Annotated in this window: 40 protein-coding genes; 28 read left to right on the forward strand and 12 right to left on the reverse strand. The window is 73.1% G+C overall.

The annotated features are described in order from the left end of the window. The 3 genes from ACPYOM_RS03975 to ACPYOM_RS03985 all read left to right on the forward strand — a co-directional run. Positions 1–1,829 (forward strand): ABC transporter substrate-binding protein (locus ACPYOM_RS03975; protein ID WP_481344968.1); only part of this gene is annotated, 1,829 nt, incomplete at its 5' end. Between the two features lie 35 nt (positions 1,830–1,864). Then, positions 1,865–2,761: an N-acetyl-1-D-myo-inositol-2-amino-2-deoxy-alpha-D-glucopyranoside deacetylase gene (mshB, locus tag ACPYOM_RS03980; protein ID WP_481344969.1), complete on the forward strand. Its 897-nt coding sequence runs from the start codon at positions 1,865–1,867 to the stop codon at positions 2,759–2,761. Positions 2,762–2,897: 136 nt separating this feature from the next. Beyond that, positions 2,898–4,628, forward strand: coding sequence for a VanW family protein (locus ACPYOM_RS03985; protein ID WP_481344970.1), 1,731 nt, complete (start codon positions 2,898–2,900; stop codon positions 4,626–4,628). Between the two features lie 20 nt (positions 4,629–4,648). Here the strand turns inward: ACPYOM_RS03985 and ACPYOM_RS03990 are convergent, their stop codons facing one another. After that, on the reverse strand, positions 4,649–5,779 hold the full coding sequence (locus ACPYOM_RS03990) for a GNAT family N-acetyltransferase (RefSeq protein ID WP_481344971.1): 1,131 nt from the start codon (positions 5,777–5,779) through the stop codon (positions 4,649–4,651). Positions 5,780–5,839: 60 nt separating this feature from the next. Here ACPYOM_RS03990 and fdxA point away from each other — a divergent pair, with 60 nt between their 5' ends. From fdxA to ACPYOM_RS04010, 4 genes are all read left to right on the forward strand, one after another. Continuing rightward, positions 5,840–6,166 carry a ferredoxin gene (gene fdxA, locus ACPYOM_RS03995; protein WP_481341539.1) on the forward strand — a complete coding sequence of 109 codons (327 nt, stop codon included), beginning with the start codon at positions 5,840–5,842 and terminating at the stop codon, positions 6,164–6,166. 20 nt (positions 6,167–6,186) lie between these two features. Then, positions 6,187–7,323: a succinyldiaminopimelate transaminase gene (gene dapC, locus ACPYOM_RS04000; RefSeq protein ID WP_481344972.1), complete on the forward strand. Its 1,137-nt coding sequence runs from the start codon at positions 6,187–6,189 to the stop codon at positions 7,321–7,323. Positions 7,324–7,454: 131 nt separating this feature from the next. Continuing rightward, on the forward strand, positions 7,455–8,738 hold the full coding sequence (locus ACPYOM_RS04005) for a citrate synthase (protein ID WP_481341537.1): 1,284 nt from the start codon (positions 7,455–7,457) through the stop codon (positions 8,736–8,738). Positions 8,739–8,994: 256 nt separating this feature from the next. Then, positions 8,995–9,351, forward strand: a complete 357-nt coding sequence (locus ACPYOM_RS04010; RefSeq protein WP_481341536.1) for a hypothetical protein — start codon at positions 8,995–8,997, stop codon at positions 9,349–9,351. Positions 9,352–9,448: 97 nt separating this feature from the next. Here ACPYOM_RS04010 and ACPYOM_RS04015 read toward each other — a convergent pair whose 3' ends face one another. Both ACPYOM_RS04015 and dapD read right to left on the reverse strand, forming a co-directional pair. Continuing rightward, positions 9,449–10,321, reverse strand: a complete 873-nt coding sequence (locus tag ACPYOM_RS04015; RefSeq protein WP_481341535.1) for a hypothetical protein — start codon at positions 10,319–10,321, stop codon at positions 9,449–9,451. Between the two features lie 51 nt (positions 10,322–10,372). Continuing rightward, a complete protein-coding gene (gene dapD / locus ACPYOM_RS04020; RefSeq protein ID WP_481344973.1) occupies positions 10,373–11,305 on the reverse strand; it encodes a 2,3,4,5-tetrahydropyridine-2,6-dicarboxylate N-succinyltransferase in 933 nt (310 codons plus the stop codon). 101 nt (positions 11,306–11,406) lie between these two features. On the opposite strand from dapD, the gene dapE reads away from it, so the two are divergent. The 4 genes from dapE to ACPYOM_RS04040 are packed head-to-tail and all read left to right on the forward strand — an operon-like array spanning position 11,407 to position 15,260. After that, positions 11,407–12,597, forward strand: coding sequence for a succinyl-diaminopimelate desuccinylase (gene dapE, locus ACPYOM_RS04025; RefSeq protein ID WP_481344974.1), 1,191 nt, complete (start codon positions 11,407–11,409; stop codon positions 12,595–12,597). 37 nt (positions 12,598–12,634) lie between these two features. Beyond that, positions 12,635–13,516, forward strand: a complete 882-nt coding sequence (locus tag ACPYOM_RS04030; RefSeq protein WP_481344975.1) for an LOG family protein — start codon at positions 12,635–12,637, stop codon at positions 13,514–13,516. Beyond that, on the forward strand, positions 13,513–14,046 hold the full coding sequence (locus ACPYOM_RS04035; RefSeq protein ID WP_481344976.1) for a cell division protein DivIVA: 534 nt from the start codon (positions 13,513–13,515) through the stop codon (positions 14,044–14,046). Before ACPYOM_RS04030 ends, ACPYOM_RS04035 begins: the two co-directional genes overlap by 4 nt. Continuing rightward, positions 14,043–15,260 (forward strand): hypothetical protein, encoded by a 1,218-nt coding sequence (locus ACPYOM_RS04040; protein WP_481341530.1) that lies wholly within the window; start codon positions 14,043–14,045, stop codon positions 15,258–15,260. The genes ACPYOM_RS04035 and ACPYOM_RS04040 overlap by 4 nt, the downstream gene beginning before the upstream one ends. A gap of 44 nt (positions 15,261–15,304) precedes the next feature. On the opposite strand, the gene ACPYOM_RS04045 is transcribed toward ACPYOM_RS04040, so the two are convergent. Further along, positions 15,305–16,153 (reverse strand): enoyl-CoA hydratase/isomerase family protein, encoded by an 849-nt coding sequence (locus tag ACPYOM_RS04045; protein WP_481344977.1) that lies wholly within the window; start codon positions 16,151–16,153, stop codon positions 15,305–15,307. A 141-nt stretch (positions 16,154–16,294) separates the two neighbouring features. Between ACPYOM_RS04045 and ACPYOM_RS04050 the strand changes: the two genes are divergently transcribed. Beyond that, positions 16,295–16,468 (forward strand): DUF3117 domain-containing protein, encoded by a 174-nt coding sequence (locus tag ACPYOM_RS04050; protein ID WP_076262632.1) that lies wholly within the window; start codon positions 16,295–16,297, stop codon positions 16,466–16,468. A gap of 106 nt (positions 16,469–16,574) precedes the next feature. Here the strand turns inward: ACPYOM_RS04050 and ACPYOM_RS04055 are convergent, their stop codons facing one another. Both ACPYOM_RS04055 and ACPYOM_RS04060 read right to left on the reverse strand, forming a co-directional pair. Beyond that, positions 16,575–17,744 carry a MinD/ParA family ATP-binding protein gene (locus ACPYOM_RS04055; RefSeq protein WP_481344978.1) on the reverse strand — a complete coding sequence of 390 codons (1,170 nt, stop codon included), beginning with the start codon at positions 17,742–17,744 and terminating at the stop codon, positions 16,575–16,577. 281 nt (positions 17,745–18,025) lie between these two features. After that, positions 18,026–18,649 (reverse strand): O-methyltransferase, encoded by a 624-nt coding sequence (locus tag ACPYOM_RS04060; RefSeq protein ID WP_481341527.1) that lies wholly within the window; start codon positions 18,647–18,649, stop codon positions 18,026–18,028. A 72-nt stretch (positions 18,650–18,721) separates the two neighbouring features. Between ACPYOM_RS04060 and ACPYOM_RS04065 the strand changes: the two genes are divergently transcribed. From ACPYOM_RS04065 to ACPYOM_RS04095, 7 genes are all read left to right on the forward strand, one after another. Next, on the forward strand, positions 18,722–19,255 hold the full coding sequence (locus ACPYOM_RS04065) for a hypothetical protein (RefSeq protein WP_481341526.1): 534 nt from the start codon (positions 18,722–18,724) through the stop codon (positions 19,253–19,255). 157 nt (positions 19,256–19,412) lie between these two features. Continuing rightward, positions 19,413–20,093, forward strand: coding sequence for an RNA polymerase sigma factor SigE (gene sigE / locus ACPYOM_RS04070; protein WP_481344979.1), 681 nt, complete (start codon positions 19,413–19,415; stop codon positions 20,091–20,093). Between the two features lie 53 nt (positions 20,094–20,146). Beyond that, complete coding sequence (locus tag ACPYOM_RS04075; RefSeq protein ID WP_481344980.1) at positions 20,147–20,890, forward strand: hypothetical protein; 744 nt, start codon at positions 20,147–20,149, stop codon at positions 20,888–20,890. Continuing rightward, on the forward strand, positions 20,887–22,524 hold the full coding sequence (locus ACPYOM_RS04080) for a S1C family serine protease (RefSeq protein WP_481344981.1): 1,638 nt from the start codon (positions 20,887–20,889) through the stop codon (positions 22,522–22,524). The genes ACPYOM_RS04075 and ACPYOM_RS04080 overlap by 4 nt, the downstream gene beginning before the upstream one ends. Before the next feature lie 61 nt (positions 22,525–22,585). Further along, positions 22,586–22,933 (forward strand): twin-arginine translocase TatA/TatE family subunit, encoded by a 348-nt coding sequence (locus ACPYOM_RS04085; protein ID WP_481342208.1) that lies wholly within the window; start codon positions 22,586–22,588, stop codon positions 22,931–22,933. An 82-nt stretch (positions 22,934–23,015) separates the two neighbouring features. Next, entirely contained in the window at positions 23,016–24,800 is a 1,785-nt protein-coding gene (locus tag ACPYOM_RS04090; RefSeq protein WP_481344982.1) for an ABC transporter ATP-binding protein, read from the forward strand. Next, positions 24,797–26,626, forward strand: a complete 1,830-nt coding sequence (locus tag ACPYOM_RS04095; protein ID WP_481344983.1) for an ABC transporter ATP-binding protein — start codon at positions 24,797–24,799, stop codon at positions 26,624–26,626. The genes ACPYOM_RS04090 and ACPYOM_RS04095 overlap by 4 nt, the downstream gene beginning before the upstream one ends. An 18-nt stretch (positions 26,627–26,644) precedes the next feature. On the opposite strand, the gene ACPYOM_RS04100 is transcribed toward ACPYOM_RS04095, so the two are convergent. The 4 genes from ACPYOM_RS04100 to ACPYOM_RS04115 form a co-directional block, all read right to left on the reverse strand. Further along, positions 26,645–27,787 carry an Mrp/NBP35 family ATP-binding protein gene (locus ACPYOM_RS04100; RefSeq protein WP_481344984.1) on the reverse strand — a complete coding sequence of 381 codons (1,143 nt, stop codon included), beginning with the start codon at positions 27,785–27,787 and terminating at the stop codon, positions 26,645–26,647. Positions 27,788–27,961: 174 nt separating this feature from the next. Beyond that, positions 27,962–28,525: a DUF1003 domain-containing protein gene (locus ACPYOM_RS04105; protein WP_481344985.1), complete on the reverse strand. Its 564-nt coding sequence runs from the start codon at positions 28,523–28,525 to the stop codon at positions 27,962–27,964. Next, positions 28,522–29,826 (reverse strand): magnesium transporter MgtE N-terminal domain-containing protein, encoded by a 1,305-nt coding sequence (locus tag ACPYOM_RS04110; protein WP_481342215.1) that lies wholly within the window; start codon positions 29,824–29,826, stop codon positions 28,522–28,524. The genes ACPYOM_RS04105 and ACPYOM_RS04110 overlap by 4 nt, the downstream gene beginning before the upstream one ends. Before the next feature lie 18 nt (positions 29,827–29,844). Then, positions 29,845–30,591, reverse strand: a complete 747-nt coding sequence (locus ACPYOM_RS04115) for a hypothetical protein (protein ID WP_481344986.1) — start codon at positions 30,589–30,591, stop codon at positions 29,845–29,847. A gap of 89 nt (positions 30,592–30,680) precedes the next feature. Between ACPYOM_RS04115 and ACPYOM_RS04120 the strand changes: the two genes are divergently transcribed. Next, positions 30,681–31,775 carry an HpcH/HpaI aldolase/citrate lyase family protein gene (locus ACPYOM_RS04120; protein ID WP_481344987.1) on the forward strand — a complete coding sequence of 365 codons (1,095 nt, stop codon included), beginning with the start codon at positions 30,681–30,683 and terminating at the stop codon, positions 31,773–31,775. Between the two features lie 3 nt (positions 31,776–31,778). Beyond that, complete coding sequence (locus ACPYOM_RS04125; protein ID WP_481344988.1) at positions 31,779–32,663, forward strand: HpcH/HpaI aldolase/citrate lyase family protein; 885 nt, start codon at positions 31,779–31,781, stop codon at positions 32,661–32,663. A 42-nt stretch (positions 32,664–32,705) separates the two neighbouring features. Here the strand turns inward: ACPYOM_RS04125 and sigJ are convergent, their stop codons facing one another. Then, on the reverse strand, positions 32,706–33,623 hold the full coding sequence (sigJ, locus tag ACPYOM_RS04130) for an RNA polymerase sigma factor SigJ (protein ID WP_481344989.1): 918 nt from the start codon (positions 33,621–33,623) through the stop codon (positions 32,706–32,708). A gap of 175 nt (positions 33,624–33,798) precedes the next feature. Here sigJ and ACPYOM_RS04135 point away from each other — a divergent pair, with 175 nt between their 5' ends. From ACPYOM_RS04135 to ACPYOM_RS04145, 3 genes are all read left to right on the forward strand, one after another. Continuing rightward, positions 33,799–34,728, forward strand: coding sequence for an extensin family protein (locus tag ACPYOM_RS04135; protein WP_481344990.1), 930 nt, complete (start codon positions 33,799–33,801; stop codon positions 34,726–34,728). A gap of 40 nt (positions 34,729–34,768) precedes the next feature. Further along, positions 34,769–36,178, forward strand: a complete 1,410-nt coding sequence (proS, locus tag ACPYOM_RS04140; RefSeq protein WP_481344991.1) for a proline--tRNA ligase — start codon at positions 34,769–34,771, stop codon at positions 36,176–36,178. A gap of 125 nt (positions 36,179–36,303) precedes the next feature. Beyond that, complete coding sequence (locus tag ACPYOM_RS04145) at positions 36,304–36,981, forward strand: nitroreductase family protein (RefSeq protein ID WP_481344992.1); 678 nt, start codon at positions 36,304–36,306, stop codon at positions 36,979–36,981. Positions 36,982–37,073: 92 nt separating this feature from the next. Here ACPYOM_RS04145 and ACPYOM_RS04150 read toward each other — a convergent pair whose 3' ends face one another. Beyond that, positions 37,074–37,982, reverse strand: a complete 909-nt coding sequence (locus ACPYOM_RS04150; RefSeq protein WP_481344993.1) for a serine protein kinase RIO — start codon at positions 37,980–37,982, stop codon at positions 37,074–37,076. Positions 37,983–38,256: 274 nt separating this feature from the next. Here ACPYOM_RS04150 and ACPYOM_RS04155 point away from each other — a divergent pair, with 274 nt between their 5' ends. From ACPYOM_RS04155 to ACPYOM_RS04170, 4 genes are all read left to right on the forward strand, one after another. Further along, positions 38,257–41,721 carry a DUF7379 domain-containing protein gene (locus ACPYOM_RS04155; RefSeq protein WP_481344994.1) on the forward strand — a complete coding sequence of 1,155 codons (3,465 nt, stop codon included), beginning with the start codon at positions 38,257–38,259 and terminating at the stop codon, positions 41,719–41,721. A 104-nt stretch (positions 41,722–41,825) separates the two neighbouring features. Continuing rightward, on the forward strand, positions 41,826–42,701 hold the full coding sequence (locus tag ACPYOM_RS04160) for a caspase family protein (RefSeq protein WP_481344995.1): 876 nt from the start codon (positions 41,826–41,828) through the stop codon (positions 42,699–42,701). 168 nt (positions 42,702–42,869) lie between these two features. Next, entirely contained in the window at positions 42,870–44,069 is a 1,200-nt protein-coding gene (locus tag ACPYOM_RS04165; protein WP_481342226.1) for an acyl-CoA dehydrogenase family protein, read from the forward strand. A 54-nt stretch (positions 44,070–44,123) separates the two neighbouring features. Next, the gene (locus ACPYOM_RS04170) at positions 44,124–44,690 is read left to right on the forward strand and encodes a YflT domain-containing protein (protein WP_481344996.1); all 567 of its coding nucleotides are present in this window, start codon (positions 44,124–44,126) and stop codon (positions 44,688–44,690) included. The last annotated feature ends 142 nt before the right edge of the window (positions 44,691–44,832 follow it).

A 44,832-nucleotide genomic window follows, 5' to 3' on the forward strand; every position in this document is an offset into this window, starting at 1 on the left:
CCCCTTCCCACCAGAAGCCCGCCCCCCCAGATTACTACGCGTCTCGTGGGCTCGGAGATGTGTATAAGAGACAGTCCCTCGGGGCCGGCCTCGCCGCGGTCCTGCTCGCGTCCGCGGCGGCCGGGTGCACCGGCACGGGTGATGCCGGCGCGGCCACAGACGTCGTCCGGCCGGCGACGTCGACGGGCAGCGTCGGGAGTGACGCGGCCCCGCAGCCGGGCGGAACGCTCGAGGTGCTCGTGGCCGGCCAGGTCGCGACGTGGGACCCGCAGCTGATGTACGTCGGGCCCGAGGCGTTCTTCGCCCAGCGCGTCTTCGCCCGCGGCCTGACCGCGTACGGCACGGGCGCGCACCAGCGCGACGTCGTCGCCGACCTCGCCACCGACACCGGCACCGCCAAGGACGGCGGGCGGACGTGGACGTTCACCCTGCGCGAGGGGCTCACGTGGCAGGACGGCTCGCCGATCACGTGCGACGACGTCCGCCACGGCATCGCGCGCACCTTCGATCGGCGCACCCACGTCGCCGGCACCAACTACGCCAGCTTCCTGCTCGACATCCCGACGAAGGTCACCGCCGAGGGGCTCGAGAAGCCGGTCTACCAGGGCCCGGACGACACGGCCCACCAGCCGGACTTCGACCGGGCCGTGGCCTGCTCGGGACGCACCATCACCTTCCACCTGCGCGACGCCGAGCCGGACTTCCCGTACGTCGTGGCGCTGCCCGAGTTCGCCCCTCGCAAGGCCTCGAGCGACCGCAAGGACGACAAGACCTCCTACGACGTCATGTCGAGCGGCCCCTACCGGCTGGAGAAGCCGTGGAAGGCCGACGAGGGCGGCACGTTCGTGCGCAACGCGAACTGGGACCCCCGCACCGACCCCGTCCGCCGGGCCTACCCCGACCGCATCGAGGTGACGACGGGGCTCGGTGAGGCCGCAGTCATCCAGCGCCTGCTCAACCAGCGTGACGACGACGCGTACGCGGTCTCGTGGGTGCAGGCCAGCCCGACGCTGCGCAACCAGGCCGGCACCGACCTGCAGGCCCGCCTCACCTTCCCCTACACCGGCAACGTCGACTACCTGGCGCTCAACATGCGCAGCCCCGTCATGTCGAACCCCGCTGTGCGCAAGGCGTTCGCGCTCGCGACCAACCGAGCCACGTACGTCACCGCCAACGGGGGCGAGGGGGCCGGCACCCCGACGTGGTCGATCCTGTCACCGGCCGTCGACCCCTCCACGGTCGAGGTGCCGAGCGGCGCCAAGGTCGACGGCGACCCGGAGCAGGCGCGCCGCGTGCTCCAGCAGGCCGGCGTCAGGACGCCGGTGCGGGTGCGCGTCGTCTACGCGCGTTCGGTCCTCGGCGACAAGGCCTACGCGGCCCTCGCGGCCGGCTGGGAGCGGGCCGGCTTCGAGGTCGAGCTGACCGGCGTCGCCCCCGAGGAGTACTACGAGACGATCGAGCGCAAGACGGCGGGCGCGTCCTTCGACGTCTTCCGCGGGGTCTGGACGCCCGACTGGCCGTCGGCCTCGGGCGTCCTGCCGGCCCTCTTCGACTCGCGGATCAACATCGACTCCACCGGTCCCGGACAGGACGTCGGCTACGTCGACGACAAGACCGTCAACCGGCTCATCGACCAGGCCGAGGCCACGCCCGACCCCGAGCAGCGTGCGAAGGTGTGGCTGCAGGCCGACACCGCGCTGCGTGACGCCGGCGGCTACGTCGCGCTCTCGGCGACCAAGGCGCTGTACCTGCACGGCGCCGGCGTCGTGCACTACGAGGACCACGCCGTCGGCGGCATCGTCGACCTCGCGACCGTCTCCCTCCACTGACCGTCCCCGCACCCGCCCGACCGGCAGGAGGCCCCGTGGCCCGTCTCGTGTTCGTCCACGCCCATCCCGACGACGAGTCGCTGACGTGCGGCGTGACGATGGCCCACCACGTCGCGCGGGGCGACGAGGTGCACGTGCTGACGTGCACGCTGGGAGAGGAGGGCGAGGTCATCCCGCCCGGCCTCGCCCACCTCGAGGGGCACCCGGACGACGCCCTCGGCCCGCACCGCCACGCCGAGCTGGCCGAGGCCTTGCGACACCTCGGCGCCACGATGCACGTGCTCGGCGCCGACCCCGCCGCCGGGCGGCTGTCCCGGTACCGCGACTCCGGCATGGCGGGCTCGCCGGCGGCAGCCCGCCCCGACGCGTTCGCCGGCGTCGACCTCGAGGAGGCCGCGGCGCTCGTGGCCGGGGTGCTCCGCGTGGTGCGCCCCGACGTCGTCGTCACCTACGACGCGCACGGCGGCTACGGCCACCCCGACCACGTCCGGACGCACGACGCGACCCGGCGCGCGCTGCGCCTGCTCGAGGCCTCGGAGCGGCCCGGCCGCGCCTTCGAGATCCTCACGCCGGTGTCGTGGGCCCGCGCCGACCGCGCCTGGCTGCACGCCGCCGACCCCGCCTGCCTGGCCCGCCCCGACGGGCTGCCGCCGCTCGTCCTGCCCGCCGCCGACGACCCGTTCCCGCCGTCGGTCGTGCCCGACGAGCGCGTGACGCACGTCGTCGAGGACGCCGCAGCCAGGGCGGTGAAGAACCAGGCGCTGCGCGCGCACGCCACGCAGGTCATCGTGGCCAGCGAGGACGTGCACGCGCTGTCCAACCTCATCGCCGCCCGGACATCGACGCGGGAGGGCTTCCGCCGCGTCGACCCCGTGACGTGGGAGACGCTCGGGGGCGCCGTCCCCGCGTCGGAGGTGGGCCTGCTCGCCTGATCCTCGCAACGACTCGGTCACGTCCGGGCCACACCGGTCCGCCTCGCCGGTGCCGGGCCCCGGGCGGGCTACCGTTCGAGCCACCACCAGCCGCACCCGAGGCCGTGCCCGCGCACGACGCCGCGTACGGAGGCCCATGGACACCTGGCAGCCCCAGCCCCGCCGCGAGAGCCGCGCCACCGCGGTCCGGCTGCTCGCCGCCACCGTCGTGCTCGGGGGCGCCTACGCGGGCCTCAGCATCTGGTCCGCCGACCACGTGCCGGCCACGGTGTCCGTCGGTGGCATCCACGTCGGCGGCATGACGCCCGAGCGGGCCACCGCCGCCATCGAGCGCGGCGCGCGGGAGGTCCTGACCCGGCCCATCGCGCTCACCGTGCCCGGCCGGGCCGAGCCGGTGAGCGTCGTGCCCGTCGACGCCGGCCTCCGGGTCGACGCGGCCCGGTCCCTCGACGGCCTCACCGGGTTCACGCTGGACCCCCGCACCATCTGGGCCAAGCTGACCGGGTCCCTGCGCCTGCCCCTGCTGACGAGCGTCGACGACGACCGGCTCACGGCCTACCTCGACGCGCTGGCCCCCAGGGTCGAGCAGCCGCCGCGCGAGGGACGGGTCACCTTCCCCGCCGGACGCGTCACGGTGGAGATGCCGCGGTCCGGCCGGACGCTCGACGTGGTGGGCACCAAGCTCGCCCTGCGGCGCGCCTTCCCCGAGTCCACGACCGCCGTCGCCGCGGTGCGCGACACCGCGCCGACGGTGGCCGGTGCGGCGGTCGAGCAGTTCGCCGACACCACGGCCGCAGCCATCGTCTCCGGGCCGGTCACCCTCGTGGCCGGCACGTCGCGCGTCGTCGTGCAGCCGACCGAGCTGGTCCCCTTCGTCAAGGTCGAGGCCGACGGGTCCGGCGGCCTGCGGGCGAGCTTCGACGAGCCCGGCCTGGCCCGGCTCGTCGCCGCGAAGGTCACGGTCCCGACGAGGTCGGCGACGAGCGCCCGCTGGGTCTTCGGGCCGGGCAACGGCGCTCCGAGGCTCGTGCCGTCGGTCGACGGTGCGGCCGTCGACGAGGACGCCGTCGCCAAGGCCGTCGTCGCGGCTGTCACCGGTACCGGCACGGGCCGCACGGTCACGGTGGCCGCGGTCCCGGCCAAGCCCCCGTTCTCCACGCAGGACGCCGTCAGGGCGGGCATCACGACGAAGGTCGTCGAGTTCTCCTCGCCGTTCCCGACCGACGACCCGAGCCGCACCAACAACCTCGTCGTCGCCACGCAGCGCCTCGACGGCACGTACGTCCCGCCCGGAGGCACCTTCAGCCTCAACGCGATCCTCGGCGAGCGCACGGAGGACAAGGGCTATGCCGACGGCACCGTCATCATCGACGGCCGGCTGACCCGCGGCACCGGCGGCGGCGTCTCACAGGTCTCGACCGTCGTGTACAACCTGGCCTACTTCGCCGGGGTCCGGTTCCTCGAGTTCCGTCCGCACGCGTTCTTCATCCCGCGCTACCCCGAGGGCCGCGAGGCCACCGTCTACTGGCCGAGCATCGACAACAGGTGGACGAACGACACCCCCTACGGGATGCTCCTGCAGACCTGGGTCGACAAGGGCCAGGTGCACGGGCGGGTCTGGAGCACCAAGGTGTGGGACGTCAGGAGCGTCAAGGGTCCGCGCGCGAACGTCAGGCCGCCCCGCACGATCCGCAGCGACAGCGCGACGTGCTACCCGCAGCAGCCGAACCCCGGGTTCGACGTCACGGTGACCCGGCAGTGGTACCGCCCCGGTTCCCCGACGCTCGTGCGCAGCGAGGACGTCACGACGCACTACGTGCCCGAGGACGAGGTCATCTGCACCAACCCCGGCGCCACGCCCCCGTGACCCGGTGAGCTGCCACGGCCTCAGGCTGATGCGGGGCGGGCCAGGTAGGTGTACTCGTGGTGCACGGTGAACCCGAGCCGGCTCCAAAAGGCGACGCCGTCGGTGTTGTCGCCGGACACCTGCAGGTACATCGCCGGCATGTTGTTCTCGCGGGCCACCATCGCGATTGCCGACACTATCGTCGAGGCGATGCCGCGGCGCCGGTGCTCCGGATGGACCCAGAGGCCGAAGATGCCCGCCCAGCCGGCGTGGATCGCCATGCGGGCGATCCCGATGATCCGCCCGGTCGGCTCGTCGCGCACCGAGAGGAACAGCTGCCCCTCGCTGCCGGTGAGGACGGCTTCCGTGGTGCCCGGCACGACGGAGCGCTGCGCGGCGTAGGCCATGAGCCACTCGGGGGACAGCTGCGCGTCCGCGGTGACCGGCACCGACTCGGTGGTGAGCGGCGGCACCTGCGCGGACAGGCCGGTGAGGACGAGGACGCGGGACCACTCGGGCCGCCCGCCGCCGGGCAGGTAGCCGCGCCCGATGAGCGCCTTGCCGAGCGGCTGCTCGGCGACGTCGAAGCCGGTCGGGCCGTGCAGCTGGAACAGCGCAGGAGCGTCGTGCTCGGCGTACCAGCTCTCGGCGAAGTCGATGGCCTTGTCGATCGGGAGGCTCGGGTCGCCTACGGCCAGAACGGAGTTGGCCCGCCCGGTGAAGCCGGAGGCCGAGCGCATCAGCCAGTCGCCGAGCCCCTTGCGGGACGTCGCCGTCCAGCCACGCGCCATGAGCCTCTCGAGGTCGTCGGCCGACACGCGCTGGTGCGCGCGACCCGGCTGGCTCGCCGGTGGCGGCACGTCCTTGGCGGCGATGACGTCGGCGCGGACGAGCATGACCCGCTCGGTCTGCCGACCACCCTGCCCGGCCCGGGCGTCGACGACGAGGAAGTCCTCGTTGCGCGCCACGAGCTCGCCGACGAAGTCGGTGGCACCGGCGTCGCTGCCTTCCGCGAGGCGGTAGCGGACGACGACGCGCCCGCCGACGGTCAGCCCCGCGGTGAGGCGGTGGCCGGTCGTGTCGGTGGAGCCCGGCGTGCCTGCGGAGCCCGTGAGGGGGGTGCTCCCGGGGCCCGTCTCAGCAGCGGGGTCGCGCGTGGGCTCGCCAGTCATGTCCGGCATACTAGGCGGTGCAGCACTTCACCCCGAACGCTCCCAGGAGGTCCCCTCCCCATGACCTATGTCATCGCCCAGCCGTGCGTCGACCTCAAGGACCGCGCGTGCATCGAGGAGTGTCCGGTCGACTGCATCTACGAGGGCAAGCGTTCGCTCTACATCCACCCGGACGAGTGCGTCGACTGCGGCGCGTGCGAGCCGGTGTGCCCGGTCGAGGCCATCTACTACGAGGACGACGTCCCCGAGCAGTGGGCCGACTACTACAACGCGAACGTCGAGTTCTTCAACGACCTCGGTAGCCCGGGCGGTGCCGCCAAGCTCGGCGTCATCGACAAGGACCACCCGCTCGTCGCGGCCCTGCCGCCCCAGCCGCACGACGAGTGACGCCTCTCGGTGACGAGGCCGTGGCCACGACCACCGGCCCGGGCCCGGCGCCGCTCGACCTGCCCGACTTCCCCTGGGACTCGCTCGCGCCCCACAAGGCGCGGGCGAGCTCGCATCCGGGGGGCGTCGTCGACCTCTCTGTCGGCACGCCCGTGGACCCGACCCCCGAGGTCGTGCGAAGCGCCCTCGCCGGCGCCTCGGACGCGCCCGGCTACCCGCTGACGGTCGGCACGACGGACCTGCGGGCCGCGATCGCCGAGTGGTTCGCGCGGCGTCGCGGCGTCCCCGGGCTCGGTTCCGACGCCGTGCTGCCCACCATCGGCAGCAAGGAGCTCGTCGCGTGGCTGCCCACCCTCCTGGGGGTCCGGACCGGTGACGTCGTCGGCATCCCCGAGGTCGCCTACCCGACCTACGACATCGGGGCCCGGCTCGCCGGGGCGACGCCGCGCGTCGTCGGCTCGTTGACCGGTCTCGGACCGATGACGCCGAGCACGACGCCGAAGCTGCTGTGGCTCAACAGCCCGGGCAACCCGCACGGCCAGGTGCTGGGCGTGGGCCACCTGCGCAAGGTCGTCGAGTGGGGGCGTCGGCACGGCGTGGTCGTCGCGAGCGACGAGTGCTACGCCGAGCTCGACTGGCGTGAGGGGCAGTACGGCACCGCCACGCCCAGCATCCTGCACCCCGACGTCTGCGACGGCGACCATACGGGCCTGCTCGCCGTGTACTCCCTGTCCAAGCAGTCCAACCTCGCCGGCTACCGCGCGGCGTTCCTGGCCGGTGACCCCGCGCTCGTCGGGCGCATCCTCGAGGTGCGCAAGCACGCCGGCATGATCATGCCGGCACCGGTGCAGGCGGCGATGGCGGCGGCCCTGCGCGACGACGACCACGTCGAGGCCCAGCGCGCCGTGTACGCGCGGCGCCGGGCGCGCCTCGTCGAGGCCGTCACGCGCGCGGGGCTGCGCATCGAGCTGTCCGAGGCCGGCCTGTACCTGTGGGCCACGCGCGACGAGGACTGCTGGACGACCGTGGCCGAGCTCGCCGAGCGCGGCATCCTCGTGGCGCCCGGGGCGTTCTACGGCCCTGGCGGCGCCCGGCACGTACGCATCGCCCTCACCGCCACCGACGAGCGCATCGCCGCCGCGTGCGAGCGGCTCTGAGCCCTCACCCGTCGCCCGACCTGCGCGTCCACGGCCCGACACCTGTTTTCCCAGGCCCGGTGACGCTGGGGTAACGTCGCTGCGGAATCCGACGACTTACCGCCCGTGCCCGGGGCGACAGGAGGAACGAAGTGACCAAGGCAGTGGACGCGACGCTCAAGGTCGCCGACAAGGAGCTCACCTTCCCCGGTGTCGACGCCGTCGAGGGCAATGACGGGCTCGGCGTGAGCTCGCTCCTCAAGGAGACCGGTCTGGTCACCTACGACGTCGGCTTCGTCAACACGGCCTCGTGCAAGAGCGCCATCACCTACATCGACGGCGACCAGGGCATCCTGCGCTACCGGGGCTACCCGATCGGCCAGCTGGCCGAGCACTCGACCTTCGTCGAGGTGGCCTACCTGCTCATCTACGGCGAGCTGCCGACGCCCGAGGAGCTGTCCCGGTTCGAGGACCTCATCCGTCGCCACACGATGCTGCACGAGGACCTCCGCGCGTTCTTCAACGGCTTCCCGCGCGACGCGCACCCGATGCCGGTGCTGTCCTCCGCGGTCTCCGCGCTCGGCACGTTCTACCAGGACAGCCTCGACCCCTTCGACCAGGAGCAGGTCGAGATCTCGACGGTCCGGCTGCTCGCCAAGCTGCCGACGATCGCCGCCATGGCGCACAAGAAGAGCGTCGGCCAGCCCTACATGTACCCGGACAACTCGCTCTCGCTCGTCGAGAACTTCCTCCGGATGACCTTCGGCTACCCCGTCGAGCCCTACACCGTCGACCCGACCGTGGCCAAGGCCCTCGACCTCCTGTTCATCCTCCACGCCGACCACGAGCAGAACTGCTCCACCTCGACGGTGCGCCTCGTCGGCTCGGCCCACGCCAACCTCTTCAACTCCGTCTCCGCGGGCATCCACGCCCTGAGCGGTCCGCTGCACGGCGGCGCCAACTCGGCCGTGCTCGACATGCTCGACCAGCTCCACGAGTCCGGGGACGACCCGAAGAAGTTCATGGAGAAGGTGAAGAACAAGGAGGGCGGCGTCCGGCTCATGGGCTTCGGCCACCGGGTCTACAAGAACTACGACCCGCGTGCGGCCATCATCAAGAAGTCCGCGGACGAGATCCTCGCCAAGCTCGGCCAGGACGACCCGCTGCTCGACATCGCCAAGGGCCTCGAGGAGATCGCCCTCGCCGACGACTACTTCGTCGAGCGCAAGCTCTACCCGAACGTGGACTTCTACACCGGCCTCATCTACAAGGCGATGGGCTTCCCGACGAAGATGTTCACGGTCCTGTTCGCCATCGGCCGCCTGCCGGGCTGGATCGCCCAGTGGCGCGAGATGATGACCGATCCGGAGACGAAGATCGGCCGCCCGCGCCAGATCTACACCGGGTCCCCCGAGCGCGACTACCCGCAGGGCTGATCCAGCCCCACCTCCCCTACGGGCCCTGCCGACGCTTTCGGCACCGAACGATTCGTTCGGTGCCGAAAACGTCTGTGCACCGGCGCGTTCGGCACCCTACGGCGCGTTCGGGACCGAACGACTCGTTCGGTGCCTGTCGTAGACCGGGTCTGCGCAACCCGAACGACTCGTTCGGTCCCTGTCGGAGACCGGGTCGCAGCAACCGAACGACTCGTTCGGTGCGCGGGGGCGCGGCGCGGTGGGGCATGGTGGGGTCATGGCGAGCTACACGGTCAACGACGCGGCGGTGGCGGCGGTGCGCGAACGCATCGAGCGGCGGCAGTACGTGCTCGACAGCGACTGGGGCGAGGTGCAACCGGGCGCCGAGGCGCAGAACGCCTACCTCGAGCGCCACTCGTGGGAGGAGTACGCCTCCTGGCACCTCGGTCTGACCGAGGGTGCCAACGACGAGACCAAGGCGCGGTACGCGTTCGTCTGCGGTGACCTGCGGCGGGTGCACCGCACCGGCCTCATCGCCTGCGTGTACCGGGCCGCCGAGTGGCGCCACAAAAAGGTCGAACGGGCTGCCTACGACCTGCTGCAGCACCTCGACCGGGTCGCCGGGATCGACTGAGGACGCGCGCCGGCCGTGGTCTGCGCCGCGCCGGCCGCCCGGTCGGCGCGACGTCCGGCTCCGACGCCCGACCAGGCGTCGGTCGCGTCAGAGCAGGTCAGGCGAGGGTGATGGTGACCGTCGTGGTGGCCGAGCCGGCGGACCAGCCGGCGTCGCCCTCGGAGCGGTCCCAGGTGCGGTCGCCGATCGTGACGCGGGTCGCGCCGTACTGCTCGGCCCGCGCGACTCCCCAGTGCGCGACCGCCCAGGCCAGGGCCGGGTTCGACGCCGTGGCCGTGACGGTCTTCTCGCCGCGGCGCACCGACGCGACGCCCATCTGCTGCTGCAGGTCGTCGGCCACGCGGGAGGGGCTCACGCTCGTCTTCGCGGCGTCGAGGCGGCAGGTGAGCCCGCCGGGCGAATGGCCGGTCAGCGTCGAGGCGAGCACGCGTCCCTGCCCTTCGTGGTCGCGGTAGGCCTCCGGGAACCCGCTGCGCTGGACCCGTTGGGCGATGGTGGTGATGTCGGCGCTCTCGTAGCCCCTGAACTTGACGAGCGCGTCGTAGAAGGCGTTGGTCGCGTGGACCATGTCGAGGATCTGCTTCTCGGTGCCCCATCCCTGGCTCGGCCGCTGCTGGAACAGCCCGAGCGAGTCGCGGTCGCCGTAGCGCAGGTTGCGGATCTTCGACTCCTGGAAGGCCGTCGTCAGGGCGATGGTCGCCGCTCTCGGGGGCAGCCGGCGCTTGACCGCGAGCGCGCTGATGAGCGCGGCGTTGGCGGTCTGCTCGGGGTCGAAGGTCTCGGTCATGCCTCCGGCCGTGATGGTGCACGTCGGGTTGACGACGCTGGTGTAGAGGAAGCGCGCCCCGAACCAGGCACCGACCGCCACGAGCGCGACGACGAGCAGCACCGCGACACCCCGCCGCCGGCGCCGCGCGGGACGTCGGGGCGCGCGGGACTCCGCGAGAGTCGGGCGCTGGCGGGTCGGCATGGGGTCCTCGTCGTCGTCGCCACGGCGCGCCGGGCGTGGGGTCGGCTGGGGTCAGTCGTTCGCGTGCAGGGCCTCGTTGAGCGCGATGCCGGAGCCTGCCCGGTCCCGAGCCTCGACGGCGCCGGTCACGCTGTTGCGGATGAAGAGGATGTTGCTCGAACCGGAGAGCTCGCGGGCCTTGACCACCGCGCCGTCGGGGAGGGTCACCTTGGTCCCCGCCGTCACGTAGAGACCGGCCTCGACGACGCAGTCATCGCCGAGGGCGATCCCGATGCCGCCGTTGGCCCCGACGAGACAACGCTCGCCGATGCTCACGCGTTCCGTGCCACCACCGGAGAGCGTCCCCATGATCGAGGCGCCGGCGCCGACGTCGGAGCCGTCGCCGACGACGACGCCCTGCACGATGCGGCCCTCGACCATCGAGGTGCCGAGCGTGCCCGCGTTGAAGTTGCAGAACCCCTCGTGCATGACCGTGGTGCCCGGGGACAGGTGCGCGCCGAGGCGGACGCGGTCGGCGTCGGCAATCCGGACGCCCTGCGGCACGACGAAGTCGGTCATCCGGGGGAACTTGTCGACCCCGTAGACCGCGACGTGCTGGCCGGCCGCGCGCAGTCGCAGGCGGGTCTGCTCGAACCCGTCGACGGCGCAGGCCCCGACGCTCGTCCAGACGACGTTCGGCAGGACCCCGAAGATGCCGTCGAGGTTGACGGTGTTCGGCTGCACGAGGCAGTGCGAGAGCAGGTGCAGCCGCAGGTAGGCGTCGGGCGCGTCCGCCGGCGCGGCGTCGAGGTCGACCTCGACGAGACGCACCTCGGTGCGGACGCGGCGGGCGGCGTCCTCGCCGGCGAGTGCGGCCAGTCCCGCGGCAGCGGAGGCCTCGGCCGGCCGGGCCCCGAGGGCCGGTTCGGGGAACCACGTGTCGAGCACCTGCCCGCCGTCCGTGACCGTCGTCAGTCCATAACCCCATGCGCTGCGCTCCGACATGCGCGAAAGGATAGGGCCGCGGGGTCCGGTGCCCGAAACCAGACGGCCTCCCCGTCCGGCTGGCGGGCACCGGCGGGCACCGGCGGGCTAGCCTTCCCGGTATGCCCGAGCCGACCCCGTCCACCGAGCCCGTGACCGCCGACGCCGCCCCCGACGCCACCGACGAGGTCACCGACGCCACCGCCGAGGTCACCGACGCCGCCCCGCACGCCCCCGGCGCCGGCCCGGCGTCGCCGCTCGACCTCACCGCCGACGTCACGACCCTCGTCGCAGCGATCTGTGACGTCGCATCGGTCAGCCGGGACGAGCAGGCCCTCGCGGACGCCATCGAGGCGGCGCTGCGGCCACTGGCCCACCTCGAGGTCGTGCGCGACGGCAACACCGTCGTCGCCCGCACCCACCTCGGCCGCTCGGAGCGTGTCGTCCTCGCGGGCCACATCGACACCGTCCCGCTGACCGCCGAGCCGAACCTGCCGACCCGGCGCGTCGGCGACGACCTCTGGGGTCGCGGCACGGTCGACATGAAGGGCGGTGTCGGGGTCATGCTGCGCATCGCGGCGCAGCTGGCCGAGCCCGAGCGCGACCTGACCTTCCTCTTCTACGAGTGCGAGGAGATCGACGCGAGGTACAACGGCCTGGCCCGGGTGGGCCAGACCCACCCCGAGCTGCTCGCCGGGGACTTCGCGGTGCTCCTCGAGCCGACCGACGGCGCGATCGAGGGCGGCTGCAAGGGCACCCTGCGTGCAGACGTCACGACGACCGGCGTCGCCGCCCACTCGGCGCGGCCATGGAAGGGCCACAACGCGATCCACGACGCCGCGACCGTGCTGAGCCGCCTCACCGCCTACGAGGCCGAGACGATCACCGTCGACGGGCTGGACTACCACGAGGCGCTGCAGGCGGTGGCCATCAGCGGCGGCATCGCCGGCAACGTCATCCCCGACCGCTGCACGGTGACCGTCAACTACCGGTACGCCCCCGACAAGGACGTGGCCGAGGCCTTCGCCCACGTCCAGCACGTGTTCGAGGGCTTCGAGGTGACCCTCGGCGACGCCGCCGACGGCGCGCGCCCGGGACTGCTCCTGCCCGCCGCGCAGGCCTTCGTCGAGGCGTTGGGGGTCCCGGTCAACGCCAAGGAGGGCTGGACCGACGTCGCCCGCTTCTCGACGCTCGGGGTGCCCGCCGTCAACTACGGCCCGGGCGACCCGAACCTCGCGCACATGGACGACGAGCACTGCCCGGTACACCAGTACGTCGACGCCGAGGCGGCGCTGCTGCGCTGGCTCGGCTGACGCGTCTGCGCACGGCACCGGCACGTAGGGTGGCGCTGTGAGTGACGACGAACACCCGGCGGCTCCGGAGCGGCACGCCGGCATCGGCGAGCCGGCTGCCCCGGCACCGCGCCCGCCGCGGTCCGGCGGGCCCCGCGACTCCCGACGCCAGACCGGTCCGGTCACGCTGCGCCGCGAGCAGGTGCCGACGACGACGACCGACCAACGGCTGCTCCAGAGGCCCCAGCGCTCGGACTGGCTGCACAACGACCCGTGGCGCGTCATGCGGATCCAGTCCGAGTTCGTCGAGGGCTTCGGCGCGCTCGCCGAGCTCGGACCGGCCGTGGCGGTCTTCGGTTCCGCCCGCACGGCCCGTGACGACCCCGCCTACGCCACCGGGATCGAGGTCGGCCGGCGCCTCGTCGAGGCCGGGTACGCCGTCATCACCGGGGGCGGTCCCGGCGCCATGGAGGCGGCCAACCGGGGCGCGTACGAGGGCCGAGGCACGTCGGTCGGCCTCGGCATCGAGCTGCCCTTCGAGACCGGCCTCAACGAGTACGTCGACATCGGCATCAACTTCCGGTACTTCTTCGCCCGCAAGGTCATGTTCCTCAAGTACTCGCGCGGGTTCATCGTGCTGCCCGGCGGCTACGGGACGCTGGACGAGCTCTTCGAGGCGCTGACGCTGGCCCAGACGCAGAAGGTCACCGAGTTCCCCCTCGTGCTCATGGGCACCGACTACTGGTCCGGTCTGCTGGACTGGCTGCGCGGCACCGTGCTCGACCGGGGCATGATCGTGCCGGCCGACCTGGACCGCTTCGTCCTCACCGACGACCCGGACGAGGCCGTGCAGGCCATCCGCACCTTCGAGGAGCCGGGCCTGACGATGCCCCCCGAGGCCGCCGATCCGCATCGTGGCGACGAGGAGACCGCGTCGTGAAGTGGTTCATCCTGCTCGTCGGCGTCGTCGTCGTGTGCTTCGTCGTGGCGCTCGTGCTCGGTCTGGCGGGGGGCGGCCTCGGCCGGCCGACGGCTTCGCTGTCGCACGAGCCGCTGCCCGACGAGGCGATCGCCGACGACGACTTCGACGACCTCGTCTTCGACGTCGCCGCCCGCGGCTACCGGATGAGCCAGGTCGACGCCGTCGTCGACCGGTTGCGCCGCGAGCTGCGCGAGAAGGACGAGCAGATCGCCGTCCTTCGCGGCGACGCCGCGCCGGCGGCCGTAGACGCCGCCGACCCCACGGGTGGCGGAGGGGCCAGGGCCGCCGAGGAGGCCCGGGCCGCCGAGGAGGCCCCAGCCGCCGAGGAGCCGCGAGCCGCCCAGGAGCCGCGAGCCGCCCACGAGCGTCCGGGCCCCGAGGGCTCGCCGCCCACGCCGCCCACGCCGCCCACCGAGCCGCCACCCGCCGATGCAGCGGGGCTGCCGCAGGCGGCCGGACGCGGCGTCGGCGACGACCGCAGCGGATGAGGGACCTGGCTCCCAGCCTGCCCCGCCGCACCTTCGTCGGATGGGTCCTGGCGCTCTACGCCGCCGCCCGCGTCGTCACGACGGCGATCCTGCTCGTCGTCATGCAGCGCCAGGTGCCGAGCGGCATGACGGGTGGCGACCACGTGCCGGTCACCTACTTCCCCTTCACCGCGCTGTGGGACGGCCAGTGGTACCAGACCATCGCCCTCGACGGGTACCCGTCGCAGCTGCCCGTCGGCGAGGGCGGCTCGGTGCAGCAGAACGCCTGGGCCTTCTACCCGCTGTTCCCGTACGCCTCGCGGGTCCTCATGGCCGTGGGGCTGTCGTTCCCGGCCGCCGGGTCGACGCTCGCGCTCGGGTGCGGGTTCGGCGCGGCCGTGCTCATGGCGCTGCTGCTGCGTGACCGGCTCGGTGACCGGGCGGCGCTCGTCGTCGTGCTCCTGTGGGCGTGCTTCCCGGCGTCGGTGACGCTGCAGCTGGCCTACACCGAGGCACCGGCGATGCTGCTGCTCGTCGGGTACCTCTACGCCCTGGCTCGCGAGCGGTGGCTCGTGGCGGCGGGAGTCGCCGTGCTGCTGGGCCTGACGCGTCCGGTCGCGGTGCCGCTGGGCGTCGTGACGCTCGTCGCGCTGTGGTTGCGCTGGCGTGCTCGTACCGAGCGGCCCGTCACCCGGGGGGAGCTCGCCGCGGGAGTCGCCTCGCTCGTCGGGTGCGGCGTCGCGGGGCTCCTCTGGCCCGCGATCGCCTGGTGGGTCACCGGCGAGGCCGACGCCTACACGCGGACGATGGGCGCCTGGCGCGGCTCGGGCACCGTGGAGCCGTTCACGCCGTGGGCCGGAATGGCGCGCTACGTCTTCGGCGACACCTGGGGTCCGGTGCTGCTCTGGCTCGTGCCGTCGGCGGTCGTGGCCCTCGTGGCCGGCCCCTGGGCTCGGGCGCTCGGGGCCGAGCTGCGGACGTGGTCGCTGGCCTACCCGGCCTACCTCGCCGCCGTGCTCGACCCCTTCACCAGCATCTTCCGCTACCTCGTGCCACTCTTCCCGCTGCTCGGCGTCGTCGTCGGCGCCGGCTGGCCGGACCGCCGCGGCACCACGTGGACCCGGCTGCTGGTGCGCGCGGTGCCGATGCTCGCGCTCTTCGTCGTGGGCCAGTGGTACTGGACCGACATCCTGTGGCGTTACGTCCCCTCGCCGAACGGTGACTACCCGCCGTGACGCCGACCGCGACCGGCGCGCACGAGCGGCGACGCCGGTGGGCGTCACCGGCCGGTGTAGACGGGCTCGTCCTTGGCCAGGAAGGCGTCGACCGCGGCGCGGTGGTCGGCGCTGTGTCCGGTGTAGGCCATGAGCTCGGCCTCGTTGGCCAGCGCGTCGGCCAGCGGCGCCGTGGCGCTGTAGGCCACCGCGCGCCGGATCGACCCGTAGGCCAGCGTCGGCCCGGCGGCGAGCCTCGAGGCGAGCTCGCCCACGACGGCCTCGAGCTCGGACGCCGCCACGACCCGGTTGACCAGGCCCAGCTCGAGCGCCTCCGCGGCGCCGACGGTGCGGGGGAACATCAGCAGGTCCTTGGCGCGCGCCGTGCCGACGAGGCGGGGCAGGGACCAGGAGGCCCCGGAGTCGCACGACAGCGCGATTCCGGCGAACGAGGTGTTGAGGCCCGCCGTGTCGGCCGCCACGCGGACGTCGCACGCGAGGGCGAAGCTGAGGCCGGCGCCGGCGGCGACGCCGTTGAGGGCGGCCACGACGGGCTTGTTCATCGTCGCGAGCGCGGTGACGATCCGGTTGTAGTGCCGGGTCACCGTCGTGGCGAGGGTCGCGCTCTGGTCGGCGAGGCTGCGGACGTGCTCCTTGAGGTCCTGCCCGACGCAGAACGCCCGGCCGGAGCCGGTCAGGACCAGGCACCGGACCGTCTCGTCGGCGGCGAGCGACTCGAGGGCGGACACGAGCGCGTCCTTGAGCGCCTCGTCGAGGGCGTTCATGGCGTCCGGGCGCGACAGGCGCACCCACGCGACGCCACCGTCGACCTCGACGACGAGCGGGCCGGTGGCGTCGACGGGTGCGCGGTCCGAGGTCGGGCCGTCGGTGGGATGGGACTGGGGCGCGGTCATGGGCGCCACTCTGTCCCATCCGGGCGGGCCACGGTAGGTGCGGCGCCCCGCACGTGCGCATCCTCACGTCCGGATTAGGTCTCGCAATCCAGACACGGAATAATGGGACCAAAGACCGAGGATTCCTAGGGAAGGGGAACCATGGCAGCAATGAAGCCGAGGACCGGAGACGGACCGCTCGAGGTCGTCAAGGAGGGTCGCGGCATCGTGCTGCGAATGCCCCTCGAGGGCGGCGGGCGGCTGGTCGTCGAGATGACCCCCGACGAGGCTGCGGCTCTGCGCGACGCGATCCAGGGCTGCGACGGCGTCAGCTGAAGCGCTCCCTGCCCCAGGCGCCTCGACTCACGCCTCCGACGGCCCCCGACCTGTAGGTCGGGGGCCGTCGTGCGTCCCGGCCGGGGGAGCGCGGTCCGACCGGGAGTCAGGGGGTCACGACGGAGAAGCGGTCGGCGACGGCGGCCGCGACGTCGACGAACGCCTCGCGGGTCTTCGGGGCCAGCCGCGACAGGAGGGTGCGGCCGCCGGCCTCGAGCGCGGTGTCCCACGGGATGTGGGACACGTGGGCGCAGCGGCGGGAGAAGTGCTCGGTGATGGCCATGACCGCCGGGTCGCCCGCGTGGTTGACGGCGTTGACGACGACGACCGCCGACGCGACGAGGTCGCCGAAGCCGTGCGCGTCGAGCCAGTCCAGGGTCTGCGACCCGGCGCGGGCGCCGTCGAGGGCCGGACGCAGGACGAGCACCAGCTGGTCCGCCTCGGCCAGGAGCCCCTGGTTGGCGCTGTCGAGGATGCCGGTGCCGGTGTCGAGCAGCACGAGGTTGTAGTACTGGTCGAGCAGGGACACGACGCGGCGGTAGGCCGGGCGGTCGAGGGCCTGGCTGATGCTCGCGTCGTCGTCCGAGGCGAGCACCTCGAGCCGTGACTCGTGGCACTGGGAGGTGTACCGGCGCATCGTCGAGAAGGTGTCGATGGCGTCGGCGTCGGCCAGCAGGTCGGTGATGGTGCGCGGGCAGTCCCCGGCGATGCGGCGGGCGAGGTTGCCGGCGTCGGGGTTGGCGTCGACGGCGACCACCCGGTCGCCCCGGCTCTGGGCGAAGGTGGCCCCGAGCGCCACGGTCACCGTCGTCTTGCCGACGCCGCCCTTGCGGCTCATGACGACGATGCGGCGGGTCCCCTCGATGGGGGCCCTGACCCGGGCCTCGAGCGCGGCGCGACGCCGCTCGGCCGGCCCCGGGCCGGGGGCCACCCGGCCACCGGTCAGGCCGGCGAGCCCGCGCCGCCAGCCGGTGCGGGCGACGGTGCGCTCGCGGCCGAGCAGGGCCTCGTCCGTGAACGCGTCGGCGGTCAGCGGCGCCGCCGGGGCGGCCGGTCCAGTGACCTCACGCGGCGGGGGCGGTACCTGCCGTACCGGGCCGGGGAGGCGTCCGAGATGACCCGGGCGGTCGGCGCCTGCCGCGTTCGCTCGGGCGGCATCGGCGAGGTCGCGGGCCGTGGGGCCGGCGGGGGCGGCCGGTTTCGCCGGGGCCCGGACCGCTCCGGCGTCGGACCGTCCCGGGGGCGTTGCGCGAGCGCCCCCGGCCGGGGTCGTCACGGGGGCGGTGGCAGGCGGTCGGCGGTCGCCAGGACGCCCGTTCGCCGGGGTGGAGGGTTGCTCGATCGTGCTCATGCGCGCCCATCTCGTGTCGCGAGCCGGACGCCGGGCCCGGCAGCAGAACGAACGGTGAGGATGCCAAGGCTAGTCCTCGGCGAGTGGGCGGCGGGGTGCTCGGGCCCGACATCCGGGAACCCTGCCCGGGTCTGTCCGGGTACGTCCCGAAACGTCAGGGCGCCCGGGCCGCCGGGCGGGGGAGCAGCGGGAGCAGGCGACCGGCGTCAGCTCTTGACGGCGACGAGAAGCCCCTCGCTGACGGGCAGCAGCGCGACGGTGAACCGGTCCTGGTCGCGCAGCGTGCGGCCGACCTCGCGCAGCGTCCGGGTCTCGGGGTCCCGCTTGGCCGGGTCGGACTCGTCGTCGGACCACGTCAGCACCAGGGTGCCGCCGGGACGGAGCAGGCGCCCGGCCTGCTCGACGTACTCCGGGTACTCCTGCCGGTCGGCGTCGACGACGACGAGGTCGTAGGCGGCGTCCGTCATGCGCGGCAGGACGTCGAGGGCGCGACCGGCGATGACCCGGGTGCGCTGGTGGGCGATGCCGGCGGCGGCGAACGCCTCTCGTGCCGCCCGCTGGTGCTCGGTGTCGAGGTCGATGGTCGTGAGGACGCCGTCGGCGGGCATGCCGCCGAGCAGCCACAGCCCTGACGCGCCGGCGCCGGTGCCGACCTCCATGACCGCCTTGGCGCCGGTGGCCGCCGCGAGGAACTGCAGGGTCGCCCCCACGCCGTTGCCGACCGGTCGGGCGCCGAGCTCCTCGCCGCGCAGGCGGGCCTGCTCGACGTGCTCGCTCGGGGCGACGAACTCCTCGGCGTGCGACCACGCGGCGACCTTCTGCGAACTCATGGCCGCAACCCTACTGCGACGGCAACGACAGGTTCTGGACGAGCCCGGCCCCTCCGTGCCTATGGTGCGGTCATGGACGAAACGGACCTGCCGACGACCACTGGAGAGCCCGACCGGCCGACCGCCGAGCACCGACGCCCCGACGGCGTCGACGACGCGACGGTCGAGGCGCTCGGCAAGCTGTCCGAGGCACTCGAGGTCGTCGAGGACGCCCGAGGCCACCTCTACGGGTTCCACCGGCTGACCGGCACCGCCGACCTGGCCCTCGGCGAGGCCGTCGACCTGCTGCGCCAGGCCGGTCACACCGATCTCGCCGAACGCATCGGGCGCGAGCTCGTGGGGCGCAACGTCCTCGAGGGCCGCTGGACCTTCCAGGTCGTCGAGGAGTACGACGACGGCTACTACGCGACGTTCAAGGCGTTCGAGCGTGAGGCCCGGGAGGCGCTGGTCGGTGGCCGCCGGCACCTGTTCGAGGCCGAGATGAAGGAGGACCGGCGCTCGCCGGGCCTGCGGCACCACGAGGCGGTACCCGACGACGCCGGGCAGCAGGGCGCCCGGGGCCCGGGCGGGGACCGCACCGGCGCCGGTGGCGACCTCGCGACCTGACGCGTCGCCCGTCACGGGGCCGGTCCGCACGTTCACAGCGTCCGCACAGGTTCCCGCTGGTGACGCGACAGCCGAAACGGGCACGGTGGAGGGGAACGAATCGCCGACCCGATGCGTTCACGTCGTTGAACCGATCCTCGAAAGGTCCCAGGCTCTCGTGACCAGCAGCGTGCCGTCCACCCAGCCCCACCCCGCGGTGGCGCCGGCCGAGTCGACGTGGACCCCTCCCACGTGGGAGGAGATCGTCGAGCAGCACTCGGCGCGCGTCTACCGCCTGGCCTACCGCCTCACCGGCAACCCGCACGACGCCGAGGACCTCACCCACGACGTCTTCGTCCGGGTCTTCCGCTCCCTGCACTCCTACCAGCCGGGCACGTTCGAGGGCTGGCTGCACCGCATCACGACCAACGTCTTCCTCGACAAGATGCGCCGCAAGCAGCGGATCCGCTTCGACGCCCTGCCCGAGGACGCCGCAGGTCGCCTCCCGAGCCGCGAGAAGGGCCCTGAGCAGACCTACCACGACGCCCGCTTCGACGACGACGTGCAACGGGCCCTCGACGCGCTCGCGCCGGAGTTCCGCGCGGCCGTCGTCCTCTGCGACATCGAGGGCCTGTCCTACGAGGAGATCAGCGCCACGCTCGGCGTCAAGCTCGGCACCGTGCGCTCGCGCATCCACCGCGGCCGCGCGCAGCTGCGTGAGGCGCTGGCCCACCGAGCCCCCGACGCCGTGGCGGCCGCACCGGCTGCAGGCGCCACCAAGGGGGCCCGCCCGGAGGGACGCACGGCGCGCCCCGGCCTGCGCCTTCCCGGCCGCCGGGTCGCCGCCGGGACCCGCTGAGCCGGCCGAGACGAACGACGTGGAGCCCGACCGATGCGCCTGGAGGTGAACCCGTGACGCCGCACCTGCGAGGCTACGTGCGCGCCTACGTCGACCGGGCCCTGCCTCCGGCGATGCTCCACCTCTACGACCGGCACCTCGTGTGCTGCGTGTCGTGCCGCGACGCGGTCGACCGGGAGCGGCGCATCGTCGCGGCGCTGCGCTCGGACACCGGGATGCCGACGTCGCTGCGTTCGTCGCTGCTCGGTCTGGCGGCGGCTCAGACCGCGCCGGGGTCGGGACACGACGGGGGCCCGCGCATCCCGCTGCCGCCGATGGGCGTGCGCCATGCCCTGCCGACCTACGACCCGGTGCCGACCGTGCGTCCGGGCGCGCCCGCGCTGCACCGCTCCCCGATGCGGGCCGCGGTCGTCGCGTCGCTCGCCGCGGGGGCCTCGGTCGCCGCGGCGTGGGGCCTGGCCGTCTCACCCGTGCCGGGCGGGACGCGGCTGCCGTCGGCGGGAGTGCCCGTGGCCAGCCTCGGGTCGAGTCCGAGCACCACGGGTTCCGGCATGTCGGCGCTGCTCGTGAGCCGCCTCGGGTCGTCGGCCAGGGGGAGCGGTTCGACGGCTTCCACGGCCGCGGGGGCCGTCTCCGGAGCCGGCTCGACAGCCGCCGGCCCGGATGCCCCGGCGTCCAGCCGGCTCGCCGCCGTCAGCGCGCCGTACTGGGTCGTCACCAACCGGGTCGTCAACCGTCCGCCGCAGGTGGGCCAGGTGCGTTCGGCGTCGGCGGGTTCGGCAGAATCGACGCCATGAGCGACGAGCCGCGCAGGCCCGAACCCGAGCCCGCAGGTGCTCCCGAACCGCAGGGCGCGAGCGAACCGGAGCGCACCGGTGTCATCGACGTCGGCGCCACCCAGGAGGTACCCGGGCCCGCAGCATCCTCCGAGGCGTGGTTCGACGTCTTCCGCGGCGAGCACCCGGCCGAGGGACCGGGCGTTCCAGCCCGTGCCGATGCCGCCTGGGGCAGCGACCGCGCCGACGCCGTGGCGGAGGAGGCACACCGGGCCGCCTACGCCCCGCCCGCCGCGCCCGCCGCTGGCGCCCTCGACGCCGTCGACGAGGTCCCCGCGACCGGGACACCCTCCGGCTCGACCGGTGCCGGCCCCCCCGCCACGGGCCCGGGCGCGTCGGCGGCCGGCTACTGGGCGGCGCCGGGGGCCCCTGGCGGCCCCGGGGGGCCGAGCGAGGCCGCCGGTCCCGTCACGGTGCCCGTGGCACCGGCCGACGCCGGCGCCGAGGCCCCGGTCGCGGGAGCGACACCGGTCGCGGGACCGATGTCGGGGGCGGCGTCGGCGCCGGTCGACGTGCCGCCGCGGCGACGCCGCGGCGTCCTCGTGGCGGCCGTCGCCGGGCTGTGCCTCCTGTCGGGGGTCGTCGGCGGCGTCGCCGGGCAGGTGCTCGACGACCGCGTCAACCTCACGAGCGGCTCGACGCTGCCGACTCCCGGCATCGGGGCAACCGCCCGCCCGGCGGGCAGCGTCGCCAACATCGCGGCGACCGCCCTGCCGAGCGTCGTGACGATCAAGGTCGACGGCGGCAGCGAGGGGTCGGCCACGGGGTCGGGCTTCGTCATCGACCGCAAGGGTCACATCCTGACCAACAACCACGTCGTGTCGGCCGCGAGCGGGCAGATCGACGTCGTACTCAGCAACGGCGACACCGAGAAGGCCACGGTCGTGGGCAAGGACGCCTCCTACGACCTGGCGGTCATCAGGATCGGCCGCACCGACCTCACGCCCCTCACGCTCGGCAGGTCCGACCAGGTCGTCGTCGGCGACCAGGTCATCGCCGTCGGGGCCCCGCTCGGGCTGGACCAGACCGTGACGACCGGCATCGTCAGCGCGCTCAACCGGCCGGTCACGCCGGGCGAGGGCACCGAGACCTCCTTCATCAACGCCATCCAGACCGACGCCGCGATCAACCCGGGCAACTCCGGCGGGCCCCTGCTCGACATGTCCGGACAGGTGATCGGCGTCAACTCGGCTATCGCCCGCGTGCCCGGCACCGGTGGCTCGACCGGCGGCAGCATCGGCCTCGGCTTCGCCATCCCGAGCGACCAGGCCCGGCGCACCGCCGACCAGCTCATCGCCACGGGCAAGGCCACCCACCCGATCATCGGCGTCAGCCTCGACCGCACCTTCAGCGGCGACGGCGCCCAGGTCCTCGACCGCCCGGACGCCGTGACGGCGGGCGGTCCCGCCGCCAAGGCGGGCGTCAGGCCGGGCGACATCATCACGGCCTTCGAGGGCAAGCGCATCCGCACCCCGGACCAGCTCATCGTCTCGATCCGCTCGCGCGCCGTCGGGGACACGGTCACGCTCACGGTGCTGCGCGACGGCCGTCGGACCGACCTGCAGATGACGCTCGAGGCCGACCCGGACAACTGAGCCGGCTCCCGGGGCGCTTCCGTATGATGGCGCGCGCCGGCCTGCAGGGAAGCGAGGAAGAGTGTTCGACATCAACGGGTGGGAGCTGCTCCTGCTCGGCCTCCTCGCGGTCATCGTCCTCGGCCCCGAGCGCCTTCCCGAGTACGCCGCCAAGTTCGGCCGGTTCGTCCGGCAGGCGCGGGCCATGGCCGACCGGGCCAAGGAGCAGCTCAAGGACGAGATGGGTCCGGAGTTCTCCGACATCGACTGGCGGGCCTACGACCCGCGCCAGTACGACCCGCGCCGGATCGTCCGCGACGCCCTGAGCGCGCCGGCCGACGAGCCCGAGCCGGAGCCGGACAAACCGGTGAGCCTGCCGCGCGGCCACGACCCGTCGAAACCGACGCCGTGGGACGCCGAGGCCACCTGAGCACGCCGTCGGGTCCCCGCCGAGAAAACGATCTGACCCAGAGGCATCGGCTGTCGGGGGCGGCAGCTATCGTCAGGAGCTGATGTCTCTCGAACCCGTCGCGCACCCGCCTGCCTCCGTCCGCTCCCTCTGGCGCCTGCGGGGGTACCTGCGGCCGCACCGTCGGGCCCTGGTCGTCATGTTCACCGCCTCGCTCGCCGGCGTCGGGCTGTCCATCGCCCTGCCACTGGTGACGCGCGCCATCATCGACGGGCCGATCTCGCGGCACGAGCTCGGCCCGGTCCTGCCGCTCGGGCTGCTCGCGCTCGGCCTCGGTGTCCTCGAGGCCGTGCTGATCTTCGTGCGCCGCTGGGTGCAGTCCAACGCCGTCCTCGGCCTCGAGACCGCGCTGCGCCGCGACCTCTACGAGCGTCTGCAGGCGCTGCCGATGAGCTTCCACACGCGGTGGCAGTCCGGCCAGCTGCTCTCGCGAGCCACCACCGACCTGTCGGCGATCCGCCGGTTCAGCGGGTTCGGCCTGCTGTTCCTCGTCGTCAACGTCCTGCAGCTCGTCGTCGTCACCGGCGTCCTGCTGTCGATGTACTGGCCGCTCGGGGTCGTCGTGGCCGCCGTGTCGGTGCCGATCATCTGGCTCTCGATGCGCTTCGAGAAGGCCTACGTCGTCGTCTCGCGCCGGGTCCAGGACCAGCAGGGTGACCTCGCGACCCAGGCCGAGGAGGGTGCCGTCGGCATCCGCGTCATCAAGTCGTTCGGCCGCAGCGACCACGTGTCCGGTCGTTACGACGCGGCCGCGCTCGAGCTGCGCGCGACGAGCATGGACAAGGTGCGCCTCTCCGCGAAGTTCTGGACCTTCCTGGAGGTCATCCCCAACCTCGCCGTCGTCGTCGTGCTGCTCCTCGGGGCGATCGGCGTCGGCCGCGGTGCGCTCACGCCGGGCGAGCTCGTCGCCTTCATCACCCTGATGCTCTCGCTCGTGTGGCCGGTCTCCTCGCTCGGCGTCATCCTCGCGATGGCCCAGGAGGCGATGACCGCGGCGGCCCGGGTCCTCGAGATCTTCGACACCGCACCCGAGATCGTCTCGGGCGGGCAGACGTCGACGCCGAGGCGCGGCCACCTGCGCTTCGAGCACGTCGACTTCGCCTTTCCCGACGCCCCCGACCAGCCGGTGCTGCGCGACGTCAACCTCGACCTGCCACCGGGGCAGACGGTCGCCCTCGTCGGCGCCACGGGCACCGGCAAGACCGCGCTGACCTCGCTCGTGCCCCGGCTGTTCGACGTCACCGGTGGGCGCATCACCATCGACGGCGTCGACGTGCGCGACCTCGACCTCGCGGCGCTGCGCAGCCTCGTCGCCACGGCCTTCGAGGAGCCGACCCTCTTCTCGATGAGCGCCCGCGAGAACGTGACCCTCGGTCGGGTCGAGGCCACCGAGCACGAGGTCCTCGCCGCGCTCGAGATCGCCCAGGCGGGATTCGTCCACGACCTGCCGTGGGGGCTCGACACCCGCATCGGGGAGCAGGGCCTGTCGCTGTCCGGCGGGCAGCGCCAGCGGCTCGCCCTCGCGCGCGCCGTCCTGTCGCGTCCGGCGGTCCTCGTCCTCGACGACACCCTCTCCGCGCTCGACGTCCACACCGAGAACCTCGTCGAGGAGGCGCTGTCGCGAGTGCTGTCCGAGACCACCGGCCTCATCGTCGCCCACCGCGCCTCGACCGTCCTGCTCGCCGACCGCGTGGCCCTCCTGCAGGGCGGCACCATCACCCACGTCGGCACCCATCGCGAGCTGCTCGACACCGTCCCGGCCTACCGCGAGCTGCTCGCCGCGGACCCGGTGGCCGGACACGACGCCCCGGCGGAGGTGTCGGCATGAGCGCGCCCGTGCAGGACTGGCGCGGCGTCGCCTCGGACGAGACCGAGGGCGAGCTGACCGCGCAGGCCTCGGCCCGGCTCGCGGGCCGCTCACGGCGGCTGCTCGCCGACGTGATGCGGCCGTGGCGGCGGGCGCTGTGGTGGCTCATGGCCGTCGTCGTCGTCGAGAACGGGGCCCGCCTCGCCATCCCGTACCTCGTCAAGGAGGGCATCGACGTCGGCATCCCGCCGATCCGTGACTCCGGCGACCTCGAACCGCTGCTCGTCGTCGTCGCCCTCGTCCTCGCCGCCACGCTCACCCAGGCCGTCGCGCGCAACCTCTTCCTCGTGCGCTCCGGCCAGATCGGCCAGGACATCCTCCTCTCCATCCGCCGGCGCGTCTTCCGGCACTTCCAGCGCCTCAGCCCCGCCTTCCACGACCGGTACACCTCGGGCCGCGTCATCTCGCGCCAGACCTCCGACGTCGATGCCATCTACGAGATGCTCGAGACCGGCTTCGACGGCCTCGTCACGGCCGCGCTGACGCTCGTCGGCACGTCCGTCCTGCTGCTCGTCCTCGACGTCAAGCTCGGTCTCGTCGCCCTGCTCTGCGGCCCGTTCCTCGCCTGGCTGACCAACTGGTTCCGCAAGGAGTCGGCGCGCAGCTACCGCGCGACCCGCGAGAAGGTCGCCCTCGTCATCGTCCACTTCGTCGAGTCGATGAACGGCATCCGCGCGGTCCAGGCCTTCCGCCGCGAGCCGCGCAACCAGGAGATCTTCGACGACGTCAACGACCAGTACCGGCGCGCCAACCTCGTCGCGTTCCGCCTCGTCGCCTGGTTCATGCCCGGCATCCGCCTCATCGGCAACGTCACCATCGCGGTGGTGCTGCTCTACGGCGGCTACCTCGCCTACGAGGGCGAGGTCACGGTCGGCGTGCTCGCCGCGTTCCTGCTGTACCTGCGGCAGTTCTTCGAGCCGATGATGGAGATCTCCCAGTTCTACAACACCTTCCAGTCCGCCTCGGCCGCGCTCGAGAAGCTGTCCGGCGTCCTCGAGGAGGAGCCCGACGTCCCTGAGCCGACCGACCCCGTCGCGCTCGAGGGGGCGCGCGGCGAGCTGCGTCTCGAGCACGTCCGGTTCGAGTACGTGCCCGGCACCCCCGTCCTGCCCGACCTCGACCTCACGGTCCCCGCGGGCCAGACCGTCGCCCTCGTCGGGACGACCGGTGCCGGCAAGACGACCCTGGCCAAGCTGGCGACGCGGTTCTACGACCCGACGCGGGGCGCGGTGCTGCTCGACGGCGTCGACCTGCGCCGCATCCGGTCCGAGGACCTGCACCGCGCGGTCGTCATGGTGACCCAGGAGAGCTACCTGTTCAGCGGCACGGTCGCCGACAACATCCGCTTCGGCCGGCCCGAGGCCACCGACGAACAGGTGCAGGCCGCGGCGCGGGCCCTCGGTGCGCACGCGTTCATCTCCGCCCTGCCCGAGGGGTACGCGACGCCGGTGTCCAACCGTGGTGGCCTGCTCAGCGCCGGCCAGCGTCAGCTCGTCGCGTTCGCCCGGGCCTTCCTCGCCGACCCCGCGGTGCTCATCCTCGACGAGGCGACGTCCTCCCTCGACATCCCGTCCGAGCGGCTCGTGCAGCGGGCCCTGCAGACCATCCTCGCCGGGCGCACCGCCGTCGTCATCGCGCACCGCCTGTCGACCGTCGAGATCGCCGACCGGGTGCTCGTCATGGAGCACGGGCGCATCGTCGAGGACGGTGCGCCGGGCGACCTCATCGAGGCCGGGTCGGGCCGGTTCGCCGGCCTGCACCGGGCCTGGATGGACTCCCTGGCCTGAGTCGCCCCCCGGGCGCGTTCAGCGCCCGACGGGGCTCAGGCCGAGGGAGCGGCCGGCCAGGCCGCGGGCCCGGCTCGCGAGGCCCCGCGCGATGCCCCGCAGCGCGACCCCCGCGGCCGAGTCCGGGGCGCCGAGGACGACGGGCGTGCCGGCGTCGCCGCCCTCGCGCAGCCGCGTGTCGAGCGGGATCTGGCCGAGCAGCTCGACGGGCGCGCCGATGCTGCGGCTCAGCGAGTCGGCGACGGCGCGGCCGCCGCCGGAGCCGAAGATCTCCTGACGCGTGCCGTCGGGCAGCTCGAGCCAGCTCATGTTCTCGATGACGCCGGCGAGGCGCTGGTGGGTCTGCAGGGCGATCGACCCGGCGCGCTCGGCGACCTCGGCGGCGGCCTGTTGCGGCGTCGTGACGACGAGGATCTCGGCCGTCGGGATGAGCTGGGCCACCGAGATGGCGATGTCGCCGGTGCCGGGGGGCAGGTCGAGCAGCAGGACGTCGAGGTCCCCCCAGAAGACGTCGCCGAGGAACTGCTGCAGGGCCCGGTGCAGCATGGGGCCGCGCCACACGACGGGCTGGTTGCCGGGCACGAACATGCCGATCGAGATGACCTTCACGTCGTGGCTGACCGGCGGCAGGATCATGTCGTCGACCTGCGTCGGGCGCTGCTCGACGCCGAGCATGCGCGGCACCGAGAAGCCGTAGACGTCGGCGTCGACCACCCCGACCCGCAGGCCCTGCTCGGCCATGGCGGCCGCGAGGTTGACGGTGACCGAGGACTTGCCGACGCCGCCCTTGCCGGACGCGACCGCGTAGACGCGCGTCAGGCTGTTCGGCCTGGCGAAGGGGATCTCCTTCTCGGGTGCGCCGCCGCGCAGCTGCTGGCGCAGGGCCGCGCGCTGCTCGTCGCTCATGACGTCGAGGGCGACGTCGACGGAGGTCACGCCCTCGACCGCGAGGAGGGCTGCCGTCGTGTCGCGGGTCAGGGTGTCCTTCATCGGGCAGCCCGAGACCGTGAGGTAGATGGCCACGGCCACCGCACCGGCGTCGTCGACCTCGACCGACTTGACCATGCCGAGCTCGGTGATCGGCTTGCGGATCTCGGGGTCGTTGACCTTCGACAGTGCCGTGAGCAGGGTGTCACGGCTCGGCAGCGCGGGGGCGGACATGTCCTCCATCGTAGGTCGCGCCCGCGGCCCTCCCGACCACGGTCCGTGTCTACCGCGACACACGCCGCCACCCACGGCGACGCACACCGCAGGCACCCACCGAGTGGCCACCCCGGAGCGCAACACACCGAGCAGTGGCCAACGCGTCGGGGTGTACCCGTGACGGGTTGGCGACTACTCGGTGTGTTGCGCGGGGGTGGGCTCGTCGGAGCGGTGGATGAGGGCGCGCTCCTCGAGCTCGTCGATGAGGCTGCGGAGCTCGGAGCGGAGGAAGTCGCGCGTCGCCTGCTCGCGCAGGGCCAGGCGCAGCGAGGCGACCTCGCGCGTCAGGAACTCGGTGTCGGCGAGGTTGCGCTCGTCGCGGGCGCGGTCCTGCTCGAGGGCGACGCGGTCGCGGTCGGCCTGCCGGTTCTGGGCGAGGAGGATGAGCGGCGCGGCGTACGAGGCCTGCAGGCTGAGCATCAGCGTCAGGAAGATGAAGGGGTACTCGTCGAAGACGAGGTCGCGCGGGGCGAGGACGTTCCAGCCGATCCACGCGACGACGAAGACCGTCATCCCGATGAGGAACTGCGCGGTGCCCATGAACCGCGCGAACTTCTCGGACAGGACCCCGAAGGCCTCCTGCGAGAACGACACGGTCAGGAGGCGGGGCCGCTGCTCGCGTGGCTGGTCCAGCTTGTCGAGCTTGTCGATGCGGCTGCCCCGCGGGCCGGTGCGCCGCTCGGCTCGCTCGCTCACGGGCGCACCTCCAGCTCGTGCCGCTCCTCACGCCAGTCCTCCGGGAGGATGTGGTCGAGGACGTCGTCGACGGTGACCGCGCCGATGAGGCGTCCGTCGTCGTCGACGACGGGCAGCGACACGAGGTTGTACGTCGCGAGGGTGCGCGTGACGGTCTCGAGCGAGGCGCTCGCCGGCACCGGCTCCATCTCCTTGTCGATGATGCTGCCGACGGCGGCGTGCGGCGGCTCGCGCAGCAGCCGCTGGATGTGGACGAGCCCGAGGTAGCGGCCGGTCGGGACCTCGAGCGGCGGACGGCACACGTAGACCATCGACGCGAGAGCCGGCGCGAGCTCCTCGCGGCGGACCATCGCGAGGGCCTCGGCGATGGTGGCCTCGGGACCGAGGACGACGGGCTCGGTCGTCATCATGCCGCCGGCGGTGTTCTCGTCGTACGTCAGCAGGCGGCGAAGGGGAGCCGCGTCCTCGGGCTCCATGAGCTGGAGCAGCTGCTCGGCCTGCTCGGGCGGCAGGTCGGCGAGCAGGTCCGCGGCGTCGTCGGGCTCCATCGCCTCGAGGACGTCGGCGGCGCGCTCGGTGTCGAGGCCGGCGATGATCTCGACCTGGTCGTCCTCGGGCAGCTCCTCGAGGACGTCGGCGAGGCGCTCGTCGTCGAGCGCGGCGGCCACCTCGGCGCGACGCTTGGGGTTGAGGTCGTGGATCACCTCAGCGAGGTCGGCGACCTTGAGGTCGTCGTAGGTCTCGAGGAGCCGCTCGGCGCTCTGGGCGGCGGCCTGGTCGTGCAGACCGGTGACGTCGCGGATGTCGACGAGCATCGTCTTGCCGGAACGGCGGCGGGTCAGCCGCGAGACGGCGCGCGAGGCCGACGAGACGCCGGAGACCTGGCGCACGAACACCTTGACACCGAGCCAGTCGCGTCGGGGCCCCTGCTCGATGGCGAGGTCCTCGACGACGGCATCGGCGAAGCCGGCCTCGATGGCGTCGGGGGTGGTGACGTGGACGGCGCGGTCGAACAGCTCGGCGGCGACGAGCACCTCGTTGGTGCGCTGCTCGAAGCGGCGCATGTTGACCAGACCCGTCGTGATGACGGCACCGGCGTCGATGGAGGTGACGCGGGTCATCGGCACGAAGACGCGGCGGCGCCCGGGCACCTCGACGACCAGACCGATGACGCGCGGCTGCGGCCGGCCCGCGGGAAACACCACCACGACGTCGCGGACGCGCCCGACCTGGTCGCCGAGCGGGTCGAAGACGCTCAGGCCGGTCAGGCGCGCGACGAAGACGCGGGTGTTTCCACTCATGACGCCAAGGCTATTCGGTCAGGACGGACGGCGACGTCCGCCACGTCGCTGCTGGTGCTTGCGCATCTTGGCCCGCTCCTTGGCCGCCTTGCGCCGGCTCCGCTCCTCGGCGCGTGCCTGCTGGCGCTGGGCCTTCTCCTCGCCGCGGCCGCCCAGGTGCCAGGGGCGCCAGGCGGTCGTCGTGGCGGTGGTGCGGGCCGGTGCGGCCCGGTGGGCGTCGGCGGAGTAGGCGCCGGGCGACTCGACCGGCTCCCCGAACGGGACGAGCGCGGTGATGGTGCACTCGGCGGCCCACCGGGCCAGCGAGTCGTCGACGGCGTTGAGCCGAGAGGCCTTGAGCAGGTCGGCGGCTCGGGCCCACTGGGGCGTGCCGGGTTGCAGGACGTGGACCGTCGCGCGGACGGTGAGCAGCCGGCCACCGGTGTCCTTGCTGCGCAGGACCAGTCGGACCTCCTTCGGCAGCCAGGGCAGCGGCTGCTCGCCCGGACCGCTGACGACGAGCGCCGCGCCCTCGTCCCACACGTGCCAGGCCGGCCAGGCACGGTCGTCGGCGACGTCGATCCACAGCAGCCCGGACTTGCCCATCGCCTCGCCGAGGAGCGCGCTGAGGTTGGCGGCCGGTGCGCGGGGGGTGTGCGTGGAGTCGTCGGTCGTGCCGCGGACGACGGTGCGGTCGGTGGGCTCGTGGACGGGCTCGTGGATGGGCTCGCCGACGGGCTCGCCGGTGGGCCCGGTCGTCGCTGGCGCGGTGCTGGGGTCGCTCACAGGGCCACCCTAGTGATCCGCACCTCATGCCGGCCGGGCGTGAGCGCGGTCATAACCGGTGCCGTGGGGCCGCCGCTAGGTTGGCGCCCATGCGCAGCGCGAAGGACTTCTTCCGTCCCCTCGCGGTGGGTGCGCCGGCTCCGCTCACGCAGGTGCCGGCCCGCCCGTCGCGGGTCATCCACTTCTTCGACCCGAGCAACGAGAAGATGGCGGCCAAGGTCCCCGGCCTCGTCGGCACGGTGGACGTGCTGCTCGGCAACCTCGAGGACGCCGTCAAGGCCGACCGCAAGGAGGCGGCCCGGGCGGGTCTCGTCGCCGTCGCGAAGACCACCGACTTCGGCGAGCACACGCAGCTGTGGACGCGCGTCAACGCGCTCGACAGCCCGTGGGCGCTCGACGACCTGACGACGCTGGTCACCGAGATCGGCGACAAGCTGGACGTCGTCATGGTCCCCAAGGTGCAGGGCGCCGAGGACATCCACTACGTCGACCGGCTGCTGGCCCAGCTGGAGGCCAGGGCGGGGCTGACGCGTCCGATCCTCGTGCACGCGATCCTCGAGACGGCGCGCGGCATGGTCAACGTCGAGGAGATCTGCGGGGCCAGCCCGCGCATGCAGGGCCTCTCCCTCGGGCCGGCCGACCTCGCGGCCGACCGCCGGATGAAGACGACCCGTGTCGGCGGTGGCCACCCCGGCTACCTCGTGCGCGAGGACGCACCGGGCGACGACGTCCACGCGACCCGCCCGGTGCACCAGCAGGACCTGTGGCACTACACGATCGCCCGGATGGTCGACGCCTGCGCGATGCACGGCATCTACCCGTACTACGGCCCGTTCGGCGACATCACGGACGTCGTCGCGTGCGAGGACCAGTTCCGCAACGCGTTCCTGCTCGGCTGTGTCGGGGCGTGGTCGCTGCACCCGGTGCAGATCGACATCGCCAAGCGGGTGTTCAGCCCGTCGCCCGACGACGTGCGCCACGCCCGACGCGTCGTCGCCGCCATGGGCGACGGCACCGGGGCGGTCATGCTCGACGGGAAGATGGAGGACGACGCAAGCCTCAAGCAGTGCCTCGTCATCGTCGAGCTCGCCGAGCGGCTCGCGGCCACCGATCCCGACCTCGCTCGACGCTACGCCGAACCCGCCGAACCCGCCGAACCCGAGCTCCAGGGACAAGGGGCCTGAGGAATGGGACCCGACGAGACCGCCTTCCGTCCGCGTCGCTCGGTGCTCTACCTGCCGAGCTCCAACGAACGGGCGCTCGAGAAGGCCAGGACGCTGCCCGTCGACGGGCTGATCCTCGACCTCGAGGATGCCGTCGCGCCGGAGGCCAAGGGCTCCGCTCGCGAGAACGCCTGTGCCGCAGCTCGATCGGGCGCCTACGGTCGACGCGAGCTGACGATACGCGTCAACGCCATCGGGACGCGGTGGCACGAGGACGACCTCGCCGCCGCGGCCGCTGCCGGCCCGGATGCCGTCGTCGTGCCCAAGGTCGGGTCCGCCGACGAGGTGCGCTCCCTCGTCGACGCGCTCGAGGCCGCGGGTGCCCCGGAGCGCACGCGGCTGTGGGCCATGGTCGAGACCCCGGCGGCGATCCTCGACGCCGCCCGGATCGCCGCTGCGTCGGACCGGCTGGCCTGTCTCGTCCTCGGGACCAACGACCTCTACAAGGAGCTCGGGGCCTCCTTCGCGCCGGGTCGCGCCGCCGTCATGACGAGCCTGCAGCTGGCGGTGCTCGGGGCCCGGGCGGCCGGCGTCGCGGTGCTCGACGGCGTCTTCAACGACGTCAAGGACGCCGACGGGTTCCTCGCCGAGGCGCGTCAGGGTCGGGAGCTCGGCTTCGACGGCAAGACGCTCATCCACCCGGCACAGGTCGGCCCGGCCAACGAGGTCTTCGCCCCGAGTGCCGGGCAGGTCGAGGACGCCCGCGCCGTCATCGAGGCGTTCGAGCAGGCGCAGTCCGAGGGCCGTGGCGTCGCCACGCTGAACGGTCGGCTCGTCGAGAACCTCCACGTCGACACGGCGCGCAAGGTCATCGCGACCGCCGAGGCGATCTCGGCCCTCGCCGACTGACCCGCCTCCGTCCGCTGCCGAGACCTCGACCCGGGGAGCGGCTCAGGTGACCGCGTGGAGCTTGTCGGGGTTGCGGATGCCGTACACGGCCACGACGCGGTCGTCCTCGACGGTGAGGAACCACACCGAGTCGACGCCCTCGGCGGTCAGCAGCACGACCGCGTCCTCGCCGTTGACGACGCGCACCTCGGCACCGGTCACGGCCGCCGACTCCGGCCGGTTCAGGACGCCGGCGAGCCAGCGGGCGACCTTGTCCGCCGTGTGGATCGGGCGCAGGGCCGCGCGGCGGATCCCGCCGCCGTCGCTGACGAGGGTGACGTCGGGGGCTAGCACCTCGAAGAGCGCCTCGACCTGACCGCCGGCGGCCGCGGCGAGGAACCGTTCGGTCACCTCCCGGTGCCGAGCCGCGTCGACGACGCTCCGGGGCCGCCGCGCCTCGACGTGCGAGCGTGCCCGGTGCACGAGCTGGCGCACCGCCGCGGGTGACCGGTCGAGCGTCGTGGCCACCTCAGTGGCCGGCATGCCGAACACCTCGGTCAGGACGAACGCCGCGCGCTCCAGCGGGCTGAGCGACTCGAGGACGATGAGCATCGCCATCGACACCTCGTCGGCCAGCTCGGCGGCGGCGGCACCGTCGTCCCGGGGGTCGCTCGCGACCGGCTCGGGCAACCACGGGCCGACGTAGGTCTCGCGGCGCGAGCGCAGCTGGCGAAGGCGGTTGAGGGCCAGACGCGTCGTCACCGTCAGCAGGAAGGCGCGCGGCTCGTCGACCGTGGACAGGTCGACGTCGCGCCACCGCAGCCACGCCTCCTGCACGACGTCCTCGGCGTCGCTGTGGCTGGACAGGATCCGGTAGGCGGCACCGACGAGCGTGCCGCGGTGCTCCTCGAAGACCGCCGTCTGGGGGTGCCGGGTCGCGGGCGTCCCGTCGGCGGCGTCCGGTGTCGCAGGGGTCCTCATCGGTTCCTCACCTCGTGGTCTGGTGGCTGCCGGCCGGCCACCGCGATCATCGCAGGGACCGGCGGCGCATGCGGTTCGACAGGTGGACACGCGTCGCGCCCACGGTGTGACATGGCGGACGCGCCGGAGCCGGCCCCGTTTCCCGTGCAGGGCCGACCCGGGTGAGACTGGGGCCGTGACGACGCCCGAGACGCGCCCGCCGAGGCCCGCGTCGACCGCGCGAACTTCTGCGGGCCGGCCGGGCCCCACGCGTGCGCCCGGCTTCGGGAACGAGCCGCCACTGCGGCTGACGCGTCGGGGTGTCCTCGTCCTCGGTGGGCTCGGGGCCGCCGCGGTCGCCGGCGGCGGCTGGGCGCTCGCCTCGGTGATCGCGCCGGACCACCCCGTGACGATGACGCCGGAGGCCAGGGACCATCCCGTCGCGGTCGAGCGGTCCGTGCTCCGACGCCGGGACGCCGTCGGCGGGGCGGCCCACCACTACGAGGTCGACGGCCGGGCGACGCCGTACTACGTGCAGGACGCCTTCGCCGCCACGCTCGCGGCGTGGATGACGACGCACCGGGCGCTGACCGGCCAGCGCCCGGAGGCCCTGCACTCCTACGGCGGCTGGACCAGGGGTGCCGGCACGTCGTGGCACCACTCCGGCCAGGCGCTCGACGTCGCCCGCCTCCGCGCCGACGGACGGGACGTCGCCTCGCTGCGCTACGACCGCTGGCGCGACGACACCGCCGCCGAGGTGCGCCGCCGGCTCCGGACCTACTGGCAGGTGGCGGCCGGCCTGCACCTGCACTTCGCGGACGTGCTGACCTACCTGTTCGACGCCTCGCACGGCAACCACATCCACGTCGACAGCGGACGCTTCGGCCCCGGCGGCGTCCCCCGGCTCATCCCGCGCTCGGGCGCCCAGGTCCAGGCGGTCCAGGCCATGTGCGTCCACGTGTGGGGACGCGGCGAGGTGACGATCACCGGCCGGCTCGACGCGGCGACGCGGGACGCGACGACCGCCATCCTGCGCGACCACGGGGGCGAGGGCGAGCTGACCGACGGCGTCGAGGCGTGGCAGGCCTTCCTCCGGGCCACGATGCGCGAGGCGCGTGACGCCTGAGCGCGACGCCCGCCGCGCGGGCGACCGTAGGATCGGCCGCATGCCCCGGAGCGTGCTCACCCCGCAGGTGGAGGACTTCCCGCGCTGGTACCAGGACGTCATCGCCAAGGCGGAGCTGGCCGACAACGGTCCGGTGCGCGGCACCATGGTCATCCGCCCGTACGGCTACGCGATCTGGGAGCGGATGCAGGCCGACATGGACCGGCGGATCAAGGAGGCCGGCGCCCGCAACGCCTACTTCCCGCTCTTCATCCCGGAGTCCTACCTGACCCGCGAGGCCGAGCACGTCGAGGGCTTCAGCCCCGAGCTGGCTGTGGTCACCCACGCGGGCGGCAAGGAGCTCGACGAGCCGGTCGTCGTGCGCCCGACGTCCGAGACCGTCATCGGCGAGTACATGGCGAAGTGGACCCAGAGCTACCGCGACCTGCCGCTGCTGCTCAACCAGTGGGCCAACGTCGTGCGGTGGGAGCTGCGCCCGCGGGTCTTCCTGCGCACCAGCGAGTTCCTCTGGCAGGAGGGCCACACGGCGCACGCGACCGAGCAGGACGCACGCGACTACGCCTGGCGCATCCACTCCGAGGTCTACGCGGCCTTCATGCGGGAGATGCTCGCGATGCCGGTGGTCCTCGGCCGCAAGACCGCTCGCGAGCGTTTCGCCGGGGCGACGAACACCCTTGCGCTGGAGGCGATGATGCGCGACGGCAAGGCCCTGCAGATGGGGACGAGCCATGAGCTCGGCCAGAACTTCGCCACGGCGTTCGACATCACCTACCTGTCCGAGCAGGGCCACCGGGAGCTGTGCTGGACGACCTCGTGGGGCACCTCCACCCGCATGCTCGGCGGCCTGATCATGTGCCACGGCGACGACGCCGGCCTGCAGGTTCCGCCACGTCTGGCACCGGTGCAGGCGCTCGTCATGGTCGTCAAGGCAGGCGAGGGGGTCGCCGAGGCCGCGGCTCGGGTCCGCACCGACCTCGTCGCCGCCGGTGTCCGTGCCGAGCTCGACGACCGCACCGACACCCCCTTCGGCCGCCGCGCGGTCGACGCCGAGCTCAAGGGCATCCCGGTACGGGTCGAGGTCGGGCCCCGCGACCTCGTCGACGACAGCGTCACCGTGGTGCGCCGCATCGCCGGGGGGAAGGCGCCGGTGTCGCTGCGCGCCCTCGTGCCGACCGTCACGGCGGCCCTCGCCGAGGACCAGGACTCCCTCTACGCGGCTGCCCTGGCGCACCGTGACGCGCGCACGAGCGCCGTGACGACGATCGAGGAGGCCGCCGAGGCCGCCCGCACCGGATGGGCGACGATCCCGTGGGCGACGCTCGGGGTCGAGGGCGAGGAGCGGCTGGCCGCATCGACCGTCACCGTGCGGTGCCTGACGATGCCCGACGGCTCGGTGCCACCGTCGGAGGGCGCGGACGGAGTGCTCGCCGTCGTCGGCCGTGCCTACTGACGCGAACCCGAAGGCGGTGGTTGCGTCGGTCGGGACCTCCCGTCCGGGGTGCTCGGCGTCACGGTCGGTCCGGGGAAGGTCCGGGCCCGCGGCGTCGTTGAGACTGACGTGAGGACGGTGGACGCGTGAGCGAGCAGCACAGCGACGAGACGGTGACGCCCGGGCGACCCGTGCCGCAGCCCGGGACGGCGCAGCCGGAGGTGCTGACGCCGTTGCTGCGCGACCGTGAGAGCGTCATGGTCTACGACCGCGAGCACGAGCTGTCCCCCGAGGCCCTGCGGGCCATCCTCGAGGCCGCCCGGTGGGCGCCGTCGGCGGGCAACTCGCAGCCCTGGGGCTTCATCGTCGGCCGCCGCGGGGACGAGACGCACGCCGCGATGATCGAGGTGCTGAGCGCCCCGAACCGGGTGTGGGCCCCGTCGGCGTCGGCGATCGTCTTCACGCTGCACCAGGTGGCGACCGACGAGGACCACGAGGTGTCCTACAGCGACTACGCGATGTTCGACCTCGGCCAGGCCGTCGCCCACATCACCGTGCAGGCCCGGTCGATGGGGTTGCAGGTGCGCCAGTTCGGCGGCTTCGACCACCGCGCCGCGAACGAGGCGTTCGCCGTACCGCGGCACTGGGCCGTCACGACGGGCATCGCCCTGGGCCTACCGGCACCGTCGGGCGTCGACGACGAGATGCCCGACTGGGTGCGCACCCGGGCACGGCTCCCTCGATCCCGCCTGCCGCTCGAGGAGTTCGTCCACTCGGGGAAGTTCGGCCACCCGGCCGACTTCCTGTCCGAGCCCCCGTCCTGACGCCGAAACCGTCCCGGGGCGGGGACCACGCCACGAACGCGTGGTCCCCGCCCGCCTGCCACGACGTCGTCGTCGAGCCGTCGTCCGCGGCGTCACCACCGTGACGTCGCGGCCGCCATGAGGTCACCGAAGACGAGGCCGTGGTCGACCTCGAACCCACGACGCGTGAACCAGTCCCCGATGTTGCGCGCGTCGCGCTCGAGGAAATCGGGCCCGTGCGGGTTGCCGATGACGTCGACGACCTGCGGCCAGTCGATGATGACGAGCCTGGCCGCCTCGCCCTCGCCGTCGAGAAGGACGTTGTACGGCGAGAGGTCGCCGTGCGCCCAGCCCAGCTGGGCCAGCCGGAGCATCGCGTCGCGCAGCTGCTCGAAGAGCCCGGGCAGCAGCTCCGGGTCCGGACGGGTCTGCGCGAGCCGCGGCGCAGCCTGCCCGTCGGGAGTGCCGATGAACTCCATCAGCATCTCCTCGTCGGACATCTGCACCGGGTACGGCACGGGCAGGCCCTCGTGCCAGAGCCGGACCAGCGTCTCGAACTCCGCGAAGGCCCAGAGCCCACTGATGAGCTCCTTGCCGAACGAGGTACGCGTGCGGATGGCCCGCGTCTCGCGCGACTTGCGGACCCGACGGCCCTCGAGGTAGCCGGCGTCGCGGTGGAAGAGCCGGTTCCTGCTCGACCGGTACCGCTTGCCGGCCATGAGCACGTCGCGGTCAGGCGAGCCTGGCACCCACCGCCGGACGAGGTGGACGTCGGCCTCCTTGCCCGTCTTGAGGACGCCGAGGTCGGACTCCACGGCTCCGAGGTCGGTGATGACCCACTCGGGGCGCGGCTTGGGACCGTGGGTCGCACCGTCCCACGACGACCACCGCTCGCCTTCGGGTGGACCGTCGGGGTCGGTGTCGACCGCGTACTGCTCGACGTCGAGGTCGGACAGGCGGCCGTCGGTCAGGTGAGGGTCGAATACCTCGTATTCGTCCTCGTGGAAAGCATTGAAAGACAAGGAAACTCCAAGGAAGAAGTGAGCTGGGCGGTCATGCCCGGGACCGTGATCGACATGTCACCCTCCTTGGGTCGGTGCGGACGGCCGTGTGCGGCCCGCTCTGGTAGAGAGTGGCGCGGGCGCGCGCCGTCGGCAACCGATTTACGCGCCGACGCGCCCCACGACCCGGCCCGCACGGGTCCTCCCGGACGACTTGTGCCGTTTCGGTATCAGAGCCGCCCTCTGCCGCTCTACCGTGGCAAGGAGCAGGGTCCGTCTCGGAGGTGAGCCAGGAATGCCGACCGCGTCCTTCGGTGGGGGAGCGGTGCGCGTACGCACGCCCCGGGACTACGACGCCACGCCCGCGCCGGACCGCACCCGCGACCTCCCGCTGCCCTCGTCGGCCGAGGCGCGCAAGGAGGGCGTCCTCGCCGCCCTCCAGGACGAGCAGTTCGACGTCGTCGAGCGGATCGCCCTCTCCCCGAGGGCCTCTCGTGGCCTGGGCAGCGCTGCGGCCAACCGCGTGGGGACCGTCGCGGTCGACGTCGACGTGCCCCCGGAACAGGACGCCGTCGTCCTCGTCGAGCGGGACGGCGTGTGGTCCTGGCACCTGCCGAGGGGCCGCACCCGAGGGCTGGGCGACGGCTCGCGGACGGTCAGCTTCCGCATCGACGTGCAGCCGACGCGTCCGTCCGCGCCGTCCCGACGCCGACCGGCCGCTCGCGGTGACCGAACCCGAGCCCTCGGACCGCCCGGGAACACGGACCGGGGCCTGCTCGGTGACCTCGTGCACGGGGCGGCGGAGGCGGTCGTCCTGCGGTTCGCGTCACCGCTGCTCGACACGCTCGTCGACCGGCTCGAGACCGGGGCCCGCACCGGCCTCGTCCACGTCACCGACGAGCCGGTCGAGACGTGGCTCCCCGTCGAGACGCTGGCCGACGTCCCCCTCCCGACCGACCGGCCCGCGCGGGTCCTGCTCCTCGTCCACGGGACGTTCTCCTCGACCGCGGGGGCCTTCGGCGCGTTGTCGCTGGCCCCCGGGGCCGGTGGATTCGTGCGGACCCTCGTCGAGGCCTACGACGCCGTCATCGGTTACGACCACCGCACCCTGAGCCTCGACCCGGAGCAGAACGCCCGCGACCTGCTCGAGCGGCTCCACGTCGCGGGGGTGCGCGACGACCTCGTCCTCGACGTCGTGACGCACAGCCGTGGCGGGCTCGTGACCCGGTCGTTCATCGAGTCGGTGCTGCCCGGGTCCGGCTGGGGAGCAACGGTCGACACCGCCGTGTTCGTCGCCTCGACGCACGGTGGAACGCACCTGGCCGACCCGGCCCGGTGGCGCGACCTCGTCGACCTCTACACCAACCTCGTCACGCTCGCTGCGAGCGGGCTCGGGCTCGTCCCGGGCGCGGCTCCCTTCGCGGCGGTCGTCGGCGGCGTCGTGCGGGCGGTCGGCAGCCTCGTCAAGGTCCTCGCGACCGCGGCCACGGCGAGCGGTGACCACGCCGCGGTCCCGGGCCTGGCCGCCATGGTGCCCGGTGGGCCCTTCGTCACCGACCTCAACGCGGACCAGCCGGGTCAGCCCGGGCCGGGGACGAGCTGGTACGTCGTCAGCAGCGACTTCCACGCCTCCCTCGACGGCCACGACGCCCCGGCCCGGCTCCCCAAGGAGCTGGCCACCGTGCTCGCCGAGGGGTTCGTCGACGGGCTCTTCCACGGCCCCAACGACCTCGTCGTCGACGTCGCGTCGATGTCGGCCATCGGACCACCGAGCGGGGGCTACGTGCGCGACACCCTGGCCCTGGGCACCAACGGGACGGTCACGCACGTCGACTACTTCGCCCAGCTCGAGGTGATCGGTGCACTGTCGCAGTGGCTGCCGCTGGGGCTCGGTGCCGGCGCCGGCGACGACGCGTCGCTCCCGGACTGGATGACGGCCGGTGCCGAGCCGATGCCGTCGGAGGCGCTGCCGTCGGAGGCGCCCCTGCCGCCGACGCCCCTGCCGCCGGCGTCCCTGCCGCCGACGTCCCTGCCGCCGGCGTCCCTGCCGCCGGCGTCGCTGCCGCCGACGCCGCTGCCGCCGGCGTCGCTGCCGCCGGCGTCGCTGCCGCCGGCGTCGCTGCCGCCTCAGGTCGGCGCGGAGCCGGAGGAGCCCACCGGTGGCGGGCCGCGCGACCTCCCACCGGCGCCCGCCGGCCGCGTCACGGCCCGGCGCGGGACCCCGCAGCCGGCCCCCGAACCGGCCGCCGCGCCGACGACGCGCGCCGGCCTGGCCGCCGAGATGCCCTCGCTCCTGACGCCGGGCCAGACCTTCACCGTGCGCGTGCGGCTCGCTCGCGGGCGGCTCACCGCCACCGAGGGCACGGCGAGCGTCACCGAGACCGTCGAGCTCGTCGCCGAGCGACCGGTGTCGGTGCAGGTGCTCGGCAAGGACAACGTCGAGGTGCTCGAGCGCGAGGCGAAGGTGTTCGGCCTGCCGAGCGGCGACTGGGCGAGCGAGCTGACCTTCTCCGCGCGACCCCTCGCAGACGGGCCGGTCTCGGTCGCGGTCGTCCTGCGCCAGGGATGGGTACCCGTGGCGAACGTGACCCTCGACGCGAAGGCTGGGGCCGCGTCCGTCGTGACGCCGCCACCGGTGAGCGCGACCGTGCACCCCGGCATCGATGCTCCCGAGCTCGACGGGCTGCCGTGCCTCGACATCGTCGAGTGCCGCCGGCCGAGCGGTGAGCGCGTCTACTCCTATGCCGTGCGGCTGGTGCCCGGAGAGGAGCCGCACCTGTTCGAGTCCGGTCCGATCGTCGGTCGCGACGACTTCGTCCGGGAGCGCATCGCCGAGGTGGAGCGCGTCATCCGCGACCCCGACCTCAGCGAGGCGCGCCGCCTCAAGCAGCTGCAGAACACCGGCTCGTTGCTGTTCGAGCAGTTCTTCCCCGCGGACATGCGGGCCTACCTCTGGGCCAACCGCGACCGGGTCAGCGACCTCCTCGTCTACACGGACGAGCCGTACGTGCCGTGGGAGCTGTTCCACCTCAAGCCGCCCCGGGGCAAGCGCGGCGTCGAGCCGCGGTTCCTCGCCCAGGGCGGGCTCGTGCGCTGGCAGCTCGGCAGCCTTCCGCCACAGCGGATCCGCGTGCGCGCCGGGAGGGCGCGCACCATCTGCCCGGAGTACGCCGACCCGATGTTCCGCAACGACGTGGGGCTGCTCGAGGCCGCCTACCTGCACGAACGCTTCGGGGCGCGGCCGGTCACGGCCACCCCGAGCGGCGTGGAGAGGGTGCTGCGGGGTGGGACCTTCGACCTGCTCCACTTCTCCGGCCACGGCGCTGCCGACGCCGCGGACATCGCCGACGCCCGGGTGCTGCTCAAGGGGCGGCGCCGCGGGCAGGAGGTGCTCCAGCAGTTCCTGAGCTCGACCGACGTGTCGCAGAACGTCGCCTGGGCCGCTGCGGGCCGACCCGGCCCGGTCGTCGTCCTCAACGCCTGCCAGACCGGCCGTGGCGGCGAGCTGTTCACGACCGTCGGCGGCTTCGCCAAGGCCTTCCTCGACGCCGGCGCGTCGGCGTTCGTCTCGTGCCTGTGGTCCGTGCACGAGGAGCCGGCGCGGGTCTTCGTCGAGACGCTCTACGACGAGCTGCTCCGAGGCACCCCGATGGCGCGCGCCAGCGCCGCAGCCCGCACCGCCGCCCGGGAGGCGGGCGATCCCACCTGGCTCGCCTACGTCGTCTACGCCCGACCCGACGCCGTGCTCGAGATCGCTTGAGCCGCATCACACTCGCCCCCACCGCCTCGATCCTCCGCGGCGGCACGACCGCACCACAGCACCGACCGCACACGACCCCGACTCCCGAGAAGGAAGGAACGGCCATGGCACGCAAGGCCCTCTGCGTCGGCATCAACGAGTTCGCGTCGCTCCCGCGCACGAGCTGGCTCAACGGCTGCGTCAACGACGCCAACGACGTCGCGGCGGGTCTGCGCGCCTTCGGCTTCACCAAGCGCGGCACGACGGTCCTCACCGACGCCGACGCGACGAAGAAGAACATCATGAGCGCGCTCACCGACATGGTGAGGCGGGCCAAGCCCGGCGACCACCTCGTCTTCACCTTCTCCAGCCACGGGACCCAGGTGCCCAACGAACCCGGCGGCGACGCCGAGCCCGACGGCCTGGACGAGGCCTTCGCCTGCCACGACATCCGCCAGCGGGGCAACCAGTGGGACCGCGACACCGTCATCGTCGACGACGAGCTGCGCGACCTGTTCGCCTCGGTTCCGCAGGGCGTCCTGCTCGAGGTGCTCCTCGACACCTGCCACAGCGGCACCGGCCTGCGTGACCTCGAGGAGATCATGCAGGCGGCCGTCCTCGGGCGCGCACCGCGCTTCCTGCCACCGCCGACGCCGGCCGGACTGGAGCAGGTGCGCTCGATCAGGTCGGTCACGGCGCCGCGCACCGTCGACCGCAAGGCCCTCGTCGAGCTGACCAAGGGCCGTCGCGCCGGGGCCAAGCCGGTACTCTTCGCGGCCTGCAAGCCGGACCAGACGGCGTCCGACGCGACCTTCGACGGCCGGTCCAACGGCGCCTTCACGTACCTGTTCCTCAAGGCCCTCGCCGGCAACCGGGCCGCAACCCGTACCGAGCTCCTGCGCAACGTGACGTCGGGCCTCAAGAGCGGTGACTTCAGCCAGCGTTCGACGCTCGAGGGCCCGGTCGCCTCGAAGAAGGTGGCCTTCGGCCAGCCCTGGTGATGCCGGGTCGCCGGTGACCGAGACCACAGGTGTCGACCCTCACAGGCGAGGGCCCTGCCCGGCCGACGAGCCCGGCGGCATACTCGGTCGCAGCCGAACCCGGCCGGTCGTCACCGACCCGGCAGGTCCCGGCACAGTCCAGCCCAGACGCAAGGTGGCGATTCGAGCATGTCCCGACTGCAGCAGACCGATGGCCTGTCCGAGGAGCAGATCGAGCTGGTCAAGCTCGTGCGTGAGTTCGTCGAGGAGCAGATCCTGCCGGTGGCCACCGAGCTGGAGCACCGCGACGAGTACCCGAGCGAGATCGTCGAGGGCATGAAGCAGATGGGCATCTTCGGGTTGATGATCCCGGAGGAGTACGGCGGGCTGGGGGAGTCGCTGCTGACGTACGCGTTGTGCGTCGAGGAGATCGCCCGGGGCTGGATGAGTGTCAGCGGGATCATCAACACCCACTTCATCGTGGCGTACATGATCCTGCAGCACGGCACCGAGGAGCAGAAGCGGCGCTACCTGCCCCGGATGGCCACCGGTGAGGTGCGGGGGGCGTTCTCGATGAGCGAGCCGGGCTGCGGCTCGGACGTGTCGGCGATCAAGACCAAGGCGGTGCGCGAGGACGACGGTGGGTGGTCGATCACCGGTCAGAAGATGTGGTTGACCAACGGTGGGTCGGCCAACCTCGTGGCGGTGCTGGTCAAGACCGACACGGGTGCGGAGTCGGTGTACCGGAACATGACGACGTTCCTGGTGGAGAAGGAGCCCGGGTTCGGCCAGACGGCCCAGGGGATCACGGTGCCGGGCAAGATCGAGAAGATGGGCTACAAGGGCGTCGACACGACCGAGCTGCTCCTGGACGGGCACCGCAGCACCGACGCCCAGGTCCTCGGCGGCGAGCCGGGGCGGGGTTTCTACCAGATGATGGACGGGGTCGAGGTGGGCCGGGTCAACGTGGCCGCGCGGGGCTGTGGGGTGGCGCGGCGGGCGTTCGAGCTGGCGGTGGCGTACGCGCAGCAGCGGGAGACCTTCGGCAAGAAGATCGTCGAGCACCAGGCGGTGCTGTTCCGGTTGGCCGACATGGCGGTCAAGGTGGAGGCGGCGCACGCGATGATGGTCAAGGCTGCCCGGACGAAGGACTCGGGGCAGCGCAACGACCTCGAGGCGGGGATGGCCAAGTACCTGGCCTCGGAGAACTGCGCCCAGGTCGTCGAGGACGCGTTCCGGATCCACGGCGGGTACGGCTACTCCAAGGAGTACGAGATCGAGCGGCTCTACCGGGAGGCGCCGATGCTGCTCATCGGGGAGGGGACCGCCGACATCCAGCGGATGATCATCGGGCGCCGCCTCCTCGAGGAGTACCGCCTCCGCGGCTGAGGTCGACGTCTCCCGGTCCCGGGTCGGGGACGGCCGGAGTGCGAGGATGAGGGCATGAGCCTGCAACCGAAGGGTCCGGGGCGACGGCCGGGATTCGCGACTCTGTCCCTCGACTACCCCCTGTCACTCGGCATCTTCGACAAGTACGAGGATGCCCAGAAGGCCGTGGACACCTTGTCCGACAAGGAGTTCCCGGTCGAGAACTGCCTCATCGTCGGCACCGAGCTCAAGCAGCTCGAACGGGTCACCGCACGGCTCACGTGGGGCCGCGTGGCGCTCGGCGGACTGCTGTCGGGCATCTGGCTCGGCCTGTTCGTCGGTCTGATCCTCATGCTCTTCACCCAGACCTCCAACCCGACGAGCATCCTGCTGCTGACCGTCGTCTACGGCGCAGGGTTCGGGCTGATCTGGTCCCTCGTCGGCTACTCGTTCACGCGCGGAGCACGCGACTTCTCCTCGGTGAGCCAGGTCGTCGCCACGAAGTACGAGGTGTTCTGCGAGCACAAGTTCGCCCAGCAGGGGCGGGCCATCCTCGCCGAGGCCGGCATCGTCGGTCTGCACCCGTCGCCGGCCCCGCCCGACCGGCCGCCGCAGCCCGGACCGCCGCCCCCGGCGGTCTAGGGCCGGGCACCCGGGGCGTGCAACGGTTCGTCGCCCCGACGTGTCTGCTCGGGTGAAGGACCACCCGATGGAGGGAGCCCCATGCCCACCCGCCCGTCTGTCTCTTATACACATCTGACGCTGCCGACGAGGGAGAGAGTGT

The sequence above is a fragment of the Monashia sp. HAY1-2A genome, from assembly GCF_056755315.1.

Bases quoted from the DNA above. Each gene is read 5' to 3' on its own strand.
- ACPYOM_RS03985 (WP_481344970.1), top strand. From the start codon at position 2,898: ATGGACACCTGGCAGCCCCAGCCCCGCCGCGAGAGCCGCGCCACCGCG.
- ACPYOM_RS03990 (WP_481344971.1), bottom strand. From the start codon at position 5,779: ATGACTGGCGAGCCCACGCGCGACCCCGCTGCTGAGACGGGCCCCGGG.
- fdxA (WP_481341539.1), top strand. From the start codon at position 5,840: ATGACCTATGTCATCGCCCAGCCGTGCGTCGACCTCAAGGACCGCGCG.
- ACPYOM_RS04010 (WP_481341536.1), top strand. From the start codon at position 8,995: ATGGCGAGCTACACGGTCAACGACGCGGCGGTGGCGGCGGTGCGCGAA.
- ACPYOM_RS04015 (WP_481341535.1), bottom strand. From the start codon at position 10,321: ATGCCGACCCGCCAGCGCCCGACTCTCGCGGAGTCCCGCGCGCCCCGA.
- dapD (WP_481344973.1), bottom strand. From the start codon at position 11,305: ATGTCGGAGCGCAGCGCATGGGGTTATGGACTGACGACGGTCACGGAC.
- dapE (WP_481344974.1), top strand. From the start codon at position 11,407: ATGCCCGAGCCGACCCCGTCCACCGAGCCCGTGACCGCCGACGCCGCC.
- ACPYOM_RS04040 (WP_481341530.1), top strand. From the start codon at position 14,043: ATGAGGGACCTGGCTCCCAGCCTGCCCCGCCGCACCTTCGTCGGATGG.
- ACPYOM_RS04045 (WP_481344977.1), bottom strand. From the start codon at position 16,153: ATGACCGCGCCCCAGTCCCATCCCACCGACGGCCCGACCTCGGACCGC.
- ACPYOM_RS04050 (WP_076262632.1), top strand. From the start codon at position 16,295: ATGGCAGCAATGAAGCCGAGGACCGGAGACGGACCGCTCGAGGTCGTC.
- ACPYOM_RS04060 (WP_481341527.1), bottom strand. From the start codon at position 18,649: ATGAGTTCGCAGAAGGTCGCCGCGTGGTCGCACGCCGAGGAGTTCGTC.
- ACPYOM_RS04065 (WP_481341526.1), top strand. From the start codon at position 18,722: ATGGACGAAACGGACCTGCCGACGACCACTGGAGAGCCCGACCGGCCG.
- ACPYOM_RS04080 (WP_481344981.1), top strand. From the start codon at position 20,887: ATGAGCGACGAGCCGCGCAGGCCCGAACCCGAGCCCGCAGGTGCTCCC.
- ACPYOM_RS04090 (WP_481344982.1), top strand. From the start codon at position 23,016: ATGTCTCTCGAACCCGTCGCGCACCCGCCTGCCTCCGTCCGCTCCCTC.
- ACPYOM_RS04095 (WP_481344983.1), top strand. From the start codon at position 24,797: ATGAGCGCGCCCGTGCAGGACTGGCGCGGCGTCGCCTCGGACGAGACC.
- ACPYOM_RS04100 (WP_481344984.1), bottom strand. From the start codon at position 27,787: ATGTCCGCCCCCGCGCTGCCGAGCCGTGACACCCTGCTCACGGCACTG.
- ACPYOM_RS04110 (WP_481342215.1), bottom strand. From the start codon at position 29,826: ATGAGTGGAAACACCCGCGTCTTCGTCGCGCGCCTGACCGGCCTGAGC.
- ACPYOM_RS04120 (WP_481344987.1), top strand. From the start codon at position 30,681: ATGCGCAGCGCGAAGGACTTCTTCCGTCCCCTCGCGGTGGGTGCGCCG.
- ACPYOM_RS04125 (WP_481344988.1), top strand. From the start codon at position 31,779: ATGGGACCCGACGAGACCGCCTTCCGTCCGCGTCGCTCGGTGCTCTAC.
- sigJ (WP_481344989.1), bottom strand. From the start codon at position 33,623: ATGAGGACCCCTGCGACACCGGACGCCGCCGACGGGACGCCCGCGACC.
- proS (WP_481344991.1), top strand. From the start codon at position 34,769: ATGCCCCGGAGCGTGCTCACCCCGCAGGTGGAGGACTTCCCGCGCTGG.
- ACPYOM_RS04155 (WP_481344994.1), top strand. From the start codon at position 38,257: ATGCCGACCGCGTCCTTCGGTGGGGGAGCGGTGCGCGTACGCACGCCC.
- ACPYOM_RS04160 (WP_481344995.1), top strand. From the start codon at position 41,826: ATGGCACGCAAGGCCCTCTGCGTCGGCATCAACGAGTTCGCGTCGCTC.
- ACPYOM_RS04165 (WP_481342226.1), top strand. From the start codon at position 42,870: ATGTCCCGACTGCAGCAGACCGATGGCCTGTCCGAGGAGCAGATCGAG.
- ACPYOM_RS04170 (WP_481344996.1), top strand. From the start codon at position 44,124: ATGAGCCTGCAACCGAAGGGTCCGGGGCGACGGCCGGGATTCGCGACT.